Source organism: [Leptolyngbya] sp. PCC 7376, assembly GCF_000316605.1.
GTDB lineage: Bacteria > Cyanobacteriota > Cyanobacteriia > Cyanobacteriales > MRBY01 > MRBY01.
The window spans coordinates 865,073-922,743 of the sequence record NC_019683.1 but is presented as its reverse complement, the minus strand read 5'-3'; the positions used below and the strand labels follow the sequence as shown (position 1 = coordinate 922,743).

The 57,671-nt window shown below is 44.0% G+C and carries 43 protein-coding genes and 1 pseudogene; 22 read left to right on the top strand and 22 right to left on the bottom strand.

Features of this window, described 5'->3' with window-relative positions:
- Positions 1-7: 7 nt before the first annotated feature.
- Entirely contained in the window at positions 8-1,657 is a 1,650-nt protein-coding gene (locus LEPTO7376_RS04140; protein WP_160148376.1) for a right-handed parallel beta-helix repeat-containing protein, read from the top strand.
- Positions 1,658-1,956: 299 nt separating this feature from the next.
- Positions 1,957-6,999 (top strand): DUF11 domain-containing protein, encoded by a 5,043-nt coding sequence (locus LEPTO7376_RS04135; RefSeq protein ID WP_015132996.1) that lies wholly within the window; start codon positions 1,957-1,959, stop codon positions 6,997-6,999.
- A gap of 36 nt (positions 7,000-7,035) precedes the next feature.
- On the opposite strand, the gene LEPTO7376_RS04130 is transcribed toward LEPTO7376_RS04135, so the two are convergent.
- Together LEPTO7376_RS04130 and LEPTO7376_RS04125 are read right to left on the bottom strand one after the other, a co-directional pair.
- Positions 7,036-8,676 carry a mechanosensitive ion channel family protein gene (locus tag LEPTO7376_RS04130; protein ID WP_225901171.1) on the bottom strand — a complete coding sequence of 547 codons (1,641 nt, stop codon included), beginning with the start codon at positions 8,674-8,676 and terminating at the stop codon, positions 7,036-7,038.
- 111 nt (positions 8,677-8,787) lie between these two features.
- A complete protein-coding gene (locus tag LEPTO7376_RS04125; RefSeq protein ID WP_015132994.1) occupies positions 8,788-9,732 on the bottom strand; it encodes a DMT family transporter in 945 nt (314 codons plus the stop codon).
- A 240-nt stretch (positions 9,733-9,972) separates the two neighbouring features.
- Between LEPTO7376_RS04125 and LEPTO7376_RS04120 the strand changes: the two genes are divergently transcribed.
- The 5 genes from LEPTO7376_RS04120 to LEPTO7376_RS04100 all read left to right on the top strand — a co-directional run bounded on the left by LEPTO7376_RS04120 (position 9,973) and on the right by LEPTO7376_RS04100 (position 12,675).
- Entirely contained in the window at positions 9,973-10,224 is a 252-nt protein-coding gene (locus LEPTO7376_RS04120; RefSeq protein WP_015132993.1) for a hypothetical protein, read from the top strand.
- Between the two features lie 317 nt (positions 10,225-10,541).
- Positions 10,542-10,745 carry a 50S ribosomal protein L35 gene (gene rpmI / locus LEPTO7376_RS04115; RefSeq protein WP_015132991.1) on the top strand — a complete coding sequence of 68 codons (204 nt, stop codon included), beginning with the start codon at positions 10,542-10,544 and terminating at the stop codon, positions 10,743-10,745.
- 94 nt (positions 10,746-10,839) lie between these two features.
- Positions 10,840-11,190 carry a 50S ribosomal protein L20 gene (gene rplT / locus LEPTO7376_RS04110; protein ID WP_015132990.1) on the top strand — a complete coding sequence of 117 codons (351 nt, stop codon included), beginning with the start codon at positions 10,840-10,842 and terminating at the stop codon, positions 11,188-11,190.
- An 86-nt stretch (positions 11,191-11,276) separates the two neighbouring features.
- Entirely contained in the window at positions 11,277-12,059 is a 783-nt protein-coding gene (locus tag LEPTO7376_RS04105; protein ID WP_015132989.1) for a transporter substrate-binding domain-containing protein, read from the top strand.
- Positions 12,060-12,141: 82 nt separating this feature from the next.
- A complete protein-coding gene (locus tag LEPTO7376_RS04100; RefSeq protein ID WP_015132988.1) occupies positions 12,142-12,675 on the top strand; it encodes a tetratricopeptide repeat protein in 534 nt (177 codons plus the stop codon).
- 90 nt (positions 12,676-12,765) lie between these two features.
- On the opposite strand, the gene LEPTO7376_RS04095 is transcribed toward LEPTO7376_RS04100, so the two are convergent.
- Positions 12,766-14,001 carry an NAD(P)/FAD-dependent oxidoreductase gene (locus LEPTO7376_RS04095; protein ID WP_015132987.1) on the bottom strand — a complete coding sequence of 412 codons (1,236 nt, stop codon included), beginning with the start codon at positions 13,999-14,001 and terminating at the stop codon, positions 12,766-12,768.
- A 572-nt stretch (positions 14,002-14,573) separates the two neighbouring features.
- Here LEPTO7376_RS04095 and LEPTO7376_RS04090 point away from each other — a divergent pair.
- The 4 genes from LEPTO7376_RS04090 to LEPTO7376_RS04075 all read left to right on the top strand — a co-directional run bounded on the left by LEPTO7376_RS04090 (position 14,574) and on the right by LEPTO7376_RS04075 (position 19,433).
- Positions 14,574-15,599, top strand: coding sequence for an ABC transporter substrate-binding protein (locus LEPTO7376_RS04090; protein ID WP_015132985.1), 1,026 nt, complete (start codon positions 14,574-14,576; stop codon positions 15,597-15,599).
- A 241-nt stretch (positions 15,600-15,840) separates the two neighbouring features.
- A complete protein-coding gene (locus LEPTO7376_RS04085) occupies positions 15,841-17,748 on the top strand; it encodes a response regulator (RefSeq protein WP_216700280.1) in 1,908 nt (635 codons plus the stop codon).
- A 146-nt stretch (positions 17,749-17,894) separates the two neighbouring features.
- A complete protein-coding gene (gene leuB / locus LEPTO7376_RS04080) occupies positions 17,895-18,980 on the top strand; it encodes a 3-isopropylmalate dehydrogenase (protein WP_015132983.1) in 1,086 nt (361 codons plus the stop codon).
- 240 nt (positions 18,981-19,220) lie between these two features.
- A complete protein-coding gene (locus LEPTO7376_RS04075) occupies positions 19,221-19,433 on the top strand; it encodes a hypothetical protein (RefSeq protein ID WP_041763147.1) in 213 nt (70 codons plus the stop codon).
- A gap of 55 nt (positions 19,434-19,488) precedes the next feature.
- On the opposite strand, the gene LEPTO7376_RS04070 is transcribed toward LEPTO7376_RS04075, so the two are convergent.
- From LEPTO7376_RS04070 to LEPTO7376_RS04060, 3 genes are all read right to left on the bottom strand, one after another.
- Positions 19,489-20,907 carry a hypothetical protein gene (locus LEPTO7376_RS04070; protein WP_015132981.1) on the bottom strand — a complete coding sequence of 473 codons (1,419 nt, stop codon included), beginning with the start codon at positions 20,905-20,907 and terminating at the stop codon, positions 19,489-19,491.
- Positions 20,908-21,080: 173 nt separating this feature from the next.
- Positions 21,081-22,424, bottom strand: a complete 1,344-nt coding sequence (locus LEPTO7376_RS04065) for a histidine phosphatase family protein (RefSeq protein WP_015132980.1) — start codon at positions 22,422-22,424, stop codon at positions 21,081-21,083.
- Between the two features lie 103 nt (positions 22,425-22,527).
- Complete coding sequence (locus LEPTO7376_RS04060; protein WP_015132979.1) at positions 22,528-22,965, bottom strand: thiol-disulfide oxidoreductase DCC family protein; 438 nt, start codon at positions 22,963-22,965, stop codon at positions 22,528-22,530.
- 69 nt (positions 22,966-23,034) lie between these two features.
- On the opposite strand from LEPTO7376_RS04060, the gene LEPTO7376_RS04055 reads away from it, so the two are divergent.
- Complete coding sequence (locus LEPTO7376_RS04055) at positions 23,035-23,583, top strand: pyridoxamine 5'-phosphate oxidase family protein (protein WP_015132978.1); 549 nt, start codon at positions 23,035-23,037, stop codon at positions 23,581-23,583.
- On the opposite strand, the gene LEPTO7376_RS04050 is transcribed toward LEPTO7376_RS04055, so the two are convergent.
- From LEPTO7376_RS04050 to gghA (LEPTO7376_RS04010), 9 genes are all read right to left on the bottom strand, one after another.
- Complete coding sequence (locus tag LEPTO7376_RS04050; RefSeq protein WP_015132977.1) at positions 23,580-23,957, bottom strand: VOC family protein; 378 nt, start codon at positions 23,955-23,957, stop codon at positions 23,580-23,582. The genes LEPTO7376_RS04055 and LEPTO7376_RS04050 overlap by 4 nt on opposite strands.
- Positions 23,958-24,044: 87 nt before the next feature.
- Positions 24,045-24,911: a carbohydrate ABC transporter permease gene (locus LEPTO7376_RS04045; RefSeq protein ID WP_015132976.1), complete on the bottom strand. Its 867-nt coding sequence runs from the start codon at positions 24,909-24,911 to the stop codon at positions 24,045-24,047.
- Positions 24,911-25,888, bottom strand: a complete 978-nt coding sequence (locus LEPTO7376_RS04040; protein ID WP_015132975.1) for a carbohydrate ABC transporter permease — start codon at positions 25,886-25,888, stop codon at positions 24,911-24,913. The genes LEPTO7376_RS04045 and LEPTO7376_RS04040 overlap by 1 nt, the downstream gene beginning before the upstream one ends.
- A 143-nt stretch (positions 25,889-26,031) precedes the next feature.
- Positions 26,032-27,339, bottom strand: coding sequence for an ABC transporter substrate-binding protein (locus LEPTO7376_RS04035; protein ID WP_015132974.1), 1,308 nt, complete (start codon positions 27,337-27,339; stop codon positions 26,032-26,034).
- A 66-nt stretch (positions 27,340-27,405) separates the two neighbouring features.
- Positions 27,406-28,494: an ABC transporter ATP-binding protein gene (locus tag LEPTO7376_RS04030; protein ID WP_015132973.1), complete on the bottom strand. Its 1,089-nt coding sequence runs from the start codon at positions 28,492-28,494 to the stop codon at positions 27,406-27,408.
- Between the two features lie 11 nt (positions 28,495-28,505).
- The gene (stpA, locus tag LEPTO7376_RS04025; RefSeq protein ID WP_015132972.1) at positions 28,506-29,771 is read right to left on the bottom strand and encodes a glucosylglycerol 3-phosphatase; all 1,266 of its coding nucleotides are present in this window, start codon (positions 29,769-29,771) and stop codon (positions 28,506-28,508) included.
- 90 nt (positions 29,772-29,861) lie between these two features.
- On the bottom strand, positions 29,862-31,370 hold the full coding sequence (gene glpK, locus LEPTO7376_RS04020) for a glycerol kinase GlpK (RefSeq protein WP_015132971.1): 1,509 nt from the start codon (positions 31,368-31,370) through the stop codon (positions 29,862-29,864).
- Between the two features lie 105 nt (positions 31,371-31,475).
- The gene (gghA, locus tag LEPTO7376_RS04015; protein WP_015132970.1) at positions 31,476-33,836 is read right to left on the bottom strand and encodes a glucosylglycerol hydrolase; all 2,361 of its coding nucleotides are present in this window, start codon (positions 33,834-33,836) and stop codon (positions 31,476-31,478) included.
- Between the two features lie 110 nt (positions 33,837-33,946).
- Entirely contained in the window at positions 33,947-36,508 is a 2,562-nt protein-coding gene (gene gghA / locus LEPTO7376_RS04010; RefSeq protein WP_015132969.1) for a glucosylglycerol hydrolase, read from the bottom strand.
- A 1,022-nt stretch (positions 36,509-37,530) separates the two neighbouring features.
- On the opposite strand from gghA (LEPTO7376_RS04010), the gene ggpS reads away from it, so the two are divergent.
- From ggpS to LEPTO7376_RS03995, 3 genes are all read left to right on the top strand, one after another.
- The gene (gene ggpS / locus LEPTO7376_RS04005) at positions 37,531-39,075 is read left to right on the top strand and encodes a glucosylglycerol-phosphate synthase (RefSeq protein ID WP_015132968.1); all 1,545 of its coding nucleotides are present in this window, start codon (positions 37,531-37,533) and stop codon (positions 39,073-39,075) included.
- Between the two features lie 223 nt (positions 39,076-39,298).
- Complete coding sequence (gene glpD / locus LEPTO7376_RS04000) at positions 39,299-41,020, top strand: glycerol-3-phosphate dehydrogenase (protein WP_015132967.1); 1,722 nt, start codon at positions 39,299-39,301, stop codon at positions 41,018-41,020.
- A gap of 125 nt (positions 41,021-41,145) precedes the next feature.
- Positions 41,146-42,186, top strand: coding sequence for an NAD(P)H-dependent glycerol-3-phosphate dehydrogenase (locus LEPTO7376_RS03995; protein ID WP_015132966.1), 1,041 nt, complete (start codon positions 41,146-41,148; stop codon positions 42,184-42,186).
- 217 nt (positions 42,187-42,403) lie between these two features.
- On the opposite strand, the gene hemE is transcribed toward LEPTO7376_RS03995, so the two are convergent.
- Positions 42,404-43,456, bottom strand: a complete 1,053-nt coding sequence (gene hemE / locus LEPTO7376_RS03990; RefSeq protein ID WP_015132965.1) for a uroporphyrinogen decarboxylase — start codon at positions 43,454-43,456, stop codon at positions 42,404-42,406.
- Between the two features lie 103 nt (positions 43,457-43,559).
- On the opposite strand from hemE, the gene LEPTO7376_RS03985 reads away from it, so the two are divergent.
- Both LEPTO7376_RS03985 and LEPTO7376_RS03980 read left to right on the top strand, forming a co-directional pair.
- Entirely contained in the window at positions 43,560-43,988 is a 429-nt protein-coding gene (locus LEPTO7376_RS03985) for a hypothetical protein (RefSeq protein WP_015132964.1), read from the top strand.
- A 155-nt stretch (positions 43,989-44,143) separates the two neighbouring features.
- Positions 44,144-44,458, top strand: coding sequence for a helix-turn-helix transcriptional regulator (locus tag LEPTO7376_RS03980; RefSeq protein ID WP_015132963.1), 315 nt, complete (start codon positions 44,144-44,146; stop codon positions 44,456-44,458).
- 116 nt (positions 44,459-44,574) lie between these two features.
- On the opposite strand, the gene LEPTO7376_RS03975 is transcribed toward LEPTO7376_RS03980, so the two are convergent.
- Entirely contained in the window at positions 44,575-45,654 is a 1,080-nt protein-coding gene (locus LEPTO7376_RS03975) for a fatty acid desaturase (protein ID WP_015132962.1), read from the bottom strand.
- 367 nt (positions 45,655-46,021) lie between these two features.
- Here LEPTO7376_RS03975 and LEPTO7376_RS26185 point away from each other — a divergent pair.
- From LEPTO7376_RS26185 to LEPTO7376_RS03965, 3 genes and pseudogenes are all read left to right on the top strand, one after another.
- A pseudogene (locus LEPTO7376_RS26185) lies at positions 46,022-46,213 on the top strand (arsenical-resistance protein); the annotation flags it as partial.
- Positions 46,214-46,237: 24 nt separating this feature from the next.
- Positions 46,238-46,636, top strand: a complete 399-nt coding sequence (arsC, locus tag LEPTO7376_RS03970) for an arsenate reductase, glutathione/glutaredoxin type (RefSeq protein ID WP_015132961.1) — start codon at positions 46,238-46,240, stop codon at positions 46,634-46,636.
- A gap of 210 nt (positions 46,637-46,846) precedes the next feature.
- Complete coding sequence (locus LEPTO7376_RS03965) at positions 46,847-47,869, top strand: hypothetical protein (protein ID WP_015132960.1); 1,023 nt, start codon at positions 46,847-46,849, stop codon at positions 47,867-47,869.
- A gap of 85 nt (positions 47,870-47,954) precedes the next feature.
- Here LEPTO7376_RS03965 and LEPTO7376_RS03960 read toward each other — a convergent pair whose 3' ends face one another.
- Entirely contained in the window at positions 47,955-49,256 is a 1,302-nt protein-coding gene (locus LEPTO7376_RS03960) for a proton extrusion protein PcxA (RefSeq protein WP_015132959.1), read from the bottom strand.
- A 111-nt stretch (positions 49,257-49,367) separates the two neighbouring features.
- Between LEPTO7376_RS03960 and LEPTO7376_RS03955 the strand changes: the two genes are divergently transcribed.
- Positions 49,368-51,509 carry a hypothetical protein gene (locus LEPTO7376_RS03955; RefSeq protein ID WP_015132958.1) on the top strand — a complete coding sequence of 714 codons (2,142 nt, stop codon included), beginning with the start codon at positions 49,368-49,370 and terminating at the stop codon, positions 51,507-51,509.
- On the opposite strand, the gene LEPTO7376_RS03950 is transcribed toward LEPTO7376_RS03955, so the two are convergent.
- The 4 genes from LEPTO7376_RS03950 to LEPTO7376_RS03935 all read right to left on the bottom strand — a co-directional run bounded on the left by LEPTO7376_RS03950 (position 51,506) and on the right by LEPTO7376_RS03935 (position 56,895).
- Positions 51,506-53,749, bottom strand: a complete 2,244-nt coding sequence (locus LEPTO7376_RS03950; protein ID WP_015132957.1) for a molybdopterin oxidoreductase family protein — start codon at positions 53,747-53,749, stop codon at positions 51,506-51,508. The two genes, LEPTO7376_RS03955 and LEPTO7376_RS03950, sit on opposite strands and share 4 nt — an antisense overlap.
- Before the next feature lie 376 nt (positions 53,750-54,125).
- Positions 54,126-55,724 (bottom strand): MFS transporter, encoded by a 1,599-nt coding sequence (locus tag LEPTO7376_RS03945; RefSeq protein WP_015132956.1) that lies wholly within the window; start codon positions 55,722-55,724, stop codon positions 54,126-54,128.
- Between the two features lie 485 nt (positions 55,725-56,209).
- A complete protein-coding gene (gene psb28 / locus LEPTO7376_RS03940; protein WP_015132955.1) occupies positions 56,210-56,704 on the bottom strand; it encodes a photosystem II reaction center protein Psb28 in 495 nt (164 codons plus the stop codon).
- Between the two features lie 71 nt (positions 56,705-56,775).
- Positions 56,776-56,895: a PetM family cytochrome b6-f complex subunit 7 gene (locus tag LEPTO7376_RS03935; protein WP_015132954.1), complete on the bottom strand. Its 120-nt coding sequence runs from the start codon at positions 56,893-56,895 to the stop codon at positions 56,776-56,778.
- Positions 56,896-57,065: 170 nt separating this feature from the next.
- On the opposite strand from LEPTO7376_RS03935, the gene dcd reads away from it, so the two are divergent.
- Entirely contained in the window at positions 57,066-57,662 is a 597-nt protein-coding gene (gene dcd / locus LEPTO7376_RS03930) for a dCTP deaminase (protein WP_015132953.1), read from the top strand.
- Positions 57,663-57,671: the final 9 nt, after the last annotated feature.

Here is a 57,671-nt window from a genome sequence, read left to right as displayed (position 1 = left end):
TCTAGTTTTGGCTAGTTCGATAGGGCGATCGCCGCAGGTCTTAGCGAATGATGTCGATATTGAGACGCCTCAGCTTTACTACCAAGTCACAGTTAACTCTTCGCTACTGGACGAAATCGTTCCAGATGAAGGGCTAAATCTACGGGAGGCGATCGCCTTTTTGAATGAGGATATCCTATGGGAATTCCCCGCAAACTATGATGAGCTAACCGAAGAAGAAAAAGCCGAAATTCATGTCCTTAGTGATTCTGAGAAAACGCAGATCGAAACGCTAGTAGGAGAGGAAGGTCATGTTGTGCAGTTTGACCTTCCTCCTGAACAAACCAAGATTGAGCTAACCAGTTTATTACCACCGATTCGTACCCATCGTGTCGAGATTGATGGGTTCAGTCAAGCCCAATTTGACCCAGAAACTGGCGAGTTTGTCCGACCTATAATTAGTCTTTCTCCCGCGATTGAAAGTATTGTCCCACGGGGCTTAGCCATTGCAGCAGATGATGTGACAGTGCATGGATTGAGCATTTATGGTTTTAATCCGTTATTTCCTGACCTTGTCTTCAATACGATTAGTGCAGGACTTTGGGTGGGGAAAGTTCATCTCTTGCCTCATCCCGATGATCTAGTGACACTACCTGATGAGTATGAAACCACTATCCCTCAAAATGTCACACTTACATCAAATTGGCTAGGTATTATGCCAGATGGCAAAATATCCGATTTACGTTCTGCATTTGGCATTTGGCTCCATGATGCCGCGAACGCCGCAGTTACGAATAATCGAATTATTGGTCATGATGCCAGTGGCTTAGTCACGGGGACTGAGGCTACAAATACAACCATTATTGATAACGAAATTATTGGTAATGGTTTAGCTGGGATGCCCGATGGAATTCGCTTTGGTGGCAATGTCACAGATACTATTGTCGACAATAATCTGATCTGTCGGAATGGCGGCAGTGGTATTTATTTCTATCGCACTGAAGGTCAGACTAATGTGATGAACAATCGCATTGTTAATAATGGCCTCGATGTCTCGCGGGCCGCTATTTTCTTGTCTGGTAATGACCATCTCATTAGTAATAACCTTATCACTGATCAAAATGGCTCTGGTGTGGCGATCGCCGCCTATAGTGAAAGTTATCGCAACGAAATCGTCGATAATCAATTTGCTCGCCTTAAAGGTTTAAGTATTGATCTCATTACCCGTCAGTCTGTCGGTCGCCAAGAACTCCAGGTTGCAGATGGCAAGAACCCCTCCCGTGATTCCCTGAACCGCCGCGAAGACACGGCGAATGGTGCGATTAATTCCCCAGAATTTTTGAGCGAAGCCTTCTATCCTATTAATGGCAAAGTTTTTTTCGATGGCGTTGCTGACCCTAGTGCGGAGATTGTGCTTTACCAAGTCCAAGAGCCAAACCTTAAGAGTGGTACTCTCAACACTAAAATCACCCAAACCACAGCTGATGAAGAAGGTCGCTTTAGTTTCGAATTTAATGACTTTGAATTAGGGACTGTTTATAGTGCGATCGCCTATATGCCTGAATATGGAACATCAGAGCCCGCGCGGAATACGATGATCCAATCTTTCCAATCACCCGTTGAACAACAATTTGACGCTACTGTATTGCCAGAGATACCAGAACGATGTCGTAGCTAAAACCATTTTTCTCTAAGAATTTCTTCCTCCTCGACGCATTTCCCAACACCCCAATATTTTTTAAAAAGCAATGTTTTCTTCTCCAATGACCCAAAACGCGAATCCTTCCATAAAAACCTTTTTCTTATCGTCCAATATTTGGGAGATACCATAGACATAACTCTAAGGATTTATCCTGTAACTGATTAGTTCAGCTGCAAAACCAAAGCGCTACATAGAACGACGGTTTTTGACTAATTTCCTAGCCCTGACCTTGCGTTCCGACTCAGTAATTTATACGTCGTCTGATTTGATCTTCAATGGCTTCTAAGAAACCCCAACGCCACCAAAACTTTTTCCAGCGATTCCCCGCCTTAATCTGGCAAGCTTGGCTTGGCTTGTTCTACGGCGTAATGGACTGGCTCTTACCAAAGTCTTGGCGTGACCCAGAGCAGCCAGCTTCTAAGCTGCCAATCTTGGGAGTATTGCAGCGACGGAGTCAGATTAGCTTTCAGCGAGGGAAAGCACGTCAACAACGCTGGTGGGATAGAAATACGGATTTCCCGAATGTGACGCGATGGGTGAGGCGTTGGAGATTTAGGATTCTAGGGGTTGTCTCTGCGATCTTCTTCCTATTCTTAAACTTCGTTGTCTTTATCTCTCCTGCCCGGGCGATCGTTAACGTTGTACCTGCGTTTGATCCGCCTAGTATTGACCCTGGTGGTGTTTCGACAGCCATTGTCCAGATTTTTAATGCGGAGACCTTTCAGCTTACAAATGCAGATTTGACAGTTAACCTTCCTTCAGGGATGGACATCGCAAACCCAACAAATGCGATGACTGACTGTGGATCTGGGATTGTGAATGCAACAATTGGACAGTCAGTCTTTGACTTAGAGGGTGGCACGGTACCTCCCCGTGTAGGAAGTACTGATGGAACCTGTACGTTCAGAGTCAGTATTACAACAACGATGCAGGGCACAAGTAACTTAGTTATTCCTGCAAATGCTTTAACGACTGCTGAAGGAGAAACGAATTCTGCGGCAGGTTCTGTTGGTTTGACAGTGAACCCTGTTGATGACCCGAGTTTATCGAAATCTTTTAGCCCAAGCACTATTTTTGTCAATAACGGTACTCCTGGAGCTGTTAATGAGTCGACTTTGCAAGTTGTTATCGCGAATAACAGTACTGTCGACCTGACAGAAGTAAATCTCACAGATGATTTGCCAGCTGGTGTGACAACAAACGGACCAGCAACAAAAGATGATGCTACATGTGTTGGAGGGTCAATCTCACAGACCTCGACTTCTGTGACTTTATCTAATGTCACTATTCCAGGCAGAGCTACTTGTACTTTTAGTGTTCCTGTTGTTTCTAGCACTACTGGAAGCTTCACCAATACTTTGGCTGCTGGTAGCATTAATACGAGGCAAGGAGTCAGTAATGCAAGTCCCGCAACGGCAGATCTAAATGTTCAAAACAGTATTACGGCTCCAACAATAGAGAAAGAATTTCGGAATGATCCCATTGGTATTGGGGATCCCGCTGTTCTCAGAATTAATATTTCGAATGAGTCTGATCTTGTTGATTTGCAAGGGGTTGAGCTGATTGATATATTTACCGACCCAAATATTATTGTTGCTGATCCTCCTAACGCATTCATCGAAACGAATGGTGATTGTGCCATAGGCGGTTTTGTCGATGATGCTTCAGGTACTCCAGGGAACCCAGCTGCTGGAGATACTTTTTTCGGGATTCAAGGAGTGACGATCCCTGCAGGGAGAACTTGTCGTATTGAAGTTGATGTAACCGCAACTGCAGGAGGTGTTTTACCAAATATAATTCCTATTGGTTCACTCAGCTCAACTCAAGGTGTCACGAACAGCAATCAAGCTAGTGATAATTTGCGAGCTGCAGAAATTATCGTTGGGAAAAACTATGCTAATGGCAACGTAGCGAATCTCAATGTCCCGACGACTCTGACAATCACCCTCGAAAACACAATTGATTCATCTTTGACAAATGTTCAATTCACAGATGTTTTCACTGATAATTCTCCGCCACTTGAAATTGCGGCTACTCCAAATCTAAGTACCACTTGTGGAGGTACACCAACAGCAATAGCTGGGAGTAACCAAGTTAGTTTGAGTGGTGGTACGATTCCGGCGAATAGTAGCTGTACTGTGACTGTCGATGTTGTCGCTACTGGTGCTACAGCTGGAACCAATAGGAATGATATTGACCCAGGAGATGTCACTGCAGATGGCGGGATCAGTAATAGATTCCGTGCTCGAAGGGATCTAGAAGTTAATGATGTTGCATCTATTGAATTAGAGAAACAGTTCCGTGATGATCCAGTCAATATCAATGAACGTTCTCGATTCAGACTGCGAATTCGGCCTGATTCGAATGTTACGGATCTAAGCGTGACAGATACTTTGCCTGCAGGCTTAGTCATTGATAATCCTGCTAACATTACCACTAACAGTAATTGTCGTGATGACACCGGAGCTCCTCTAACAATTACAGCAGTTCCGGGTAGCAATACTCTTGCAGCGAGTGGTGTGGAAATTCTTAGTGGTCAACGATGTAATATCCAAGCCAATGTCGTATCTGACACTAATGGCAGCTATTTCAATGAAGTTCCAATTGGGGCAATTACGACGAATGAAGGTTCTACTAATACAAGTCCCGCTAGCGATACTTTAAATGTTATAGGCATTAATCTTGCGAAAGAATTCACGCCAAGCATAATTGCTCCGGGAGGTCGTAGCCGCCTACGGGTGACTTTTACTAATAATCAAGCTTTTAGCCTTACAGATGTCAATTTGACTGATAATTTCCCGCCAGATACGACGGCGATCGCCGTTGCTAATCCGCCAAATGCTAGTACAACCTGTGGCGGAGTAGCAAGTGCAACGGCCGGTGGAACCAGCCTTAGTCTTACGGGAGGAACAATACCAGCCCAAGTCGGTGCTGTACCAGGTATATGTACTTTAGAGGTAGATGTAACTAGTACTGAAAGTAGTGGAAACTATGTGAATACGATTCCTGCTGATTCTATGACGACTGCCGAAGGAATCTCCAACCTTGAAGAAGCAACAGCCACTTTAGAATTTTCTCCTTTGACCTTGACTGTTGCTAAAAGCTTTAACCCCTTAAGTGTGACAGCAGGAACCGCATCAGAACTTACAGTTCAGCTATTTAACCCTTCTCCATCAGAAGAATATCTTGATGTTTCGTTTGTCGATAATATGCCAACAGGTATGCAAGTTTTTGCGCCACCCAATGCATCTACAACCTGTACTGATGGTGTTATTTCTGCAAATTCTGGAGATGGATCTTTTAGTCTCTCTGGAGCAACACTTCCAGCCAACAGTAGCTGTATCGTTACCTTGGACGTAACCTCGACAGTAAACGCGACCTTAATTAATACAATTCCGGTTGCAGGAGCCTCAACATTCCAAGGTGCGACAAACACCACACCAGCAACGGCTAGTTTGGCGAATTCTCCTGGTGTTGGTGTCGCTAAAGAATTCACGCCAAATATCGTCGAACCTGGTGGAACTTCTCGCTTAACAATCACTGTGATTAACGGTAATGACACCCAAGCATTGACCGATCTTGACCTGACTGATGTGATGCCTGTGGGTGTTGATCTTGCTGCTACTCCAAATATTGCGAATGATTGTGGTGGAACAGTTAATCCCAATACAGCGGCTGATCCCGATCAGCTAGAGTTGACTGGGGCGAGCTTAGGTACAGAGTCTACTTGTCAATTCTCAGCCGATGTTGTGGTCACTAACCCTGGTAGTTATGAAAACCAAATACCAGCAGGCTCAATTACCACAGCAGAAGGGGCATCGAACCCAGTAGCGGTTAGTGACACGTTAGTTGCGGCGCAGCGCCCATCTATTACCAAAGCTTTCTCTCCGGATGTTATTAACCCTGGTGGTACTTCAACACTCACTTTAAACCTCGGAAATACGAACACAAATCCTATTACTTTAACTAGTACTCTTACAGATACTCTGCCGACAAATGTTGCCATTGCATCGACTCCGAATATTGGAGGAACCTGCACTAATGGGGATATCACGGCGACAGCAGGAGGTGGCACTGTCACTTATGCGAATGGTGCGGCCATTCCTAATGGAGGCTGTACAATCTCAGTGGATGTGACATCTACAGTGAGCGGTAGTTATACAAATACAATTCCGGCGGGTGATTTACAGACCACTGCTGGCAACAATCCAGATCCTGCTACTGATGATTTATTAGTTCGGACTCCACCCTCCATTGCCAAGTCATTTAGTCCCAATAGCATTGCTCCGAACGGAACCTCGGTGTTGACCATAACTCTTAGTAATGTCAATGCTGATCCTCAAACACTCACATCTGATTTGATTGATACTTTGCCAGATGATGTCGTGATTGCTGGGACTCCGAATATTGGCGGGACTTGTACGACGAGTTCTGTAACGGCAGTAGCAGGGTCTAATATGGTGACCTATGCTACTGGCGCCATTATTCCAAATGGTAGTTGTACGATTACTGTTGATGTAACGGCTGCAACAGAGGGTACTAAAACTAACGTGATTCCAGTCGGAGAGCTCGTTACAGATGTCGGAAGTAACAACACTCCAGCAACGGATGATCTCATTGTTACGACCACTGTCTCGACAGATGCAGAGTTGATTCTTGTGAAGCGAATCAGTGCAGTACGACGTGGTGGGGCAATTTTAGGAACTGGCGATCGCCCAGGTGGTCAAGACACATTTGTGTTTAACGATTTTGTTGCTGCTCCGGGAGAGACAGAGCCCACTATCTTGGCAAGAGCCGCCGAGGACAATGATCCTAACTGGCCAGATCCAGATAATACTTATCTGTCTGGCGCGTTAGATGCGGGCGAAATCCAACCTGGTGATGAAGTGGAATATACAATCTACTTTCTCAATAGCGGTGATGCGTCAGCTGAGTCAGTGAGACTTTGTGATGTTGTTCCAGACAACATGAGCTATGTACCGAGCAGTATGGAACTTTTTCTCGATAATACTGACCCCATCGGCAGTCCAACTTCACCGGAGGCAGGGACTTTGCTGAATGCAACGAGTGGTTTGTCTGATAGCTATCTAGATGGTGATCGCGGGTCATTTTACCCGCCAGGTATTGCGCCTGTTCCTTCAACATTGTGTCAACGTGGCTCAACTAATGTGGACTCTGGATCAACAAATACTACTGGTGCTGTCGTCATCCAAATTGTCGATTCGACGACGACACCTAGTCAGATTGATGGTGCTACCGCGCCTGGAACGCCACCAAACTCATACGGCTTTATTCGCTTCCGGGTAACTACTGAATAAGTTTCAGCGACTAACTACCTCAGGATTGTCTCAACGTTATTTTTTCTGAAAGATGTTGAGTTGTTCTGAGCTATCGCCACTCTTATTATTGGGCATTTGCTTCAGCCAGATTTCATTTTGAATGGTTGGCATCTGAATATCGACAGCTTCAAAGGCGTACTTTAAACGACGGCGATATTCGCGGGCAACATCCCATTGTTTGAGTGGTAGGGTTTTAATCCATAATTTGATGACCATGCCTCGCTCATTAAAGTTATCTACACCTAAAAGCAGTGGGTCTTCAAGGATTAATGTGCTCCAAAATTTATCTTCACGCATTTCCCAAGCTGTTTTATTGATGACTTTGAGGGCTTGATCGACATCGGTTTGGTAGGCAACTGGGATATTGAGGCTAGCTCGTGACCATTCGTTAGTGAGGTTGGCGACAATACGGACTTCGCTGTTGGGAATAGTGATTAGACGACCCTCTTCATCGCGGAGTTGGGTAATGCGTAGATTTACTTGTTCCACAAACCCCGCTACCTCACCAACATTAATCACATCACCGACAGCATATTGGTCTTCGAAAATAATGCAAAAGCCGTTGATGATGTCTTTGAGTAAATTCTGAGCCGCGAAGGAAATGACGATACCGATAATCCCAGCACCTGCGAGGATTGGGGCAATATCTATGTGTAAAATCCAGAAAAAGACCAGCAGGGCGATCGCCAAAATAATAAATGTGACGATACTGCGTGCCACTTGTGAAAAGGTATTGACCCGGAGTTGTAGCCGTTGATTTGACTCCTGGGTGATGAAAGCAAAGGCATCGAGGGCACCAGCTGTAAAAAATTGATTGGCCTTGGCGATGAGGGCATAGCTAATGCGGATGGCGAGATAGGCCGCAATGGTGATGAACGCAATAATGAGCGGATACTGAAAAATCCTCAGCAGCCAAACTTGAGCAATACGAGTTTGAGGAAAGAGGCCAATGTTAATAAAAAGGGCTGTGGCGATCGCCCCCCACTGGAGGAGTTGGCAGAGACGGTATTGCACCTCTTGGACATTATGGAATTGGCGCAGAGTGAGTTGGGTTGAAATGAGGTTTTTATTTTGAGGGAAGGCTTCCTCATGTTTTCGGCGTTTCTCTAATTTGTTGTACCAAGCTCGTCCAACCAAATTTAAGACGATCACCACCCCGAAAACGCCAGCAGCTAAAATTCCCTGGCGTTTGAGAAAAGTAGGAAGCCTTTCATCGCGACTACGACCTAAACTGGCTTCTACCTGATCAATAATTTGGGTGGTTCGGTCTGGAATGGTATCCCCTTGTAACTTCGCATCCCAACGAGTAACCGTCATTAGTCGCAACGATTCACCGTTAATATCGATAACAATATTATTGAAATTGCCCTCCACATTTTGACGCACGACCAAATTGCTCTCTGCTCCTTCTCGGTAAAGTCGCTTGACTCGATTCAGTTGCTTTTGAATGTAGTTGAGGCGAGTATCCAGCTCAGAGCGTGGTGCTGCCACTTTAAACACACAGCGACCATCAAGATACACACACCGTTCAATTACCAATTCTGTGCCATCATTCGGCAAAACATTGGCGAGGTCAGACTCTGGTAGCAAAACATTGAATACACCAAAATTTGCCAGTGCTGGACTGTGAGACAGAATAGTCAGCACACAAGCCATGATGAGTGCGAAACCGAAAGAGAGCGATCGCCGTAATGTCATAAAAAATCGAACTGGATATCAAATCAGTCCGACTCTAACAAATCCTGATGAAGGTGATGGCAAATAGTTTTATGCTTCTTGGACCGCTGCACTACTAGACTGTGCCAGATAAATCCCTGTGAGGACCACCGCAAATCCGAGCCATGTTGTGAAGCCCAAAGCCTCCGTGAAAATTGCCCAGGCTAACAGTGCACTAACGATGGGTTCAAGTAAGAGAAAGAGCGACACAAAGCTACAGGACAATTGATCCATACAGGCTGCAATCAATCTCTGGCCAAAGCCTTCGCAGAGAATTCCCAATCCCAATACAGCAATAATTGCGATTTTTGTTGTTGGGAAAAACTGTCCTTCTGTGAAAAAAACGAGAGGTACAAGCATTGCACTGCCAACGCCACAACGCCAAAGCAGAATCGTAGTCGCGTCAAAGTTACTGCGTAGTTGCTCCACCATCAGAAAATAAGTGCCGAGAAATACCGCTGACAAAATTGCCAAAATATCCCCAATCAATAGTCCTTCGCCACCTTTTAAATCTTCAAATCCTAGTGCTAATGCTCCTGTGAGGGCGATCGCCATACCGATGAGAAATCTGCGATCAAACTTTTTGCCAAACAAGAGCCAACTCCCCAAGCTCGTAAAAATGGGGGTGAGATTATTGAGCAGCATACATTTGGCGACGGTAGTGTATTGAAGCGAAATAGCCCAGAGCACCAACGAAATAATTGAAATGACCCCCACTCCACCAAGCAACCACCATTGGGATGTCGTGATGTCTTGTGTTGTAGTCTCGGCTTCGTCTTCTTCCTGTTGTCCGCGCGCTAAGAATCGTCCAAATCCAAACACCAGCAAAAAGATAAACATCCGGTTAAATATCGTTGCATTAGCACCCAGCTCTGTTTCACTCAGTCGAATGAAAATGGGGGCGAATGAAATGGCAATTAACGCAAAGGTAAGGGTGGCGATCGCCAAAATATAGGCTGACCGTTCTTTAGATTGAGAGAGCTCAGAAGACTGCATGGAATGCGCTCAGGATAAAAAACCGCAAAATAAACCATCCCACAGTCTACTGTCTTGGTCTGTTTGACTGTACTGAGGAATACAAAGGGAGTTATCGTCTATCCGTCTGAGGCTTCTAAACCTGTCACCATAAAACCCTAAGACAGAATCAAAAAAACATAAAAAATTAGATGTGATTTTTAAGAGATCGAGGATATAGAGACTACTATCGTAAGTTGTGTCGATTGATGGAAATCAATTATGTCTAAATTAAACATCACCAGAAAGATGAACATTCAGACAAGAACGGCTTCAATGGCTTCTAACTCTATTTCACTCAGCCAAGGAAAAATTGGAGAAAACATTCAGACAAGAACAGCTTCAATGGCTTCTAACTCTGTTTCACTCAGCCAAGGAAAAATTGGAGAAAACATTCAGGCAAGAACAGCTTCAATGGCTTCTAACTATATTTCACTCAGTCAAGTAAAAATTGAGGAAAACGAAAGTAAGTAGTATGCATATTATTGTGGCGATCGCCACAATAATAGGTTGATCGACCATTTGATTAAGGGATCTCAGTAAAATACATGGAACTGTGCGGAAATAGCAATCTAAAAATAAACCATCCCCACAGTCTACTGTCTTGGTCTGTGTAGCTGTACTGAGTACTACAAATAGAGTGAGTCTCGATCTTGCTGAGATCTCTAATCCAGTCACAATAAAACTCACAGGCAAAATCCAAAAAATATTAAAGAATTTGATTGTAACCCTTGAAGGATCGAGCATATAGAGGCTATTATTGTAAGCTGTGTCGATTTATAGAAATTTATATGCCTAAACTAAAAACACGTCGCGCTGCTGCGAAGCGATTTAAAGTGACGGGAAGCGGCAAAAAAATCACTCGTCGTAAAGCTTTCAAGAATCACCTCCTCAACCACAAGAGCTCTGAGCAGAAGCGTCGTCGTCTTTCTGGTGCGGCTCTTGTCCATGAGACCGATGAGAAGGCAGTACGCCTCATGATGCCCTACTCCTAAATCTTTTAGGAACGGCTCGTGGATAGTTAAAAACATAGCCAAAAACTAAGTTTTTATTTTTATTTCTACTCTTTATATTTTTTAGGTACACCTTATGCCAAGAGTTAAGCGCGGTAACGTCGCCCGTAAGCGCCGTAAAAAAATCCTTAAATTAGCGAAAGGTTTTAGAGGTTCTCACTCTAAGCTCTTCCGCACTGCTAATCAGCAGGTTATGAAAGCGCTCCGTAATGCTTACCGCGATCGCCGTAAGAAGAAGCGTGATTTCCGTCGCCTGTGGATCGTTCGTGTAAACGCAGCAGCTCGTATGAATGGTATTTCATACAGCAAGCTGACTTACCAGCTAAAGCAATCCAACATTGAGATTAACCGTAAGATGCTCGCTGAGCTTGCTGTTGTTGATCCCGCAGCTTTCACCAAGATCGTCGAAGTCGCCAAGAGCGCCTAGGTTGTGGCAAAATCACAATTAAAGATCTTTTGATAGAACTATACGAGAACCCTGGAAGTTATTTCGGGGTTTTTTGTTGGAGGTAGATGAGCTTGTTTTCCCTGCATAAATCTGTAAGTTGTTTGGGTGCGGCGATCGCCTCCATTTTTATGACCAACCCATTGTTTGCGACTCCTCTCGAAGACATTCAGGAGCGCGGCACAATTCAAATTGCAGTAAAAGAAAATGTTCGTCCCCTAGCCTTTCGGGATGGAACAGGAGAATTGCAAGGCTTAGAAATTGATATTGCCCGTCGCCTCGCCACCGAACTGTTGGGGGATGCATCGCAGATTGAATTGATTCCTGTCAAAAACCAAGAGCGTTTGGATTTGTTATTACAGGGTGACCTAGATTTAGTTGTTGCCCAATTGGGTGTGAATGCGTCGCGCCAAAGGCTAGTAGATTTTAGTGCTTACTATTATCTCGATGGGCTTGGGTTTGTCACAAAACAAGCTGGATTAAGTGAAGCCCACCAAATCACAACACAAAGGGTCGCAGTTCTCAATTCTTCCGAGGCGATCGCCGCTGTCCAGAGTTATTTCCCGTCTACCACATTAATCCCGGTGAATTCTTACCAAGAAGCTTTAGCGCTGCTCGAAAATAATCAGGCTGATGCCTTTGCTGGTGATCATTCCGTGTTGACTGGGTGGACACAAGAATATCCAAATTATCGATTGTTGCCCGCATGGCTTGAAGGAAATGCTTTGGCGATCGCCCTCCCGAAAGGTAACCAGCACCAAAGTCTCTACGACGAAATCCAGACCCTAATGGCAGAATGGCGAGAAAGCGGATGGTTACAGGATCGTATCAATCATTGGGGACTCCCCTAAAGAACTGATAGACTAGCAAAACTGCTACTTTTTTGTAGCTGTCTTATTAATATAAAAAATATTTAAACGTCAATTTTTTGTTATGGATACTGCTTCCTTACCGGTTTTTTATCTATCGATTCTTGTAGGACTATTAGGCATCCTTGCTATTTTATTATTGCGTGAAATCATTAAGACCCGCCGTATTGAAAGCACCTACGATAAGTTGCGCAAAAAACTGCAAAAAGAACCCGGTACAGCAAAAGAATATTATGAATTAGGCAGTCTTTACCTCGATAAAAAGCTTCATGTACAAGCAGCTCAACTTTTGAAAAAAGCGCTTAAAGATGAAGATGAATTAGAAGCAGAAAATAAAGCCTTAATTTACAATGCTCTCGGCTATGCTTACTTTGCTCAAGAACAATATGATCTCGCTATTCGTCAATATAAAGCAGCTCTAAAAGCTTTGCCAGACTACCCTACTGCACTCAATAACTTGGCGAATATTTACGAGAAAAAGCAACTGACAGCGAAGGCACTCGAAACTTATGAAAAAGTTTTAGAAACGGAACCTGAGAATAAAACAGCGAAGAAACGTGCTGAATCTCTCCGTAAGCGTTTTGCAACATCCTCGTAGAAATTTTTGTTTGACTTGACGATTAAATTAATAGTTGAAAAGACTAGGAGCCAGAATTAATTTGGCTCTTTTTTATTGGGAAGAAAAGATCTAAAGTGACGTTGATGTGGCGATCGCCTTACCTGCGATCCAGCTTGTAGTCCATGCACTTTGAAAATTAAAACCGCCAGTAATTCCATCAATATCTAGCACTTCTCCAGCAAAATAAAGATTGGGACAAACGCGACTTTCCATCGTTTTAAAATTAATTTCTTTAAGTGTTACGCCACCGCAAGTGACAAATTCATCTTTGAAAACACCTTTTCCTTGGATTTGATAATGTCCTTGAGTAACTTCTTGAATGATGATATTTAATTGTTTCTTTGATAAATCTGCCCAATTTTGTTCAGAGGCGATCGCCGCGTAGCTCACAAAACTTTGCCATAATCTTTTTGGGATATCAATCGGTGAAAATGTATTGATTTTCTTCTTTGGATTTTGAGCTTTGAATTGCTGGATTTTCTGACGTAAAGTCTCTGGATTTTCTTCTGGTAAAAAATTCACGGTAAGGGGCATTTTATATTGATGGTCCGCAAGAACTCTGGCCCCCCATGCTGATAATTTCAGGACGGCTGGGCCACTTAATCCCCAATGGGTAATGAGTAAAGGGCCACTATGTTCGAGCTTTTTTTTCTTATTGATTTTGATACTGGCAATGGCATGGGGAACACTGACCCCTGACAAATTTGCTAAACGAGAATCTTTAATTTGGAACGTAAATAATGAGGGTTTTGGCTCAAGAATCTTATGACCTAAAGTTTTTGCAAATCCATGACCAGACGGATGACTGCCCGTCGCAATTAGTAAGCGATCGCCTGTGAGTTTGTCTCCAGCTCCCAAAGAAATGATGAATTGATCTGCCTCATTTTTATCAATGGATTTTACGGCACTGAAAGTGCGTAACTGTATCCCTGCCTGGATTGCAGCCTGTTTGAGACAATTGGCGATTGTTGCCGAATCATCCGTGGTTGGGAACATCCGCCCATCCGCTTCTGTTTTGAGCGCAATCCCTTCGGCTTTGAGCCAAGCGATCATATCCTTCGGCTGAAACTGACTAAATGCCCCTCGCAATTCGCGACTGCCCCGAGGGTAGGCTTTTGTGAGTTCTACCGGGTCGAAACAATGGTGAGTGACATTACAGCGTCCCCCGCCAGAAATACGGACTTTCCCTAAAAAATCTTTTCCTGCTTCTAATAAAATGACTTGCAATTTTGGGTTGCTACGAGCTGCGGCGATCGCCCCAAAAAAACCAGCAGCCCCACCACCAATCACAATTAATTTGGTCATTAATCTCCCTAATAATTTCTTGTCCAGTTCAGACCATAAAAAATACCAGAAAGAATGGTCAAAAGTAACATGATATTAATAATGCCTCCTGGAATCATCGTAAAAGGAGGGAGACCCATACCTCGCAGAATCCACAGCGCTAGAAAAGAAACCAGGCAGGTGATAAACAGTGTCAAGATATTAGAAGAGGTGGAATGATTCACAGGAGCTGATCAAACTGAAACGATAGAACTAGTTTAGCATTGGCTATTTTTACTGTGCTGATTGTCTCTAGAGAATTAGAATGCATGGAAGCCTGCATTTCTGTCGCGAAGTGATCGCCATGGGATTTAAAATATTGAATCAAATTTCAGATTTTCTGAAAATAATAAGAGATTAGCTACTACCAGTACTATCAATAAATTTTCTAGAGCTTTGGCTAGGACGCATTTGAGAAAAAATAGAGTTGATCTTATATGAGATTTATCTCAGCCCAACTATAAATGTATTTATTACTAAATATTGATCTTTGTTTTGAGTTTCCCATAGATTTTCTAAAATATTTATAGGAGAAAATTCAAACAGAGTGCTTCATGGAAAAAAAGCGATTATTTTTTTTGAAAAATGACTATTTTGACATATCCCATAAAAAAGTCATTAAAGTAATTTCTTGTCTGTTGATAGGGCTCTTTTTTTCATTGACGCTTAGTAATTGTACGCAGCCAGCTGCACAACCTTTGCGTATTGGAGCTAATCTATGGCCTGGCTATGAAACACTCTACCTCGCACGAGAACTTGGGTATTATGGAGACAAACCTATTCATTTAGTGGATTATCCTTCAGGCACTGAAGAAGTAAGAGCTTATCGTCACAACGAGATTGAAGGTGCTGGGCTTTCGATCGATCAAGCTATTGTGTTAGCAACAACCCAGAAAAATATAAAAATAGTGGGAATCATGGATATCTCCCACGGTGGTGATGCTATTTTAGGCAAGCCTGGCATGAGTAATATGCAAGACTTGAAAGGAAAGAAAGTCGGCGTTGAGTCCACAGCATTAGGTGCATTCTTTCTAGCGAGAGCTTTAGAGGAAAATAATATGCAGATACAGGATATCGAAATTATTTCTCTAGAAACCACCGAGCATGAAAGTGCATACAATACAGGATATGTTGATGCAGTTGTTACCTTTGGGAAACCGATGCTCAATTTATTGGCTCAAGAGGCACCTATTTTATTTGATAGTAGTCAAATTCCTGGGGAAATTGTAGATACACTCGTTATCAATACTGGCAGAATAAAAACAGATCGAGAAACAGTTCAAGCTTTAGTTAATGGACGATTTAAAGCTTTAGAATATTTCAATCAAAATCCCGGAGAAGCCGCCGTATTAATGGCAAAAAGAACTGGTGTGACAGCAGAACAAATGCTGAATTCCTTTGATGGTTTGCAACAACCTAGTCTTCAGGAGAATCAAGAGCTACTGGATCAAACAGATCCTGCTTTAGTTCAAGGAATGGAAAAGCTGATCCAGATAATGCTGGATAATAATCTGATTTCTCAGTCGATCGAACCAGCTAATATTTTAGATGATAGTTTTGTTCGAAACGTTGTTTTCTAAAGAGTTGAGGATTTTTTGAATTAGATACTTTAGTAATAAAATTCTGAAATTTTTCCCATTACCATTAAAGATTTCGATTCCAGTAATCTTGATCTTCTGTGGTAGTGTAATCGGAGTATTTTCTTTTCAAAGAGAGATTTCCGAAACTTATCGCGAGACTGAAGAGCATTCTCAAGAATATATTCAGCTTATTGCTGCTCAGACAACTCAAGTATTAACTGATTTGAATCGCGAGAATCATGTGCTTAGTACTAAGGCTGGAATTATTAGTCAGCTGGGTAACGACCCACAATTACAGCTGATTGCTGTTCTTGATCATCAAAATATAATTCAAGAAGCTAATGATTTTTCTCTACAAGAAAAGCCACTGTCTCAAACCGAGATTGTCGAGTATCTTGAATATGTTGAGGCGACAAGAAAGACTATTTCAGGAGATGTTTTCTTTGTTGAAAATAGAAACAGAATACTCGCATTTTATCCATTTTTCTTGGAAAGGCTGCCTTCTGAGTTGAAACCCTCTCGTGTTGGGATTTTGTTTCTAAAATATGATTTAACTGATGCAAAGAGAGTTGCTTTTAATAATGCTTTAAGGCGAACTGTATTTGCTAATAGTTTACTGATTTTATTTTATATTGGACTATGGTCATTTTTTGAACTGGCACTGACGCGACGTATCTCAAAACTTGTTAATGCTAGTAATGATTTAGCAAAAGGTAATTTGAACGTCAGAACAGGCTTGATGGGCTCTGATGAATTAGTTCAAGTGTCTGCTGCATTTGATTTCATGGCGCAGAAGATACAAGAAAAGACAAACAATCTTGAGACAGAATTGATTGAGAAGGAAAAAATTTATAAAAAGTTGGAAAAACGTAATCAAGAGCTCTCTTCACTGAATGAAAAACTAGAACAGGCAACAAAGGCAAAGGCTGATTTTTTGGCTAATATGAGCCATGAGATTCGTACGCCTATGAATGGTGTTCTCGGAATTGCTCAACTTTTGGAGACGACTGATTTGTCGAGAAAACAAAGAGATTTAGTCATGACTATTCGTGATAGTGGGGATACTTTACTGACGATTATTAATGATATTCTCGACTTCTCGAAAATTGAGTCTGGTAAGTTGACTTTAGAGTTTCAGCCTGTTGTCTGGGATGAGGTGGTGCAATCTGCGATTAATCTTCTCTCCACACAGGTTCAAAAGAAAAAATTGTGGCTTACTTATGAATCTAGTATTCATGAGTTCAGCGCTTTTGAAGGGGATGCGGTGCGTTTGCGTCAAATTCTTTTAAATTTGCTTGGGAATGCTGTGAAATTTACGACGTCAGGAGGCGTTGCGATTTCGACATCTGCAATTTGTCTGGATGGAGAGAAAGAATCTGAAGAGAAAGAATATTGCATTACTGTCAAAATCCAAGATTCTGGCATTGGAATTGCAGGCGATCGCCTTGCAAAATTATTTCAACCTTTTACCCAGGCTGATGAATCAATTAACCGCAAATATGGTGGCACTGGTTTAGGGCTAGTGATTAGTAAAAGTCTTGTTGAGTTGATGGGCGGCACTATATGGGTCAATAGTAAAGGCAATATTGCTGGTTCTCCGCCTGTCGGTTGGCATCCAGAAATAGAAACGCAAATGTATCCCCAGGAGCATGGTGCAACCTTCTACTTCACTTTTCTTGCCACCTCTGTTAGTGACGTAAACCGTCAAAATGCGACATCGATGCCCCTGCTAAAAGAGCATGAAAGCTTTGACTTTGCGCAGTTAAAAGTATTGCTTGCAGAAGATAATCGAGTCAATCAAAAGGTGATGTTACTGATTCTAGGGAAACTAGGAGTGACAGTAGATATTGCGAATAATGGTGTGGAGGTTTTAGATCACTTAAAAAAAGAAGCCTATGATGTCATCCTAATGGACGTACAAATGCCTGAGCTGGATGGTATCAGTACCACTCGTCTAATTCGAGAAGGGTCATACTATCAGCCTTATATCATTGCTCTAACTGCGAATGCTCTAGAGTCCGACCGTCAAGCCTCCCTTGAAGCTGGGATGAATGATTTTTTGACAAAGCCAATCTTGATTGAACAGGTTATCCAGGCATTTGCCAATTTTCTGAAAAAAACCTGTGAACTTGCACCAGAGATTGAATAGGAAAAGATTTTCTCTACATATTTATTGCTGCATTTTTTGATAGTTGGAATTCGATGCAAATTTTGTTGCAATGAATCCTTGCATTGAACTTTTCCAAAAACCGATATGATAAACAGTTGCAAAAATATCTAGATCAAACTTTTTTTATGACCCAGCAATACAGTATTACCCTACTTCCCGGCGATGGCATTGGCCCCGAAATTATTACAGTGGCGGTGGATGTACTCAATAGTATCGGCAAAAAATTTGATCTAGAGTTTAACTTCACTAAGGCGCTAATGGGTGGCGCGGCGATTGATGCTACTGGCGATCCTCTACCCGCAGAAACCCTTGAGATTTGCAAGAAAAGTGATGCTGTTCTCTTTGCTGCGATCGGTGGCTATAAATGGGATAATTTGCCTCGCGAGAAACGCCCTGAAACAGGTTTATTAGGTTTGCGAGCTGGCCTCGGACTTTTCGCTAATCTTCGTCCCGCAACGATTTTGCCTCAGTTAATTGATGCGTCTTCCCTTAAGCGCGATGTGGTGGAAGGTGTAGATATTATGGTGGTTCGCGAACTGACTGGCGGCATTTATTTCGGGAAACCCAAAGGCATTGCTGAAACAGAAACAGGTGAAAAGCGCGGTTTTAATACGATGGTCTATGACCAGTCCGAAGTAGATCGCATTGCAAAAGTTGCTTTTGAAATTGCCCAGAAGCGTAACAGCCGACTCTGCTCTGTCGATAAAGCGAATGTGCTCGATGTGTCGCAGTTGTGGCGCGATCGCGTCAATCTCATGGCAGAAGAATATAGCGATGTGGAACTGTCTCACTTGTATGTCGATAACGCAGCAATGCAACTCATTCGTGCCCCAAAGCAGTTCGACACGATTGTGACTGGTAATTTGTTTGGTGATATTTTGTCTGACGCAGCAGCGATGTTAACGGGGAGTATCGGTATGCTTCCTTCCGCAAGTTTGGGTGCAGAAGCTCCTGGTGTTTATGAACCTGTGCATGGTTCTGCACCAGATATTGCTGGTGAAGATAAAGCCAATCCTTTGGCAATGGTACTCAGTGCAGCGATGATGTTGCGTTATTCCCTCGATCAACCTGAAGCTGCGAGTAAGATTGAAGCTGCAGTACAGACTGTTCTTGATCAAGGTTTCCGCACTGGTGACATTATGTCGGAAGGAATGGAGTTACTAGGTTGCAAAGCAATAGGCGAAAAGCTATTGGCTGCACTCGAATCGTAAAGCGATATCTTCATTTCAATCGAAAAATAAACCTTCTCGATTATCCAGTGGGAGATTGAGACGGTTTATTTTTTTGAGGAATTGTGTAGGGAAAAGAGACGATCTCACCTTTTTTTCTGACGATCTTTAGACGATCGCCCTTTTTTATTTAGGCTTTATCAAATGGTGTGGTCGCACAAATTTCCACCAATAGTTTTCGACAGTAAAATGGAAATAATTAATGGAATAGTAGTGAAAGCGATGAAATTAAATACACCATTAAGACGATTCTGTCTTGGGAGTGCGGCTGGCCTATTTTGTGGGGTGATCGCCTGGAGCTATTCTGCCTTTGCCCATGTGGCAATTTCTCCAACTCAAGGCGTTGTTGGCCTTCTATTTTTAGCGATATCTTGTGGGGCGATCGCCGGTCTCACAGATTTTGATCACCTAATGGAGCAGATCCCACCGTTTTAAATTTTGCTTTGGAGATATTGAAAAAGCGTTTCTTTGAGTCTTCGCGCTCACAACGTTAGTCGTCAAGATTTACATTCGGATACTCACTATTGTGAACGATTGACTGGTTCAAATTTTGTAAGATGTTGAATTCTTGAGAGATTTGTTGTGCTAGTTCATAATCCTTCTCTGTCCAATTTGCTACATCTAAGTAGATCAAATCATAGGATCGTCCTGAATTATGCGAACCTGGTTCAGTGGCTATTCCAACTACATAGTGAATACTGGGGAACTGCAATTTAACAGAATGACAGCATAATCCTAAGATCGCCTCCCTGTCCTGTCTATACTCTTCATAACTCATAGAATTTGGGTTATTAGGTAAAGTCGTGAAAACGTAGCACATTTCTGCTGAATTAGAATCACATACATAGCGTGTTGCTCGTTTATCGAGTGGGGCCAAATCAACAAGATTAAAAAGTGCTTGAGATAGAGTACGTCTTTTAAATCGTGTTTCCTTTGCTAGGATGCGTAAAGCAATTTCTGCTTCTTGAGTACTAGAAGGTGTTGAAGAGCTAATAGTTGCCTCAATCACATCCTTACTAATTCTTTCGATAATGCTATCCCAAAGATAGCTAATCTCATCTGCCTTTATTTGGTCTTGTCGTTCAGGTCTTTGATTAAAGCGTATCCAAAACCCCCCAGAGAACATGAGATGACTTAGGTTATTTTGATCATCTAATGGAAGTTGAAAATCGTGTTCACCATTAGAATTCATGTGCTCTAAATAGTAAGCTGAGAGATCTTCTTCGCCTTCTGCACGTACTGATATATCTGAACGAAGGAAAAGCTCTTTCTTTGAAAGGTACAAAATAAAGTCAGAAATAGTATCCACTGTTTTCATGACTATATCGAGAGATGTATCATTTAATACATGTATAAATGTTTTAGCTGGGTCGAGATCTCCGACGGTAAAACAAGAGAGGTTTGTACCATTAGCAAAATGCTGATTTCCTTTGATGGAAGAGTCGATCATCAAACTTCCATTACCTCCAAGCTCTTGAATACAGCGTGAAGATTCACCATGTGCAACAACAACTAAATGAAACTTAATTAGTGACATATCCGGTATTTCTAAAGGGAAATGTTCTTTACATGCTCGGTCTAAGAAAAGTCGATCACGATGTTTCCTAATCCATCTTTCTGCTCCCCATGCTTGTTCTGCTGATTTCTTGATAGCTTTTTTGAACCAGCGATTCCAATCAAGTTGGAGATCTCCAGTGTTGGGGAAAACACAATTTTTGTCTGAAAAGATAATAATATGATTTTGAAAAACAACAAGTAAATCACAAACTTCCTTTCCATCTATACTTTGTCCTGCTTTTTGATCTCTATATACTCCTGGATAACTCCAGAGGGATAAAAATGTATGTTCACAAAGTTTATTTAAGTAACGTTCGGATTCAGTGACTCCTTTAGCTCGTTGTATTGTCATATGTGACGTAAATTTCCTTTTACATTTTTGCTTCGCAGTTGTTAGTAAAGCCTAACTATCAAGATTACAAGCCTGACAAATAAAAAATTACCTTAACCAAAAAAATGATCACCTCATAACTCACATGAAAGAGAGAAAAAGGTGATCACCTCTTTTATTTTTCTACTCGTTTTTTAAAGTGCGCCAGCAGCAGTCTTGTCAATAACACCGAAGCCGAGATGAGAAGTAATATTCATTGCTTGGACAATTGCCTCACTTTCAGGACCCTTGAGGTAATCAATTACAGTGACCGCACAGTTACCTTGTTTGATTGCCCAGATATCTTTGGGTTGCAGACCCATTAGCCGACACATCACCACTTTATTGATTGCATCGTGAGCGACGACAATACCGACTTGATTTGGCTTAGTCGCATACTTAGCAACGATTTCATCCCAAGCCGTATTCGCACGATCCCAAACGCCTTGGATATTTTCCCCTTCTGGCATCTGAACGGTTTCGGGAGTTGATTGCCATTCTTCGAGCATACCGGGGAAACCTGCTTCGATTTCCGCTTCTAGCTTGCCTTCCCAAAGACCATGGCCAATTTCAATTAGTTCATCATGAGTATCGAGAGGAATACCTGCATGGGCTTCAGCTTTGAGAATGATTTCGGCAGTTTCCTTAGGGCGACTTAAAGAGCTACTCATCGCAAAATGTAACTCAACATCCTTGAGAAATTCCTGTGCTTTGGCAGCTTGGGCACGACCATTGTCGTTGAGAGGAATATCCTTAGAACCTTGGAACCGGCCTTCTTTATTCCAATTGGTTTCGCCGTGACGCACCAACAAAATTCGTAGACCTTCATGACCGGGACGGAAAGAGGGAATTTTTACGCCGAGGTGAGCGGTTTGGTTGAGGGATTCGTACTGAACTGTTTCGCCCAGACCACCTTTAAAATTGATGACGTTAATACAGCAGTTGGATTGTTGAATGCTTTGGTATTTGGTGGGTGCAATGCCAGATGCACTCATGATCAGGCAACGGTTAATGCCATTGTGGGCAACAATGAGAATGGTTTCGTCTTTGTGTTTGGCTAGAATTTCTTCCCAAAAACCTTTGGCTTGGTCATAGAGACTTTTGACTGGGAAATGTTCTGTGCCATCGGCGAGAGTCATGGAAAATTCGGCAGGACTTTCATGCCAAAGGCGATATTCTTCGGGGAATTTCTCGGCAACCTCGGTTTTGGGCATTTTTTCCCAATTGGGTAAATCGATTTCCCGTAACCCTTCAGCAGGAATGGGAGCAGGATTACCCTCACCGAGTTGAGCGTGAATTGTTTTAGCGGTTTGCGTAGCGCGTTGGAGGGGACTGCAATAGATGGCGGCAAAGTTGATGCCATTGAGGGTTTTGCCCACGGTTGTGGCATCGGCGATACCTTTGTCGGTGAGTACTGATTCGTCACAACGTCCTTGAATCATTTTGAGAGCGTTGTAAGTACTTTGTCCGTGACGCACGATAATGACGCGAGTTGCCACCTTTGTTGCCTCCAATTTTTGTTATTTGCTGGGCAGATTTTTTGCCTACATCATAGTATCGGAAGATTGACCGGAATTTGTTGGGATTCAGGGAGATTAAGGTCTAGGGAAGGAATGGCGATCGCCCATCAAAGGTCATGGTGCGACAGGCGGTTTGGCCAAACCAGTTATAGCGATTGGTGGCGATGATGCTGTAAACAAAATCCCGAAAGCTGATGGGCAAAGGTTGGGTAAGAGCAAAAATTGACCAGATGCCACCTAGTTCTTTGCAAATTTCGAGGCAAGCTTCGGAGGCATGATAGGTTTTCTGGCCATCAAAATAGGCGATCGCCCAGTCTTCTTGTTTGTTGGGGAGAGGCGGTAAATATTGCTTAGCGGTGGAACCCTGTAACGGTGCGAGATAAAACTTTTGGGTTGGATCAATGTTTAGGATGAAATCCACAAAACCATTGCAGAGATTGCATTCCCCGTCGAAAAAGATAATAGGCTTATCGATTTTGACATCAACAATAGCGTTGGCTGAGGCAGGATAAGTGGGCATTGATCTTTGGCAAACTCGCTACAGTAAAGATTAGTTTGCATCGTAACAAAATTGTTTAGGGTGAAGTTTATGTCAGAATCGCAAATCGCTATGGCTGCCAATGGCTGGGTAAATACCGTTGAGTCGGAAAATCCTGAGGCGATCGCCCTTGCTTCTTCCCTAATTACCGAACAAATTTATTGCACTCTTGCGACTTCGTCTACTGATGGAATGCCTTGGTCAACGCCATTATTTTATGTATTCGATCAGGAGTTAAATCTGTACTGGTCTTCGGCGATCGCCGCCCAACATTCCCAAAATTTGGTTGAAAATCAAGGGTGCGCAATGATTACGCTGTTTGATGCTGCAAAAGTGAAAGCCGTTTATTTCTCAGGCGTTGCGACAGAATTCACCGATGAATCAGAATTACAAGCTGTTCTGAAATTATTTGACCAACGCGCCAAACGCCCTAATCCTCGTCTCGCAAAAGATTATTTAGACGACTCCTGCCGTCGTATGTATAAATTCACGCCTGATAAAGTCTGGGTAACGGGCGATCGCCTCACTGTTGAAGAACAATTGGTCGATACCAAAACTCGACTTAATCTCGAAGAACTTCAGGCAATATTTTCGTGTTAATCGATTTTCTTATCCCCGGCATCGACATCAGACCAAACGGCCAATTCGTTGCCACCGGGTTCAGAAAAATGGAATCGACGACCACCCGGAAATGCAAAAATTTCACGGATGATTTTGCCACCAGCGTCAACAACTTTTGTTTGGGTCGCCTCTAAATTTTCACTATAGAAGACGAGTAATGGTGAACCATGATCGCTCGTAGAAACTGATTCAGCGGAGAAAAATCCACCATCAAGACCTTCTTTGGTAAAAGCAATATAGTCATCGCCAAAAGCATTAAAAGACCAAGCGAAAGCACGCTCGAAAAACTGTTGGGTTGATTTGATGTCTTGGGTCGCGAATTCGACGTAATCGAGTTTTCCGTGGTTAGGCATAGCTTTTGCTCCAATCACTCAAAAAAAGTAGTTTTAATGTACTAACAATAGCGTCGATTTATAAAGTGGTGAATTATCGAGTGCAAATTATGACTTCACAGAGCCAGCGAGAATGCCACGGACAAAATAGCGTTGTAACCCGAAAAAGACCATCAATGGAACTGTCATGGAGATAAAAGCGCCAGCGGTGAGCAGATGCCAATCTTGACCACGGGAACCGACGAGATTTGTGAGCTGAATTGTTACGGGTGCAACATCGGGCGTTCCTCCGAGATAAACCAAGGCAATGAGCAAATCATTCCAGACCCAGAGAAATTGAAAGACGGCAAAGGAGGCGATCGCCGGCATTGAGAGTGGCACAATCAATTTCGTGAAAATCTTGAGGTGAGATGCGCCATCCACTTGAGCCGCTTCGATTAAATCACGCGGTAAAGCACCGATATAGTTCCGCAACAGATAAATGCCGAGAGGTAAACCATAACCTGTATGAGCTAGCCAAATCCCCAGAAAACTATTGGATAATCCCAAATCTCGATATACGCGTAGCACAGGAATTAATGTCGTTTGTAGGGGGACTACCAAAAGACAGACCACCAGAATAAAAAGTGCTTGTCGTCCCGGAAATTTCATCCAAGCAAAGGCATAGGCCGCAAAACAGGCGATCGCAATGGGAATAATTGTGGCAGGAATAGAAATGGTCAAGCTATTCAGAAAAGACTGACCCATACCCTGGGCATTAACCACGTCGACGTAATTGCCGAGATGATATTGCGTCAGCTCAAAGGGATGTTGGAAGACAGTCCACCAGCCAGTATCAAGCATATCGTCCCGTTTTCTGAGGGAGCTAATTAATAAGCCTACACTCGGCAATGTCCATAAAAAGGCGATCGCCACAATCGCGATATGGATAGGCGTTTTCTGCCAAAAGGCTTGTTTTTGTTTAACTGCTGGCATTACCGTAAACGCTCCTGTGTTCGAAATCGACGAATATTGCCTACCATCACGGGGATAATCAAAATCAACAAAATTACGGCGATCGCCGACCCTCGTCCAAAATTGCGGAAGTTGAACATTTCTTTGATCATGCGACTGGCAATCACTTCTGTACCTTGGTTACCGCCTGTCATCACGAAGACAATATCGAAAACTTTTAGCACCAAAATCACCACCGTCGTACTCACCACCAAAATTGTTGAGCGAATCATCGGAATGGTAATGCGAAAGAAAATTTGCCAACTATTTGCCCCGTCAATCTTGGCGGCTTCGATTACATCTTCGGGAATGCCTTTCACCGCCGCCGAGAGAATCACCATACAAAAGCCGGTATAGAGCCAAATCATGATTGCGATTAGGGCAAAATTATTGACCGATTTTTCCACCAGCCATCCGACAGGCTCAAACCCTAAACTCACCACTACGGCATTAAGCAAACCGATTTGGTCATCGCCCGCTGGTTTATAGGCATAGATAAATTTCCAGATAACACTGGCTCCCACAAAGGAAATTGCCATCGGTAGAAAAATGAGGGATTTGGCGATCGCTTCGTATTTCACCTTATCGACGAGCACCGCAATGACTAAGCCCAAACTGACGCTGACTCCGGTTACCAGCACCAGCCACAGCAAATTATTTTTAAAGGCCACCAACATAGCCTTATCGGTAAAGGCAAAAATATAGTTTTTTAGACCAACGAAATTCTGTGATCGCCCGTCATAAAAACTTAGGTAAATGGTTTGAAGCGTGGGCAAAATCAAATAGCCAGATAACAGAGCCAAGGCCGGAGAAATATACACCCAGGGCAACAGATGGCGGTTCCACGGTTTCGGCAAGGCGTTAATCGCTAAATTTGCGCCATAGAATAAGCCAATTACGCCTCCGCATCCCAGGGCGATCGCCAACAAGACTGACCCAATTCGATACAAAATTTCCATTACTTCCCCACAATTTTGCCTCTACAGATGACTCAATCAAGAGTTCGATAACTTTCGATCCCCCCGGCTAGCGCCTTCCCCCCTTATTAAGGGGGGCTAGGGGGGATCTTAATTTTCAAGTTAAGCCCCTACGGAAAATCTATTTACTCAGGCCAGCTCGCCTCGATATTATCGAGCACAGTTTCCGCATCCGTGCCGCCGACATAATCCACCATGCCAGACCAGAATGTGCCAGTACCCACTGCACCGGGCATCATGTCCGATCCATCAAACCGAATCACATCAGCATTTTCCAAAATCTCCGCCTGTACCCGCGTCAAATCGTCGGGATAAAGCGTGAAGTCCACATCCTTGCGAGGGGAAATATAACCACCCAATCCTGCTGCAACTTCATGGGGCACTTTTGTCGTGATGTATTCCATCAACTGGCGTGCCTCAGGCGTATCGTTAAACATCCCAAAAACGTCGCCTGCCACCAAGATGGGCAAGCCATATTCAGAGTCGATACCAGGCAATGGGAAAATACCAACTTCACTAGAAGTGTCGATTTCTTCTGGTAAAAATGAAGCAATAAAATTCGCTTGCTTATGAAGATAGCAATTCGGTTCTTCACCAAATAATCCTTGAATTGAATCTCCAAAAGGCGTACTTAAAGCCCCGACTATTCCGCCGTAAATATAGTCTTCATTGCGGACAATCTCACCAAAAGTCTCAACCGCATTTTTGACCGCTGGATCATTAAATGGAATTTCGTGATTAATCCATTGGTCATAGGTTTCTGGAGCAGCAGTGCGGAGCATAATCTCTTCCACCCAATCTGTGCCAACCCAACCTGTGGCATCACCACTTTCCATGCCGAGACACCAAGGGGTTTTGCCTTCCTCAACGAGGCGATCGCTCAACGCCAGCATTTCTTCCCAACTTTCTGGCACTTCATAACCATTGGCCTCAAACTGCTCTGGGTTGTACCACACCAAACTTTTTACAGAAGCGCGATACCAAGCGCCATAAACATCGCCATCGACAGTGCCAAGATCTATCCATGCTTGATCATAGGCTGTGCCCAAATCTTCGTTGGTCATAAATTCTGTTAGGGGAACCATCGCACCCTCACGAGCAAAATCTGCCATTAAACCCGGTTGGGGAAACATGGCTAGATCTGGTGCATTGCCCGAATCTACGCGAATAGGGAGAGTTGTTGCAAAGGAATCAGTGCCTTCGTAAACCACTTCAATGCCTGTTTCTTCGGTAAAGGGAGCAAGGGCTGCTTCAAGCTTTTCCTGTTGTTCACCGATTAAGACGCCAAGAATTGTGACTTGGGGTTTGTCACTATCACCACTGCCACCATTTGCTTGTTCGCTGGGTTGGCAACTGGCGAGCAATATTGATCCTGCCAGCATAGGTGTTAAATATTTAGCTTGGGAATTGAGGTTTGAAAATAGGGTGTTCATTATCGGATTTAAAAATTTAAACGAGATTTTAAAAGGGTATTTGTCTAACACGATAAGCGTAAATGCTTAGTTCAGTACTGTTTCCATCTCGCGATCAAAGAAGTAGAGCCGCTCCATATCGAACAATAAAAATAATTCTTCGCCTTCTTTCACTTCCGCGCGGGGATCAATGCGCGCGACAAATTCGATATTGTCAGGGGTTTCTAAATAGATAATCAACTCGTTACCCATCATCTCGATGAGATTAACTATGGCTGAGATTTTGATGCTATGGATGTCTGGCGGTAAATATTGGGGGTGATAAATATTTTCTGGACGAATGCCGAGGGTAACAGGGCGATCGCCAAAATTGATAGAGTCGGGAATGGGAAGCGTTTGCTCACCAATTTTGAGGACAGGATTGCCGGCTTCGGTGGTCTGCTCAATCTCAAAAAAGTTCATGGCTGGGCTACCGATGAAACTCGCCACAAATTTATTAGCGGGATTGTTATAGAGATTGGCGGGGGTATCCACCTGCTGCAAAATGCCATCTTTCATCACCGCAATGCGATCGCCCATCGTCATTGCTTCCACTTGGTCGTGGGTGACGTAAATAAAAGTTGTGTTGAGGTCGTGCTGCAACTTACTAATCTCTTTGCGCGCCTGTACCCGTAATTTCGCATCAAGGTTCGATAGAGGCTCATCCATCAAAAACACTGCCGGTTGACGAACGATCGCCCGTCCCACTGCTACCCGTTGCCGTTGTCCGCCGGATAATTCTTTTGGTTTACGGTGCAACAATTGCTCGATACCCAGTTGCGCTGCTGCACTGATGACTCGTTTCTTGATATCGGCCTTCGAGGTTCCCTGTAATTGCAAGCTAAACGCCATATTTTCGAAGACGCTCATGTGGGGGTACAGAGCATAGGATTGAAACACCATCGCAATATCCCGATCCTTTGGCGATAGATTGTTGACCGGGCGATCGCCGATCCAGATGTTGCCAGAACTAACCGTTTCTAGACCAGCCAGTAGTCGCAGTGACGTGGTTTTACCGCAGCCAGAAGGCCCCACAAAAACAAGAAATTCCCCATCAGCAATTTCCAGATTGAGATTATTGACCGCCACATAATCATCAAATTTTTTTGTGACTTGTTCAAACGTTACGCTTGCCATATCGGAAGTCTCTACGGATTAGAAGTTGCTAAAGATATCTGGTTGAATCGACCCTGGGCTGCTTGCTGGAAGGCCGCTGTATATTGTTTAAAGCCTCCGGGGAACGCCATATTAATCCTTAAAGGATCTTCTGGATCGGTCACACCAGCGATAACTTTTGTTTGACCATCTACGGTCTCCAGTTGCAGCGGTGTTCGATTTTTGAGTTCGCCTTGAGAGCTATCGATATAAGTGACAAGATTGCCGCTATTCGCCCAGGCACCAATCGCTTGAATAAGTTCTAAAAAGAGGCGATCGCTTCCCCCACGTCTGACGATATCCCCTTCCACTTGACTGGTGACCGTATCACCCACGCCAATCATTAAAGGCATCAGAGCCGGATCAAAATTGTCCTTAATGAGTTGCAGTAACGCGCTATTTTCCTGGGGAGCTTGGCGGGCATTAAAGTTGGCACCGAGAGGATAAGTGCCAGTCCGTTGGTGGTAGTAATGATTCAGCAAAACAGGGACACCTGCCTCTTTTACTGCGCCGCGCAACATGAACTGAAAATCCGTTGTCCCTGAATCATGCTCTGCCGCAAATCGCACAATCTCTTTACCCTGTTCATCTCGTCCGAGGTTCGGCGCGTAATGGACAAAAAAGCTATCCTCTAACCCTTGTTCTGTGGCTTTCTCTAATAGCTCATCCGTTAACGCGGCGATCGCCTGTTGTAGGGCGAGATAAATATCTAGATTATCTTGAAGATGTTCTGCTAAAACATTGAGGTTCGCAGTGGGAGAAACGATGTTATCTAGCACTGCGGCTTGAACGAGCGCTTTGCATTTGGCTTCAGGAAAATAATCGCTGTATTCAACGAAAAATTCTTCGAGACGCTGCGTGATTAGCATGGGGACTTTCGCCAAAAAGACGAGTTCTGCATCGCTGACGCCGGGATGAGAAATATTACCTGTGCGAGTTTGCCACTGCACACCACCCGCTGCTAATCCTGGTAAATAGGAGACTGTACTGTCATCAACAAACGCTTTTTCGACAATGCGATTCACACCTCTTCGCCCTTCATGTTCACCATTAGTCAGCACAAAGAAATGATCGTCAAATTGCTGAGTTGCACGAATATAATCGGGACTAATTTTTCGGGTCAGCGGATCTTTGACCAAGTCCATACAGACCCCGTCTAAATCTTGGATAATGAGGAGATTTTCTGTTGTTGCAAGGGTTTTGATAAACGCTTCATGGTCTAGCGAATAAGATTGCTCATGGAGCGGAGAAAAAGTCATAAACCTCTGTTAATTCAATAGTTTTGATGGTCTGATCTCTCTAAATCCCCCTTTATAAAGAGGGATTTTTAGACCAAAGAGTTGAAAAAATCAAACCCAATCTTTGGCGCGTTCGACAGCTTTCTGCCAAGTGGCAAAATTGGCCTGAGCAGCTTCAGCTCCTTCACCGGGAGTAAAGACTTTATCGATCTGGCGATCGCCCACCAGTTTTTCGTAGCTCTCCCAAAATCCAACCGCTAGACCAGCGGCAAATGCAGCACCTTGGGCTGTGGCATCGAGTACGGCGGGACGTTCGACGGGAATACCCAACACATCAGCTTGAAATTGCATCAGAAAATCGTTATTACAAGCGCCGCCGTCAACTTTTAAGGTGGTGATTGGTGTCCCAGAATCTTCGTTAATGGCATCAACTACTTCTTTTGCTTGGTAGGCGATCGCCTCAAGGACAGCCCTTACCATGTGAGCTTTTTCGACACCGCGCGTAATGCCAAGGAAAGCGCCGCGAGCTGCCATGTCCCAGTGGGGGGCGCCTAAACCGCTCAGGGCCGGGACAAAATACGCGCCGCCATTATCGGAAACAGATAAAGCGAGGCCTTCTGTTTCACTGGCAGATTTAATAATTTCGAGGCCATCCCGTAGCCATTGGATACAAGCACCCGCCGTAAACATACTGCCTTCTAAGGCATAGCCCACATTGGTCGCACTTTTATCGGCATTAGGCTGAGTACAAGCAATGGTGCTTAAAAGTTTGTGCTGCGATCGCGGGATTTGATCGCCAGTGTGAGCAACGAGGAACGCACCCGTGCCATAGGTACATTTCAACAAACCGGGGCGATCGCAACCGTGGGCATAAAGCGCTGCTTGTTGATCACCGAAGATAGCGGTAATGGGAATTTCTGCACCGACTAATGCTGGAGCTGTATAGCCAAAAACACCCAAACTCGATTGCGCCTTGGGCATGATGTGTGCCGGGATGCCAAACATATCCAGCAATTCTGGATCCCAATTTTGAGTTTGGATATTGAGGAGCATTGTCCGACTGGCGTTACTGTGATCCGTCGCGTGGACTTTACCGCCTGTGAGATTCCAAAGTGCCCAAGTGTCTACAGTTCCGGCAAGAATATTTTCAGGATTAACGTCGCTATTTTCCTTCGCCCAATCCAATAACCAATTTAGTTTTGTTGCAGAAAAATAGGCATCCAGCACTAAGCCTGTCTTGTCATAAATCTCGCTGGCTTTACCTGCTGCACTGAGTTTCTGACAAAAATCTGCGGTACGACGATCCTGCCAAACGATAGCATTATGGAGCGGTTTGCCTGTGGTTTTATCCCAAAGTAAACAAGTTTCACGCTGGACTGTTAAACCAATCGCTGCAATTTCAGCTGGGTCAATATTATTGTCTTTAATTGCCTGCTGCATAACGCTTTGGGTGTCATTCCAAATGTCCATTGCGTCGTGTTCTACCCAACCTGGCTGAGGGTAATGCTGAGGCAATTCTTTGTAGGTTTGGGCAACAATTTCGCCTGCTCCATTAAAAATTAAGGCACGGTTACCAGTGGTACCGAGATCCAAGGCCATCACATATTTTGAGTTTGTCATTTGTCTCCCAAATGAATGGTTACTAAAGGTTGTGATAAAGGGGATTTATAAAAAAAGTTAGGTATTTTAAAAAAATTATTGATAGTTTGACGCGATCGCCCGTTGCTAAGGTGGCTCTGTTGTGATGATAAAGCCTTCACCATTGCGGAGCTGGAGTCCCTCTAAGTCAGTCGTTTTCGTGATCGTTAGAGCCGGAGTGGCGATCGCCAGATGCCATTGCGATAAATCGAGACAGAGCCATGACCCAAGGGTCACTGTCATCGGTGCACCAGCCATGTGTACAGCGATGGCGACTTGCTGTTGTGTCTCGGGATTGGTCCGAATGCCGTAGAAGACTGTTCGTTTATCGTCGGACATATGGTGAAAATGATCGCCCTGCCCAAAGTAAAGATTTTCCCGTAACCAAGGATGAGCTTTGCGATATTGCCGCACTTGAAAGTTAAAGTTGCAGCGATCGCCTGGCACGCTATCGACAAAATGGTGCACCCGTGAGATTTCGTGACCATCTTCCACAAATGCTGAGGCAATCAGTTTCAGTTGGGGAACATCGAGATCGCTCAGGCGCGGATAATTCAGAGACAGTTCTGCCCGACAAAATTCTGCAATTTTTTCGAGGTCATAATCTAATGTGGCGATCGCCTTTTCTATTGTTTTTAGGAGACGGCGAGCTTGTTTGAGCGTACTAAAACCAAACTCTTTTAAATGACGGAATGCCCATGGCTTTTCATAGAGTTCCGGCGTCACTTGCCAATATAGAAAACCAATTTCTTCCGCTGCGACTTTCACGCCATAAAGATCATCTGTATTGCGGAAAAATCCCCAGGGCACATGCATCAAAGCATTGAGGAAATCCATTGGTATTCCCGGGCTAAAACCATGCATCCATAGTTGCGTCGCGGGATTATCGTAACCATTGCGTAAAATCTCTGGCAGTGTTTCCCCCAAAAACTCATTAATGCGGGTTGCCCTCGTATCGATTTGATTGCCTTTGCGCACGGTGTCATGGTTCGCATAGCCAGCGATCCAGCGATCGCCCTCCCACATTGTCCGGGAAACATCCTCCCATTTTTGTACCCAAAAGCCCTGTAACGTTGGCGTATTGTGCTCAAAAATGAGTGGCCCCCACTGGAAACAATCAGATTGTTGCTCGATTAAATGACGATAAGTCGCATTCTCTTCCCAGCCTTCCTCTGGCCATGGTCGTCCATCTTCATAAATCGCCAAAATTTTACGGTTGGTATTGCCAATGGTCTGTTCCACTCTTCCCATTGCTAGGAGAAAATCTGTGTCGTAGTCGAGATTGCCAGATTCATCGTCGATCTGAAAATCTTGTCCGCCATCCACACGAATACCATCTGCGCCGAGATTGAGTTTGCGTCGTTCCAACTCCAGTAAAATTGCCCGTACCATTGGATGCTGTTGGTTTGTATCCTGACCATACATATTGTCGCCACGAAAAAATAGCGGCGGAATCAGTAGCTGCCCTTGATTGTGGATATGACCATAAACAAGGTCAAAAATAATTTGGATTGGCCCCTGGGAAAAATTGTGGAGAGTGGCAATAAAATCCACAATTTCTGCTGGGCGTAAACTACTCAAATGGGAAGGACTAACCGCTGCCGCTCCGAGAATTGGGTCATCGTAACCCCAATTTTTGACATCAGGTTTTTGCAATTTAATTTGCACGGATTGATCTGATGCTTCAGTTATCTGCCAAAAGCGCTGATTGGTAACATCGCTGTCCGGTAAGTATTCGATGGTGGGTTCAATGGGCAATAACTCGATCGCATCAAAACCCACATAATTTTTTTCCGCAGGGGTGAGGGTTTGTTTCTGCGCTAATTTCTGAGACAGATTTTGGTAAATGCGGGTTAAGCCTTCAAATGTTCCTTCTTTGGATGCTGTGCCGACATGAATCTGCAAAATGTGAGTAGGTGGCTTGACTGTGGGATGTTGCTGAAAATACTCAAGATCACGGCGATCACCCTGCAATTGTTCCATGTCGTAGAGTTCTGCTGGCGCGAAAATCCCATAGGGTAATGAGTATGCCAAAATATCCCGCACAATAGTTTCAGGCTGTTCCGAATTGTCTGGCCGGAGCCAATAAAATGAGCCAGCAGTTTGGCGATCGCCTGCTTTTAGCCCAGCCACAACACCCCACACAAATTCCCCTTGACGTGGCAGAAGAAGGCGATCGCGGCGACAAGAAATGTCTTGATTAGATGATCGAAAATCGATGGGATTGAGCGGCGTAAATACTTCTAGATAAAAGTTTTTCTCTTGCGCTTCCGGTACCCAAAAGCCAAACTCTGTCAGCCCATCAGTGCGATAATGTGCTCCTAATTTACGGACAAGTTGTTGCGCAGCAGAAAATGACTCATTGTTATTGCTCTCAATGGTCTTAGCCCAAGCTAAAAGGCCTTGGGTCTGATCTTCGATTAGTTGAATTTGAGATGCAGTAGTCACACGATCATTGGGGGAAACGACAATAGAGGAGGCTCTATCAGAAACTAGGGGCGATCGCCAACGCTAAACAGCATTTCTACGAATCGCCCCATTCTTCAAGATATCTCTCGCTACGTTGTTTTTTCGTCACCCGCGGGGGGGATTGCTTCGAGTATCAAACCCTGACTATCTTTTAATTCAAATACTCGTAAAGCTTCTGCCGTACTCTCAATTTCTAAACCTGGAGTGGTGATCGCCACGCGCCATTGACTGAGATCCAGTTGTAGCCAATCTGCGAGGGTAACTGTTGTGGGTTCGCCTCCCATATGTACCACCATGGCAATTTGTTCTGGAATTTTGTCTGATTCGGGCTCCACAAATTCTGTTCGTAAGCCATAAAAGACCGTGATGCCAAATGCACTAATACGGTTAAAGCGATCGCGCTCCTGTAGATTGTCTCGTAACCAAGGATGGTCTCGACGATATTGCCGCAGTAGTAGATTAAAACTGCTCTGCTGAGAATCAACTTGGTCTTCGTAATGAGAGACACGACAAGTTTCGTGACCATCCTCCATAAACGCCAACGCAATCGTTTTGAGCTTTGGCACAGTAAGATGATCCAGGAATTTTTGATGCTCTGTATCGCCAATCTCTTCTAGTGGCTCCACTGGGCAAGCTCCGTCTTCTTCCCCGATACATTGTTGGCAAATCTCCGCCGTTTTACTCAGGTCATAGTCGGTAATCACTAAGGCTTCATTGAGTGCTTTCATAAAGCGTTTTAGGTCATCCAGCTCATTAAATCCCAACTCTTTAAGCTGTTTAAATGACCAAGGCTCTGCATAGAGTGCTGGCGTGATTTGCCAATCGAGAAATCCTACTTCCTCTGCTGCAACCTTTACGCCGTATAGCTCATCGGTATTGCGGAAAAATCCCCAAGGTGCCCGCACCAGAGCATTAATAAAGTCCATCGGCAAGCCAGGCATAAAGCAATGAACCCACATGGTCGTTGCTGGATTGTCATAGGCATTGCGAATGACTTCTGCGTGAGTCTCACCAAGGAACCAGTTAATGTCACTCGTCTCGATATCAATTTGGTTGCCTCGGCGCACAGTGTCATGGTTTGCACAGCCCGTAATCCAACGATCACCTTTAAACATCACCTCGGTAATACGATTCCATTTATAATCCCAAAACCCTTTTAGAGTCGGGGTATTGTGAGCAAAAATCAGTGGCCCCCACTGATAAGATTCGGGACGCAGCTCAATCAAATCACGGTAGGTCGAAGACATCTCCCAGCCTTCATCCGGCCATGGTCGCCCATCTTCAAAAATCGTGAACAGTAACCGCTGGCGATCGCCGATTTCTTGGATCACATCACTCATCCCTAGCAGATAAGCATCATCCTGTTCGACTCGTCCGGATAGAGGATTAAAGAAACGAAAATCCTGACCCCCATCAATGCGAATGCCGTCGGCACCGCTATTAATCCGGCGCCGCTGTAACTCTAATAAGATCGCTCGCACCTGAGGAAACTGATGATTGAGGTCTTGCCCATACATATTCGGGCCTTTCAAATATTGCTTACTAATCAGTTCGAGTGCTTGATTATCCGCATGACCATACACAAGGTCATAGATAACTTGCATCGGCCCACCCGAAAAATTGTGGAGTGTTGCAATAAAATCAATCAGTTCATCCGGTCGCAACGACTCCATAATCGTGGGATTGATCGCTGCGGAGCCAGTAATGGGAACATCGTAGCCCCAGTTCTGGGTTTTGGCCTTTCGTAACGTAATGTCGACTTCTAAACCCGACTCTAACTGACCAGCTTCAATGACCTCATTAGATTCGATCGCAAAAAATTGGTGGTGATGATTATCCCCCTCAAGGCGATATTCAATGGTTGGTTCAATGGGCAACAGTTGCACTGCATCGTAATTGACATAATTCTGCTCTGCAGGTGTCAACTCTTCTCCCGCCGCTAACTTATCGGAAATGCGCTGATACACTCTTGTTAATCCAGCAAATGTTCCTTCTGGCGATGCCGTCTTAATATGCAATTGCAAGATATTCAGAGGAGATGGTACACGAGGCAACTCTTCATCTGGTTTCTCAAGGATGGGCCGCTCAAATGCTGGCACTTTGGTGTCAATAACTTGTGAGTGGTCTCGAAAATACCCTAAATCTGATCTTTCCCGTTGCACCTTCTCCATGTCGTAGAGTTCTGCTGGCGCAAACACACCATAGGGCATGGAATAAGCGAGGGGGTCGACAATGGTTGAGACTTGATCTTGAAGGTGATTGTAATACCTTAACCAATAGAGCGAACCCATCTGAGTTCTTGTGCCAGCCTGCATCCCAGATATAACGCCCCAGAAAAATTCTCCCTGCTGTGGTAACTCGACACAATCTCGACGGAACTTAACCTTCTGTTCCGATGCCTGAAAATCAATCGGCTCCAGTGGTGTAAACACTTCAAGAAAGACATCACGGTTAGTTTGGATCACTTCCCCCGCAATTTCGGGTGTCCAGAATCCCACTTCCGTCAAACCATCTTGGCGATAATGAGCTCCTAAGCGCATTGCTAGCCGCTGATCCTGTTGAAAATAGCTTTCCTCTGAGTCGGCGATCGCCGCGGTCCATTCCAATAACGCTTGAGTTTCAGTTTCCTCTAGTTTCATACGAGCTGGCATAAATTCTCTTCGGCAAAATCAACAAGAACGATTCAACACCCAGTAATATTTCCGCTCCAACCCACTACGCAGGTGAAAGTTGTCGAACATCTATCGATAGACGTAGGCCAATAGTAGGAATGGTAAAAAATACTACTTTTAAGTTGAACTATTTCGAGCGATTCTAACATAGTGAATTCATAAACATTGAGCTTCGAAATAATCCGAAAAGTAGTTTTCTTTGCAATACATTTTCTCCCAAAAAAAGAAAAAAAGGTGATGCGATTTAAACTTTTCGCAAGCCTGTAATCTTTTCTTGGTAATGCTTATATGCTTTTTATTAGCTTGTGAGAATCACTCTTGAAAATATTTTTAATAATAAATTAAGCTTTTGAGCGCAGTTATAAAACAAGTTTAAAAAAATATCCAAAAGTGAAATTGCGACCCTAGTTTTGAGCTTTTTGAAGCCATTGATTGTGTTTTACACAATCAAAAAAATGTGTTAGGGTTATTGCATGACAAAACAAAAAAACGTTATTTCACTGATGTTTAAATTGTCTTTTTAATAAAAAATGAGTATAAATCTCAGATTCTTAGTATTGTTTGCTCCCGATACTATTTTTGCAAAGAATAGTGTTTCATTTCATCCTACTTCTTGTGTTTTGATGTGAGTTTTCAATGAGTTCTTCTATCATCTTAGTCGCAGTGTTCATCATCAGTTCGCTTTCGACATAGAAGTTTAGTGAAATATCGTCAGTTCTTTAGCCATTGCACCCATTGATGTTGTCAACTTCATAGAGTTGGCAGGAATTCTGTAGTTGTCTATGGTTGTGATCGCATCTGTTAGACCTATCCCAGTAATTTCTGTTCGTTGAGTATCAGTGGATTTGCAGAGCTTCCCTGTAACTGAATGACAGTTTTTTTGTTGTGCTCAGAGCATTTGCTCCCTTGTCGCTGTGACTCGATTTGTGTCTGTATGACGCGCATCGAATCCCCGAGGTTGAGTGATGTGTGCAATATAGACCTTGGAGGTTTAACTCTAAATGACATCTTCTCTTGTAATTCTCTACCACCGTGAACCTTATGACGAGGTGCGTGAAAACGGTAAAACAGTTTATCGCGATAAAAAAAGCCCTAATGGCATCATGCCTACCCTGAAGAGTTTCTTTTCTGGTGCTGAACAGAGTACATGGGTTGCATGGAAGCAAATCTCCGCAAAACAGAAGGATTCATTTCAATCCAAGATGGTCTTCCCCGGACGGGAAAACTCGGTTGTTCATCGCATCCCTCTCTCCGCAGATCAGGTTAAGAATTTTTATCACGTAACATCTAAGGAAGCATTTTGGCCAATTTTGCACTCTTTCCCTTGGCAATTTGCCTATGAGTCCTCAGATTGGGAAAATTTCAAGCAAATTAATGAAATGTTTGCAGAGGCGGCCTGTGAGAATGCGGATGATGATGCATTATTTTGGGTGCATGATTACAATCTGTGGTTGACGCCTTATTTCATTCGTCAGCGCAAGCCTAATGCGAAGATTGCATTTTTCCATCACACGCCTTTCCCTAGCGTTGATATTTTCAATATATTGCCTTGGCGTGAGGCGATCGTTGAGAGTCTTCTTTGTTGTGACCTCTGTGGTTTCCACTTGCCTCGCTATGTACAAAACTTTGTGGCCGTGGCGAAGAGTCTCTGTCCTGTGGAGATTGTTGAGGAGCAGCCTGTTGACGCCAACTCCTTTACCTTATCTGGTACAGCTTTGGCGGAGCCAACAATGACGACGCAGATTCGTTATAACAATCAGTTAACAAAGTTGGATGCGTTTCCGGTTGGTACTAATCCTGCTCAAATTCGTAAGCAAGTTGAGCAAGATCATGTACAAAACCGAATTGCTGAAATTCGTGAGGAACTGGGTGGTAATAAATTAATTCTTTCGGCTGGTCGAGTCGACTATGTGAAAGGTACGAAAGAAATGTTGCTCTGTTATGAACGTTTGTTAGAGCGCCGTCCTGAGTTGCAAACCAAGGTGAATTTGGTGGTGGCTGCAGCTAAGGCAGCTTCTGGAATGCGGGTTTACAAGAATGCTCAGAGTGAAATTGAACGGTTGGTTGGCCGGATTAACGGTCGGTTTGCCAAGCTCAATTGGTCACCTATTCGTCTGTTTACTGGTGCTTTAACTTATGAAGAGCTACTGGCGCTTTTTGCTGTTGCTGATATTGCTTGGATCACGCCACTGCGAGATGGCCTAAATCTTGTGGCAAAAGAATATGTCATTGCCCATGGGACTGATAATGGCTCGCTTATTCTCTCGGAATTTGCAGGGTCTGCGGTGCAGTTGCCTGATGCGATTTTGACCAATCCCTATGCGACCAAGCGTATGGATGAGTCTATTGATACAGCGCTGGATATGACTCTTGAAGAGCAACAGCATCGTATGGCGGCGATGTCTAAGACAATCCAACAGTATGACGTGCAGCAGTGGGCGAATCATATGTTCCGTGAGGCTAAGGTCGCAGCGATGTTGGCGCAGAAGGATAAGGAGGCGACAAAGGCTGCCGCCAGACTAGAGGAAGATTTGGCGTTGTCCTAGGACTGTAGGGATAATTTCGGTTCAATTCATCTTTATTGTGAGTTTAATAATCTGAGGCGATCGCCAATTTCTTGCGCGTCTCGATTTTATTCCCTCTTGCCCTACATTTTTCTTTCCAACTTTTAAATACGAAGTCAACAATCAAGCGCTTTTTTAGATACGACTATAGAGGGTAGGCATGTAGACAAGATGCTCCCACTGCTGAAATCAAATTCTGGAATTCATGCGAGATTTTAAAACGATACAAAGTACAAACTATGACCTAATTATTATTGGCGGTGGCATTAACGGTGTTGGTATTGCACGCGATGCGGCGCTGCGTGGTCTGAAGACTATTTTGCTCGAAAAAGGAGACTTTGCTAGAGGTTCGACCTGTTGCTCCACCCGCTTAATCCACGGCGGTTTACGCTATCTTGAATATCTGGAATTTCCGCTAGTGCGAGAATCGCTTCAAGAACGGGAAGTTTTACTACGCACTGCTCCCCATCTGGTTCACCCTTTGCAAATGACAATTCCTTTGTATAAAGGAGCAGCACGGGGATATTGGTTAGTGCAAGCCGGAATGATTCTCTACGATCTGCTGAGTTTGGATAAGACTGTTCCTGCTCACCGAATGCTTGGTGCAAAAAAGTTTAGTCAATTATTTCGGACAGTGCGATCGCAGGATATCGTTGGTGCTGCGCAATATTATGACGGACAGGCTGAGTATGCTGAGCGGTTGTGTTTAGAGAATGTTCTCGATGCTCAAACTGCTGGGGCAACAATGCTCAATTATGCAGCAGTAACAGAACTGCAAATGGGCGATCGCTCGTCAGAGATTACGTCCATTACCTGCAAAGATCAATTGTCCGATGAGACATTTACGATTGATGCGAGTGCGAGTGTGATTGTAAATACATCGGGCCCTTGGGTAGATGAGATTTGCCGCCTCGGTAAGGGCGATGGTGGGGAGAAACCCCTGAGCCGTGAGCGTAAAATGGGTGGTACAAAAGGCAGTCATATCGTTGTTGAGCCTTTTCCTGGTGCGCCGGGTTCCGCTCTTTATGTAGAAGCGGCGAGTGATAATCGTCCTTATTTTATTATTCCGTGGCTTGGTAAATACCTCATTGGCACGACAGACATCAAATACGATGGCAGTTTGGATGAGATTAAAGCGAGTAATGCCGAAGTTGATTATTTATTGGCAGAGACTAACCGTGTTCTACCATCAGCTCAGCTGACCCGCGAGGATGTGACTTTCACCTATTCTGGTGTGCGACCTCTTCCCTATGTAGGCGATCGCAACCCGAGTAGCATTACTCGAAGTCATGTCGTATTTGACCACACTCCTGAAGGAGTAAAGAATCTAGTCTCTTTGATTGGTGGTAAGTTAACGACCTACCGTCAAGTTGGCGAAGAAATGGTGAATGTCGTTTATAAGAAGCTGAAGCGGACAGCTCCTCAGTGTTCTACCCGAAAGCGCCCTCTTCCTGGGGCGATCGCCGCAGACTCGGCCCAGATTGAAACCTTAATTCAGCGATATCAAGGGAAGGTAGAACGTCACTCAGTGCAGCATCTCTGCCGTATTTATGGTGCCCAGGCCATAAATGTCCTCGCATTGGTGGATAAAGCTCCCGATCTTAGCGAACCTATTGTTGCGAGTCTCCCAGATATTAAAGCCCAGGTGGTATATGCCATTGAGGCGGAACTGGCTTTCACCATTGAAGATATTTGCCGCCGTCGAACAACCCTAACGATGTTGGCAAATTATGGTTACGATGCTCTACCGGTAATTGTGGATACGCTGCAACGGCATTGCGGTTTTGACCAGGCAAAATGCGATCGCCAAGTAGCTGATTACCGTGCTTTTATCCGACGCAATTGTCTGCCGGACTTCTGTATAGAAGCCGAGCCTAGCACAACCTTTGATGTGCAGAATGTGACCCCGCCCAAAGTTTATTCCTAAAAAACTCAAGAATTCATGGTTTAGCCATTGAAGTTAGTTATGACCTAGCGATTTTCCCAAACCGCTTTTCTTCCCATTCCCATTTTTTTAATAAATCACATTACTCAAGTTGTTACTACATAAAAATGTCAATTCTTACTCCCACGGTTACGACTCAGAAAACATTCATTACAAATCCTGCTATCCCAAAAAAACGCCCCAAAGAGGTGAATACCAATCGCAAGACTATTACAGTTCTGGGTGCCGGTGCTTGGGGCTCAGCTCTGTCAACTCTCGCTTCCATTAATGACCATGACCTTAGGAATTGGTCGCGTCGAGGTGAACTTGAACTCGATGAGGCGATCGCCGATGCAGATGTGATTGTGTCCGCTATTTCGATGAAGGGCGTATCGGATGTGGCAGTAAAGCTCAAAGCCTTGTCGATCTCCGAAGATACGATCATTGTGACTGCGACCAAAGGCTTAGAACCCAAAACAACCCGTACTCCCTCGCAAATCTGGCAAGAAACTTTCCCTAATAACCCGATTGTTGTACTCTCTGGCCCCAACCTTTCTAAGGAAATCGAGGCTGGTTTACCCGCTGCAACAGTCGTCGCTAGTAAGGATGAAGCGGCGGCGATCGCCATTCAAGAATTATTTTCTTCTAACTGTTTTCGGGTTTACACCAATAATGATCCCGTCGGTACAGAGCTTGGCGGTACTTTGAAAAACGTGATTGCCATTGGCGTCGGTATTTGCGAAGGGCTAAATCTTGGAACAAATGCAAAATCAGCCCTCATCACCCGTGCTCTGCCTGAAATCATTCGAATTGGTACGCATTTTGGTGGCCAACCAGAGACTTTTCTCGGTCTAGCAGGTTTAGGCGATATGCTTGCAACATGTATGAGTCCCCTTAGCCGCAATCACCGTGTTGGCCATGGTTTGGCGCAAGGAAAAGAACTGAAGCAAATTCTTGAAGAGCTTGGCAGTACTGCGGAAGGTGTGAATACAACCTATGTTTTAATTGACCTTGCTAATCGCGAAGGTATTCCGATTTCAATTTCGCGCCAAATTTTCCGTGTATTGAAAGGTCGGATTACACCAATGGAAGCTGTGACGACTTTGATGGAACGAGAGCTAAAGGCTGAATCTTGTGATCTTCTCGATCATACAGATGAAGAAGGATAAATTCTTCCGTTGACGCTAGTGATGGCAATTTAATCTGAGTGTTAAATTACGGTCGAGCAAACAGGATAAATAACCATGAAAAAAGCGCTCTAGAGATTAAATTCCTAGGGCGCTTTTTAAGGTTAGAAAAGCAATATTATTGACAGACTCTATGTTAGATAGAGTTTCGTTGGGCTAGCCATATGGGAAACGTGATGTTCCATGGGAGGCGATCGCCTTAAAGGAAACTCTGAACGTTTTTGCAAGTCTCGAAGAAGAAACGCACATTATCTTCTGGAGTACCAACGAGTACACCGTGGCCGAGGTTAAGAATGTGACCTTGGTCGCCAACCTTTTTCACTGTATCGATAATGCGACTCTTAATGAACTCTTGGGAGCCGAAGAGCACGCCAGGGTCGATATTACCCTGAAGAATAATGTCGCTGCCGAGACGCTTTTTCGCATCAAGCATGTCTACAGACCAGTCAACGCTGATGATATCAACGCCTGTTTTGCCCATGCGTTCCAGCACACCAGCACTACCGCTAATGTAGAGAATCAAAGGAAAATCAGGATACTTTTCTTTTACCTGATCAATCACACGCTTCTGATAAGGCAACGCAAAAATGTCGTAGTCCTGGGGGCTAAGCTGTCCTGCCCAAGAATCAAACATTTGGATAACCTGTGCGCCACACTCGATCTGGTAGCAAACATACTTGGCGATCGCATCAGCAATATTTCCAAGGAAACTGTGGAGAATCGCAGGCTCAGAGAACGCCATATTCTTGATCACAGCATAATTCTTAGAGCTCTTACCCTCAATTGCATAAGCCGCCAAGGTCCAAGGCGCACCAACAAAACCGAGCACAGTACCCTCATCCTTCACTTCGTCACGGAGGGTATTGAGAATTGTCTTAATGAAGGGAAGACATTCTTCAGGGTGGAAAGGTGTCATTGCATCTACCTGTTCCTTTGTCCGGATGGGATCCGTAATTTGGGGACCTTTGCTTTCGACAATGTCAAAATCAATGCCCATGCCGGGTAACGGAGTCAAAATGTCAGAGAACATAATCACGCCGTCTGGCTTGAAAGCATGCCAAGGTTGCAGGGAAATCTCAATCGCGAGATCCGGATTTTCAGAGCGATCACGGAAGCTCGGATACTTTTCACGGAGATCACGATAAATTTTCATGTAACGCCCTGCTTGGCGCATCATCCATACCGGAGTACGTTCTACTTTCTCCCCTCGTGCAGCCCTCAATAGCAGAGGTGTATTATTGCTTTCCGACATGATTTATTAAAATAATTTTTGTGCATTTGTAAGCTTATCATCTCGGTTTGTAAAATAAACTTGAGTGATGAAAGTATGCGGTTAACAATTATTAAGAAGTGTTGTGAACGATCCCTTCTCTCGTAATATTCAGTTCAAATCTTCCGGTTTAGGTTGTTTTTTTACCTTTCTCCTGATAGCGGCTTTGTTGACTTCAGTTGGTCTAGGCTGGATTGTCAATGGCTTTATTGTGCTGATTTTGTTGATTCCAGTGACGATTGTCCTCGGTATTTTAGGCTTTCAGTGGTGGCTAAAGCGCAATATTATTGAGGATGATTGTCCTGTTTGTAGCCACACGTTTAGTGGTTTGAATAATTCGATTGCCCGCTGTCCTAGCTGTGGTGAAGTTGTACAGGTTGTCGATAAAGCTTTCCAAAGACAAACGCCAACTGGAACTGTCGATGTGTCTGTAGTTGATGCGGTTGAGGTCGACGCTGACACTGTCGATGCGAAAGTTGTCGAAGTGCAGGTATTGGAACCGGGCGAGGATTGATCCTTGGGGTTGGCGATCGCCGTCTTTTTCTTTAGCGAGATTCTAAATCTAGTCAAGATATAACGTAATTCTTGAGAATTGATATCGATCGGGCGATCGCTTTTTAGAATGAGTAATTAGAACTGCTATCTATTCGGCCACTTATCTTTTCTGTTATGCAAGCACTAGTTCAAAGTCCCGTTGAAATTTGGCAAGGTTTTCGAGCTTTATCTGATCCGCTGCGCATTCGAATCGTGGAGTTATTGCAATCTAAAGAACTCTGTGTCTGTGAATTGTGTGAAGCACTGGATACCAGTCAATCGAAGCTATCATTTCATTTGAAAAATCTCAAAGATGCCAATCTTGTGATTGCCCGTCAACAGGGGCGTTGGATGTATTACCGTCTCAATGTTCAACAGTTTGCAACCCTAGAATCTTATCTCTCAGACTATAAAAATAGTCAATTTACACCTGCTGAGCCCTGTTGTTAGAGCACTGCAATAAAAGGGCGATCGCCCTTTTATTGCGAGTAACTCAGATTAAGGAATTAGTTAAGAAAAAAACAAGGCTCAAGATTGTAAAAATGTTCAGGCCAAATGGATTTGATCTAGCAATATTCATCAATAGAGACTAGCTGCTCAGAATCAGAATCCCACAGAATAAATTTAGCGCAGTGCAAAATATCTTTGATTTGAACGGTCTTCATATTGCCAAGAAGATGAGCATTTTTCTGATGGCAAGCTTTCAAATTATAGTTGGGGATTCTTTCGGAAAGGTGGTGAATACTATGGTATCCAATATCTGCAGTAAACCAATTGAGTATCACCGGCATTTTCAAATAACTACTTCCTTCTACTGCACCGCATAAATAATCCCAACCCTCTGTGTTATGAGCATAAGTGTCTTCAAAATTATGCTGAATAAAAAAGATACAAATTAAAGCTGCTGCAGAGAACATCAAAACCATTGAATAGACACTTAAGAAGAAAGATGTACCAAGAAAATGGCAAAGAATGATCCAACTAGAAACGACACAAATATTGTTCAAAAGTACATCCCAAAATTCGGCAGCAGAACCCCACTGTTTTGGCTGATGTGAATCGACTACACTTGAGAATGTTGCCGAAGAATTTGCTTGTATGCAAGCCAACCAATGACGAATAAAATCATAGGAACCTGCGACAAGAATAATCTTTGGTTTAAAAGCCAAATAGAAAAAACCACCAGGTAAAACCATCCAAGGATGTCTGGTTCGTCTATAAACTTTTTGGCCAAATGAACTTAGAGCCTTATATTCGTCCGTCGACAAAAAATCTCCAATACCTCGATATTGCTCCCAATCTCCATTTGTTTTGTGATGATAAGCATGATCCCTCGACCACCAATATTGAGGCATGGCATTGAGAACACCCAGCACAAAGCCAACTATTCTATTGGCGCGTTTAGAGGTAAAGAGAGAGTTGTGTCCACAATCATGCATTAAAGAGAAGCCGCGTAACGATAGCAACACAAGTAATAAGATAATTGGCGGTAAAAATAAGATAGAAATTTTGGATAACTGAAAAGCTAAAAACCAGAGAAAGATATAAGGAACTAAGGTATTTAGAACCTGATATGTTGCCTTTAGGTTATGGCTTCTCATATAAGGTTGTAGTATGAAATCTGATTTTTTTATTGTGTTATCCATTCAAAAAATGTTCTGCTTATTCTTTTAATAAATAAGAGTTTTAAGGGTTGAGCAAGTTGTAAGATCAATATTTGGAACGAGAATATCTAAGGAACAAGGGATACCGAGGGATGACCTATTTGAATTTTGCTCGAAGCGTCCCATTGTAACGGAATTACAGGGACACTATTTTGAGCTTGTGCAGAAAAGTCCAAAATATTGCCCATAGTTATTAGATGAAAAGATTTTTAGTGGAGATTAATTGATACCAGGATTGATGCAGCTCAACGTAATTTCGTTATTTCAGCGCTTATTTTTATTGGGAAATAAGAGACCCTAGTTCTCTGCTGCGTAAGCGCTGTATATCTTTTGATGAGGAAAGTGAGAGGCGATCGCCACAGCGGTTATTTTATGTGGGTTAAATTCTGGAGCGGCTTTAACAATGGTTGTGGGTGTTTTAATTGCAGCACCAGTCATATTGATGTTGGTGGAATTTTGTAAGCGTACTGCAGCTTGATTCTCACGCCAACCTGAAAAAGCAACTTTGCTAGACTCTCGTTGTATGAGTTCCTGTAAATAATTTTTTTAACTATCTGTCGAACCTATGAAAAAAGTGATGTTTGTCTGCCGTCGAAACTCTTGCCGTTCCCAGATGGCGGAAGGTTTTGCAAAGACATTAGGTGCAGGCAAAATTGAAGTGGTCTCGTCTGGGTTAGAGGCGAGTCGAGTGCATCCTACGGCAATTCAAGTGATGTCAGATATTGGAATCGACCTCACTTCCCAGACGTCTGATGCCCTTGGCGACTTTAATGCTGAGGATTTCAATGTGGTGATTTCGATGTGTGGCTGTGGTGTAAGTCTGCCGGAAGCATGGCTAACTCGCGATGTATTTGAAGATTGGGATTTAGAAGATCCAGATGGCAAACCTTTAGAGACATTTCACAAAGTACGCGATCAAATTCGAGAGAAAGTCGCTGCATTAATTTCTGAAGCTCAATCTTGAATACTTATCTAGTGAACTTAATTATTGCTTGGTGATCTGATAGACCTGCCTCATAGGACAGGCGATCGCCATGAATAACCTTTTTTTTCAATTGTTAGCTCTAGCAACAAAAGATGCTAAGTCGTGTAGAACAGTAACACCTATAATTTTTGGGTAATATATGTGTTTTCTCGATAGATGTGGCTGTTTACCTTAACCCATGTATAAAAAATGAAATTTGTTCAGTGGATTCTTGTTGTACTCGGTGTGCTCATCGGGCTGATTCTTGTCATCGGCGGTAATGTTATCGGTTTTGCACTCACTATTATTTCAATAGTCTTAGTGCTTCCCCCTCTACAACCGAAAATTGAAGAGCGTCTATCCTTCCTGAAATCTAAATTCCTCAAAATATTTTTGTGCATTATTTTGTGGTTTGCAGCCATTCTCGTTGCAGAAGATACCTCCGTTAGTTTGTCTGGTGTGGCAGCTTGCTCTACTCCCACTAATGGTGTTTGTGAGCAGCATGAGATTGCGTTTTTAGAGCAGTCTCAAGAGATTTCTGTTAGCGCCACTTTCCTACAAAGTGACACCGCTGAAAAAATGAGGATTACCCTCGACTATTGGCCTGAACCTAATGAAGAATCAGAAGTCTTTAATGAGGTTTTTGATGTATCGCAGGGTGAAGAGTCATTGCTATTTACGCTAAAAGATCTGGAGTTACAACCGGGTAATTATCGGATTACGCTAATTCCAGAAGAGATTGGTAATAAGACAGCTTTGAAGTCTGACCGTAAGTTTTCTGTGTGGACAGATCCTGAGGATGTTACAAATCGGAATGGCGACGAGATTGATAATGCGGGTCTACATAATAGTGTCTCTGAAGTCAAGGTCTGTGAGGGTACTGATGATGTGGAAGATTATTGTGAGGAACATGCGGCTGAACTTTCTACTGGGATTGGATTCCTGAGTTTTTCGGCAGAGATTCCAAGTTTTCAGGCGAATGTCGCTCGTACCCGTGGTGATTCTGAGATTACGTTTATTCTCCGTTACCTGGGAGATGATGAAGGAGAGCTCCCCGAGCCTGAATTTGTCTTCCGAGAGACAGCAGAGCTGGATCGGGAAGTTGGCACATATACGCTCATTATTGAAGCGCCCGATGGTGGGTTTGCGCCCGGTGACTTTGAATTAGTGACGTCTTTAGAGACACGCTCTTCAAAGCCGATTCGTAAATTATTCACATTGAAAGATATGTAGGGCTAATTTACTGAAATCAACTGGAGCAAAATGAAGGCGATCGCCACAATAATTTAGCGATCGCCTCTCTTTTTTAGCTGATATTTTATTCATTCATGTTGCGGTAGGTGGCAACCGCTGATGGTGAAATACGATTGAGATAACGGAAAATCCAATATTTGAGAACCGTGTCGAGGATGACCGGAAAGGTTGCAATAAAGAGGAAATTAAAATCACGACTTTCGGCAATACCGAAATGTTTGGCGACGCTTTCTAGGACAATTTCCCAACCGTGAGGCGAGTGGTATCCCACAAAAATATCGGTAAACAGAATAATTAGAAAAGCCTTTGCTGAATCACTCAAACCGTATATGACTTCATCGAGAAAGCTTTTGAGGACGGCAATTTCTCTCTGGCTAAATATCAGTACGACAACGAACGCAAAAAATGAACAGATATCCGCAAAAATATTTTCGTAGGCATTAAAACTGCGATCTCGATATTGAACGGCAATCTCCCCTGCCTTTTCTTTGATTTTTTCCTTCATCTGCGTTTCGTCTAAGGTTGGCGCTAAACCCACAAAAGAACGCATTTCAAGGCTGGCACGATAATGTTCTAATTCTTCAAAGGCATCATCTTCAAGGTCAGTATTGGCGAAGAGAGCAGGACTGGCCTCTGTAAAAAAATGCTCTTCGACGAAAGGGGTAATCGCAATTTTTGAGAGTTGATGCACTAGCAACGGAATGATGACCAACATCAATAAGAACTTGATGGAAACTGCCGTTTTATTGCGCGATCGCCGAAACTTTTTAACAACATCTTCTTCTGCTTCTTGGGATTTCGGATCGATTTCTTGTTGAATTCGACCAAAAGTGCGCACAATTGAACGCGGCACTAACCCCGTTTTATCCATGGCAGTATCAGCTTTTTGGCGTTCGTTTGCTAGCGCCTCTGCACCTCCCTCAGACATTGTCGCCATCGACTGTTGATCAACATTAATCAAGGCAACAGATTGTTTTGATAGAGGACGACCATATCGCTCTGTCACTTCATCGATAAATCGCAGCTTTTCGATCACGATGGCTGGTTTATCCGTGACCTCGGGATAATAAATATTGCTGGATTTTTTATTAATTGTCTCTTCTGAAACTGCGATCACCGTTTTAAATGACCGAAATTCCCGAAGGCGCACCTGAGCGAGCTTCAATTGTTTGCGGACTTCACTCTGGAAATAGTTAATGACACTATCGCTATACTCGGCATTTCGACTCGAAACGACTTTGCCCTGAAAATGCTCATCTTCGATTGCCTTGATGGTGAGGACAGCGCGATATGCTTGGTCTAAAGCACGGTCTGGGGTGTCGTAAAACCAACTTCGGGCTTTTTTGACGAAGGTATTAAATTTCATAGGATACCATCAGAAAAACCTAGGCAATATGGGTTCATTATTGTAGCGAATCGTTGGGTTTGCAATGGTTTGGGTTGAGCAACTGCAATTTAGGATTTGTTGATCGTCGTTATGGTAAAGGTACGGAATTTAGGCAGTAAACAGTTTTGGCTCAAGGGGAAATCTTGTAGTGGAAAAACAACTCGTTTGGTGGCGGAAATTCAACGGCATCATGACTTGAAATCCAAAATGCCCACTCAGAAATCTCCCACCTTTGCAAAGAGCAAAACTCAACAGTCAATGCTGGTATTTGCGGCGACGAATCGAACTCAGCGGGAGTTGGCTGACGCAATTCAGCGTTCATTACAAGGCGAAGGCAATGTGGTGAGTAAAACGCCTTTAGGTTTTATGGCAGATGAGGTGGAACTATTTTTTCCAATTATCTGTGGGGCGATCGCCCTGAAGCCTGCTTTTTCGCTGCGATTACGGCCAGAGCTAGAACAAAAATATGCGACGGAGCTGTGGGAGCCAACATTTGAAGAGTGGGAGCTTAATCTCAGTGGGCGATCGCTGGGACGTTTAGTGCGACGGTTATTGGATTTATTGCAATTGGCGGGGGCAGCAGGTGTTGCTCCGGAAGAGATTGGGGAGCGGCTGGAAGCTGGACAATTATCGGTGCTTAGTGGCTCGGTGGTTTATGGTCAGGATGATTTACTGGCAATGGTGACAGCTGAAGCGACAGATTTATTGTTGAAATGGCGGGATTGGTGTCTAGAGCGAAGCTTCTTAACCTACGGCATTATTTACGAGTTGTACTGGCGATATTTACTGCCAAACGCTACGTATCAAGGTCAATTGATTGAAAGATTTGATTCGATTTGGGCAGATGATGTCCATGATTATCCGGCGATCGCCAAAGATTTATGCGATGTTTTTCTGGATGCTGATTGTGCTGCGATGTTCACCACAAATCCTGATGGTCAAACTCGTCTGGGCTTAAATGCTGACCCAAATTATTTAGGGACATTGGCAACGCGTTGTGAAGAGATTTCGATAGCAAAAAAGGCTGGATTGGCGGAGAGTTTGGGAGAAATATTGCAAACTCAGTTAACGCAACCCGGTTTTAGTGAACCCTTACCTAAAGCTGTCCAATCGATCCAATCGCTATCCCGCACGAGCTTGTTGCAAAATGTCATCACAGAAATCCAACGGCTGATTAAAGACGAAAAAGTTCTACCGGAAGAGATTGCGATTATTGCTCCTGGTTTAGACGAAGTTGCTCGTTATACCTTGATGCAAAGTTTGGGTGTGGCATCGATTTTGGTAGAACCTCTCAGTGAACAACGCCCGCTCTATAGTTCTCCCTGGGGGCGATCGCCGGTGACATTACTTGCTTTGCTCTATCCTCACTGTGGTCGATTGATCCAAACCAGTGAAGTGGCAGAGTTGCTAATTATGCTTTCCCAAACGGCTGAAAATGAATACCTCATTGATCCAGTGCGAGCGGGATTACTTGTAGATTATTGCTATCAACCAGACCCCGAGCATCCCAAGCTTTTACCTGCAAATACCATGCCACGGGGCGATCGCCTTGGCTATCAAGTCACTACTGCCTACGAAGAAATCCGGCAATGGATTGAGGAGCAAAAAGCAGAACTCGACATGTCACCGCTCGGTATTTTAACAACCTTAGACCAAGCCATTCGTTATTTCTTTGTAGACCGTTTGAGCTTAAATTACGAACAATCTGCAACTTTGCGTGAGCTTACCGAAACTTGTCAGCATTTCTATAAGGGTGATCGCCGCTGCCATCCGACTGAGCCTGAAACATCTCGTCTTCCCGAGCTGATCAAGCTCTTGCAAGGTGATCTCATCTCAACCAATCCGCGTCCCCAATTTGCCTTTAATCGCAACACCAAACCCGCTATTACCCTCGCCACAATTTTCCAATATCGTTCCGCTAGATTGCGCCATTGTTATCAATTTTGGCTTGATGCAGGGTCAAGACTTTGGGAAAAAGGTGGTGCTGCAACTCTGTTTGGTTATGGTGTATTCCAGCGGGATTGGGATGGTGAACCTTGGTCAATCGCTGCAGAAACCACCCAAAATCAACAGCGACTCCAACGTATTGTGCAGGATCTAATCGGACGCTGTTCAGAACGAATTTATTTGTGTCACAGTGATCTCAGCGTCAATGGCAATGAGCAAATGGGGCCACTTTTACCACTCATTCAAAGTGCCCAAGATTGCACTTTAGAGCTAAAATCTCCCTAAACTTGTTGGAGAACTTCGGCTGGCTTTTGGCTATCTTCTTGGGACTCTACGAGTGGCGATCGCACCTTGAGTACTTGAACTGCACAAGCTTTTAGTTCCGGTTGGAGAGAAACAGGACAAGATTCCGGGTGAGTGAGATTATTCGCTTCAGTATCTTCACCCCATAGTTCACCCCAGTGCATCGGTGCAAAGACAGTGCCAGGGGTAATATTTTTGGTGATTAGGGCAGGGAATTTAGCCGAACCTCGCCGTGATCTCACCTCAATCATTTCTCCCTCAGCCACACCTAGACGTTGGGCATCCCGTGGGTGAATTTCGAGGAAAGGCTTTGGATGCATCTTCATGATTCTGGGAATGCGGCCAGTGCGAGTCATCGTATGCCAATGGCCATACAAACGACCAATCGTCAGCACAAATGGGAAATCTGTATCGGGCGGCTCGGCCAAACCACGGGAATGATAAGCCGCAAATCTAGCCCGACCATCAGGCGTATAAAAACGGCCATCGGTATAGAGTCGCTTACCTTGGAGAGGAGCATCTTGACCAAGGATTTTTTTCAGTAAACCGCGATTATCTTTTTCGACTTCCTTCTCATCCTTCTCTTCAAATTCCGACGCTGGACAAGGCCATTGGATGGGGCCATCCGTCGCTAATCGTTCATGGCTTAACCCCGTCATGTCGCAGGGGCGATCGCCGGTCAGCTGAATAAATTCATCGTAAACCTCTGCCGAAGACACCGCGCGGAATTGTTTCGTGTACCCTAAACGACGGCCTACCTCCGCAAAAATTTCCCAGTCAGCCCAAGCCTCACCGGGGCGATCGCGGAATTGCGGACAATAAGTGACAACCCGTTCGGAGTTTGTCATCGTGCCTGTTTTCTCGCCCCACTGCAATGCCGGTAAAAGCAAGTGAGAATAATTGGCCGTTTCCGTGGGGTAATAGGCATCCTGACAAATCGTAAATTCTGACTTTAACAAAGCCGCTTTGGTGCGCTCTAGATCCGGCATACTGACTGCGGGATTTGTGGCGACTACCCAAAGCATCCCTACATCACCCGTCTCTAAACCCGTAATCATTGACCAAGCATCTTTACCTGGTACAGGCGAAATCGAATTGCTCGGCAGATCCCAAGCCTGTTCGAGAGCTTGACGATGTTCTGGATTCTTTACGAGGCGATAACCCGGTAGCAAATGCGCTAAGCCACCAGCCTCACGACCACCCATTGCATTTGGTTGACCTGTTAACGAAAAAGGCCCAGCACCTGGCTTGCCAATCTCACCCGTCATCAGGTGCAGGTTAATTAGGGTGCGTACTTTTGCTGTACCTTCCGAAGACTGATTAATGCCCATCGACCAAATTGACAGCACACTATTTGCTTTAGCCCAATATTTAGCGGCTTGCTCTAAATGATCAATCCGAATGCCGCAGCGTCTAGCGACCGTTTCTGGTGTATAGCTTTGAACCAACGTGGCAAACTTTGAAAAATCTCTGGTGCATTCATCGATAAAGAATGTATCAATGCGCTCCCACTTGAGAAGGAGGTGAGCAATCCCATTGAGCAGATCGATGTCGGTGCCAGGCTTGATTGCGAGATGCAAATCTGCCGCTTCTGCTGTTTTCGTGCGACGGGGATCAACCACAACCATCTTCGCGTTTGAATGCTTAATGTGTTGGTTGAGGCGATTAAAAATAATAGGGTGACAATCTGCAGTATTGCTGCCAATGATGAAGGCGCAATCTGTCAGCTCTAGATCTTCGTAACAAGGCGGAGGTCCATCAGCGCCAAAACTCTGGATATAGCCCGCAACAGCGGAGGACATGCAGAGGCGGGAGTTTGCATCAAAATTATTGGTCCCGAGACAGCCTTTTAATAATTTCTGGGCAGTGTAATAGTCTTCTGTTTGCAGTTGGCCGGAACCATACATTGCAACACCTTCAACACCGATTTCTTCTTTCACGGTTTGAATGCGATCCGCAATGAGATCAAACGCTCGATCCCAGCTCACCCTTTCAAAGGGATCATCTAGCGATCGCCGATACATTGGATAAAGCAAACGATCTTTATCGAGGGAATCAGCAATAGTCGCACCCTTTACGCACACCTTTCCCAGACTAGAAGGATGTTGGCGATCACCCATGACTTTCAGAGGAGGACGACCCGGCTTATCTACCTTCGATACTTCTAAACCACAACCGACACCACAGTAGGGACAAAGGGTTTTTGCTTTTTGCTGATCCATTGCTTACAACTCAATTAAAAGATCAAGAGAAAAATAATTGCACTAGTAGCTAGCCCATTACTTAATCGCTAAAACTAAATGATTCTACTATTTGATCTTACTTAAACTTTTCTGGAAAAATGAGACTGAAATATTAACTTGATCTAATTATCTTATCTAAAAAGACACTTATTTTAAAATTATACAGAGGTTATCAAGTATCAGGGATGACCTTTCTTTATTCAACTGATTAGGTCTCATCAAGATACAGAGAATGGAGATTTCTGCTCGTCTATTTCCTAGATAAATACTTTCTTTTGATGCCAAAAAATACCTACAAAACTCAATCAGAATGGATTGGAATTTTGTAGGTATTGCCTAAAAGTCTCAAACAAATCTAGTAAGTTGCCTCTTCAGCAGAAGATTCGAAGACTTCTTCACCTTCATGGAACTCCGCAAAGGAACCCTTAGGCTCTTTCATGAAGAAGATACAGAGGAAGGCAACAATCAAGCCACCAATACCGAGGACTTGGAAGAACCCAGCATTGACTGCAGACATCACAGGCTCACCACCATTTGCAGCACCAGAGTTTTCAGTCAAGAGAAGACGAGTTGTGAGGTAAGCAACCGCACCGACGTTACCGTAAGCACCAACGTTACCAGCGATTTGACCAGTAATCCGACGCTTAACAAGGGGAACCATCGCGAAAGTTGCACCCTCAGAAGATTGTACGAAGAAGGAACAAGCCATTGTGAGTAGTACTGCCAAAGGAATTGGCCAAGCACCATTCACGGTACTCATCAAGAGGTAACCAATACCCATACCGCCTGTGAGGACAACCATTGTCCATTTACGACTGCCCAACTTGTCGGAGATGATACCGCCACCGGGACGAGAGGCAAGGTTCATGAACGCGTAACTCGACGCGATAATACCGGCTGCTGCTTTGTCAACGCTGTCGAAGGTGCCTTCAAAAAATGCGGGAAGCATCGTTACAACTGCCAACTCAGAACCGAAGTTCACGATGTAAGTCAGCTCAAGCATTGCCACTTGCATAAACTCATAACGGTCTTCTGGCGCATAGCGCTTCTTACCTGTCATCAGGTCTTTATTCACTTCCCAGCAGTTCCAAGACTGGAATAGATAGAGACCAACAATGGCTAGGATTGCAATGGTTATGCCAGTGTTATCGAGGAAACCAACTTTCTGTAGACGCCAAGCTAACACCATCAAAATTAGGTTGAGGGGAAGGTTCATCGCCATGAGGAACCAGAAATCACGCTTGGTTGTTACTTCGATACCGCGAGCCTTTTCAGGACGCTTGTATTCTTTTCCGGGAGGAGTATCCGTGACGCTGACAAGGTACAAAGCACCGTAGAGGGCTGCAATGATACCTGTGCCGGCGATCGCCACACGCCAATTTAAGATTGCCGTTTCAAATGCGGGGAAGAAAAGAACTTTAAAAGTTTGAGCTTCACCGAAGTTGAATGCACCGGGTAGGAAAGATAGAGCTACAGCAAAGATGACCATGGTAAATGCGGAGAATGCAGAACCAAAGTTACCCCAACCACCATAAATACCTTCAGCAGTACCAACATCCTTAGGAGGGAACCATTCCGCAACCATCCGAATACCGATTACGAAACCTGCACCGACGATACCCATGAGCAAACGGCCAATAACAAGCTGGTTGAAGCTTTGTGCCGTCGCGAAGATAATACAAGGGATCGCTGCGTACATGAGCAGGATTGAGTAGGTTAACCTCGGACCGTACTTGTCCAGCAACATACCGATGATGACCCGCGCGGGGACAGTCAATGCAACGTTACAAAGACCGATGGTGCCGAGCTGAGGCTTTGTTAAGCCAAATTCTTGACCAATTGTGGTGGCAAAGGGAGGGAAATTAAACCAGACCACAAATGACAAGAAGAACGCGAACCATGTCATATGGAGGATTTTGTATCTCCCCTTAAATGACCACATTTCTCCGAGCATTTTTTACCTTCCAAAAAAAGTGATTTCTGATGTCTTAAGACCTAACCGCACAAACTAAAACTTTTTGTATCTAATATGTCTTAATCCTTCATGTTTTTAAGAGATTAAAGATAATTAGAGTCTGTGTGGTTATGTAAGCAAAGGATCAATGAAGTTACTAGTTAGATTAGTGGCTTAAAACTGAATTAGTCTTTCGCAACGCTGTCTCAGTAAATTTATTGAATTACTTCCATAAGTTGGCAACAGAATCACACTCTTTTCTTGTAAAAATCGTAGTTTTTGTTACTTTCTGCTCGTCGGCTATGCGGTTTCAGAATAAAGTGATGCTTGGTTGCGCATAGATTGCAAGATCAGCATCCGTATTAACCATGAATCTGCGGCGATCGCCTTATTTCTCTGCCCAGATTAGAGACGGTTAATTAATAAGGGGATTGATGCTATTGGCAATGTGATTTGTTTGGCGTTGGAAAGATAAATAAGGGAAGTTAAGAGTTTGCTGTCGGTGCTTCTGTTTCTCCGTAGGCAAACCCATTGGCGTCAGCATAGCGATTCATAAAGCGGATAAAACGCTCCCAATGGTTCTCTTGGTCAATTTCAAAACGACAAATGACGCCCCGGAGGTCATCACCTTCATCACCACCAAAAATAATGCGACAACTGGATGGAGTGACGGCGATATCACCTTCTTCGTCAATGAGGCTCACAACACCTTTAAAGCCGCTGGTAAAGCTTTGGAAGCGTTCTAGTGCGTTGAGTTGCTCAAAGATCATTTCGACGGACTTGAGGCCGGTGCGAGGATCACGCCGGAGACTAACGTTGCTTAAATCTTCAGTAATGCCGTTAAAAAATTCGATGCGAGGCGTTATATCTTTTTCTGCTTCTGGGGCGATCGCCGAGTTCTCTGCTGAGTCAGGTTGTGGCGCTTCGCTGGCAGAGCTTTGATTTTTATCGCGATTGAAAAAAGGAAAATTCTTAAACATTGGCGATCGCAGGGAGTAGGGGCAGAGATTAACTTACGCAACCCCTATCCTAACAATCTAGGTAAGTAAACCTATTTAGCCTTGCTAGCACCATTCTGGATTTTGAGGATAACGAATCCCCACGCTAGACCGAACATCACAGTAGTCATGGCAATAATGAAGCCATTAAACATCATGCTTTCTGCACTCATTGGTGGAACTCCTTAGGGCGATAGAAATTTATTAAAAACAGTTTCTCACAAGACGTATTCTAAAACAGTGCAGGGCATTTGTGCCTAACTGGACGCTCTTGGATAAACCATTGGCGCGATCGCCGATAGACATGCGATTATATGATGTCGAATTTCTTGCTGAGGGAACTATGCTCAAAAATGACATTTGGATTTTAGACCAAGCTAAACATGGCATGATTACACCCTTTGAGCCGACTCTCATTCGCCAAATTCAGCTCGATGAGAACAGCACGGTTCCAGCCCTTAGTTATGGTTTGTCCAGTTATGGCTATGATATTCGCCTCAGTCCCGAAGAATTTCTCATCTTCCGCCACATTCCCGGCACTGTCGTTAATCCCAAAGCCTTTAGCCCCAAAAATTTGGAGGCCGTTGCCCTTCAGCGAGATGAATATGGTGACTATTTCATTATCCCTGCCAATTCCTATGGCCTTGGTGTGTCTCTCGAAAAAATTCAGATGCCTCCCAACGTCACTGCAATTTGTTTAGGAAAATCGACTTATGCTCGTGTTGGTCTGATTGCCAATACCACTCCTCTGGAAGCATCCTGGCGAGGGGCAATCACCTTGGAATTTAGTAATGCATCAAGTACTGATTGCCGGATTTACGCTAATGAAGGGGTTGTACAGCTTCTGTTTTTCGAGGGAGAGCCGTGTAATACAACCTATAGCGATCGCGGCGGCAAATACCAAAACCAAGAAGGTAAGGTCACGCTTCCTAGGGTTTAAGTCTAAAAT

Excerpts from the sequence above, each read along its gene's own strand:
- rplT (WP_015132990.1), top strand. The coding sequence starts at position 10,840 with ATGCCAAGAGTTAAGCGCGGTAACGTCGCCCGTAAGCGCCGTAAAAAA.
- leuB (WP_015132983.1), top strand. The coding sequence starts at position 17,895 with ATGACCCAGCAATACAGTATTACCCTACTTCCCGGCGATGGCATTGGC.
- psb28 (WP_015132955.1), bottom strand. The coding sequence starts at position 56,704 with ATGTTTAAGAATTTTCCTTTTTTCAATCGCGATAAAAATCAAAGCTCT.
- LEPTO7376_RS04055 (WP_015132978.1), top strand. The coding sequence starts at position 23,035 with ATGTCAGAATCGCAAATCGCTATGGCTGCCAATGGCTGGGTAAATACC.
- LEPTO7376_RS04050 (WP_015132977.1), bottom strand. The coding sequence starts at position 23,957 with ATGCCTAACCACGGAAAACTCGATTACGTCGAATTCGCGACCCAAGAC.
- LEPTO7376_RS04070 (WP_015132981.1), bottom strand. The coding sequence starts at position 20,907 with ATGACAATACAACGAGCTAAAGGAGTCACTGAATCCGAACGTTACTTA.
- ggpS (WP_015132968.1), top strand. The coding sequence starts at position 37,531 with ATGACATCTTCTCTTGTAATTCTCTACCACCGTGAACCTTATGACGAG.
- LEPTO7376_RS03965 (WP_015132960.1), top strand. The coding sequence starts at position 46,847 with ATGAAATTTGTTCAGTGGATTCTTGTTGTACTCGGTGTGCTCATCGGG.
- LEPTO7376_RS04100 (WP_015132988.1), top strand. The coding sequence starts at position 12,142 with ATGGATACTGCTTCCTTACCGGTTTTTTATCTATCGATTCTTGTAGGA.
- LEPTO7376_RS03960 (WP_015132959.1), bottom strand. The coding sequence starts at position 49,256 with ATGAAATTTAATACCTTCGTCAAAAAAGCCCGAAGTTGGTTTTACGAC.
- LEPTO7376_RS04045 (WP_015132976.1), bottom strand. The coding sequence starts at position 24,911 with ATGCCAGCAGTTAAACAAAAACAAGCCTTTTGGCAGAAAACGCCTATC.
- LEPTO7376_RS04090 (WP_015132985.1), top strand. The coding sequence starts at position 14,574 with ATGGAAAAAAAGCGATTATTTTTTTTGAAAAATGACTATTTTGACATA.
- LEPTO7376_RS04035 (WP_015132974.1), bottom strand. The coding sequence starts at position 27,339 with ATGAACACCCTATTTTCAAACCTCAATTCCCAAGCTAAATATTTAACA.
- LEPTO7376_RS04105 (WP_015132989.1), top strand. The coding sequence starts at position 11,277 with ATGAGCTTGTTTTCCCTGCATAAATCTGTAAGTTGTTTGGGTGCGGCG.
- LEPTO7376_RS04135 (WP_015132996.1), top strand. The coding sequence starts at position 1,957 with ATGGCTTCTAAGAAACCCCAACGCCACCAAAACTTTTTCCAGCGATTC.
- gghA (WP_015132969.1), bottom strand. The coding sequence starts at position 36,508 with ATGCCAGCTCGTATGAAACTAGAGGAAACTGAAACTCAAGCGTTATTG.
- LEPTO7376_RS03945 (WP_015132956.1), bottom strand. The coding sequence starts at position 55,724 with ATGCTCGGAGAAATGTGGTCATTTAAGGGGAGATACAAAATCCTCCAT.
- LEPTO7376_RS03955 (WP_015132958.1), top strand. The coding sequence starts at position 49,368 with ATGGTAAAGGTACGGAATTTAGGCAGTAAACAGTTTTGGCTCAAGGGG.
- LEPTO7376_RS04125 (WP_015132994.1), bottom strand. The coding sequence starts at position 9,732 with ATGCAGTCTTCTGAGCTCTCTCAATCTAAAGAACGGTCAGCCTATATT.
- rpmI (WP_015132991.1), top strand. The coding sequence starts at position 10,542 with ATGCCTAAACTAAAAACACGTCGCGCTGCTGCGAAGCGATTTAAAGTG.
- LEPTO7376_RS04095 (WP_015132987.1), bottom strand. The coding sequence starts at position 14,001 with ATGACCAAATTAATTGTGATTGGTGGTGGGGCTGCTGGTTTTTTTGGG.
- LEPTO7376_RS04040 (WP_015132975.1), bottom strand. The coding sequence starts at position 25,888 with ATGGAAATTTTGTATCGAATTGGGTCAGTCTTGTTGGCGATCGCCCTG.
- LEPTO7376_RS03935 (WP_015132954.1), bottom strand. The coding sequence starts at position 56,895 with ATGAGTGCAGAAAGCATGATGTTTAATGGCTTCATTATTGCCATGACT.
- LEPTO7376_RS04130 (WP_225901171.1), bottom strand. The coding sequence starts at position 8,676 with ATGGCTTGTGTGCTGACTATTCTGTCTCACAGTCCAGCACTGGCAAAT.
- LEPTO7376_RS04075 (WP_041763147.1), top strand. The coding sequence starts at position 19,221 with ATGAAATTAAATACACCATTAAGACGATTCTGTCTTGGGAGTGCGGCT.
- glpK (WP_015132971.1), bottom strand. The coding sequence starts at position 31,370 with ATGACAAACTCAAAATATGTGATGGCCTTGGATCTCGGTACCACTGGT.
- LEPTO7376_RS03950 (WP_015132957.1), bottom strand. The coding sequence starts at position 53,749 with ATGGATCAGCAAAAAGCAAAAACCCTTTGTCCCTACTGTGGTGTCGGT.
- dcd (WP_015132953.1), top strand. The coding sequence starts at position 57,066 with ATGCTCAAAAATGACATTTGGATTTTAGACCAAGCTAAACATGGCATG.
- LEPTO7376_RS03980 (WP_015132963.1), top strand. The coding sequence starts at position 44,144 with ATGCAAGCACTAGTTCAAAGTCCCGTTGAAATTTGGCAAGGTTTTCGA.
- LEPTO7376_RS04060 (WP_015132979.1), bottom strand. The coding sequence starts at position 22,965 with ATGCCCACTTATCCTGCCTCAGCCAACGCTATTGTTGATGTCAAAATC.
- LEPTO7376_RS03995 (WP_015132966.1), top strand. The coding sequence starts at position 41,146 with ATGTCAATTCTTACTCCCACGGTTACGACTCAGAAAACATTCATTACA.
- LEPTO7376_RS04030 (WP_015132973.1), bottom strand. The coding sequence starts at position 28,494 with ATGGCAAGCGTAACGTTTGAACAAGTCACAAAAAAATTTGATGATTAT.
- arsC (WP_015132961.1), top strand. The coding sequence starts at position 46,238 with ATGAAAAAAGTGATGTTTGTCTGCCGTCGAAACTCTTGCCGTTCCCAG.
- LEPTO7376_RS03975 (WP_015132962.1), bottom strand. The coding sequence starts at position 45,654 with ATGGATAACACAATAAAAAAATCAGATTTCATACTACAACCTTATATG.
- hemE (WP_015132965.1), bottom strand. The coding sequence starts at position 43,456 with ATGTCGGAAAGCAATAATACACCTCTGCTATTGAGGGCTGCACGAGGG.
- glpD (WP_015132967.1), top strand. The coding sequence starts at position 39,299 with ATGCGAGATTTTAAAACGATACAAAGTACAAACTATGACCTAATTATT.
- stpA (WP_015132972.1), bottom strand. The coding sequence starts at position 29,771 with ATGACTTTTTCTCCGCTCCATGAGCAATCTTATTCGCTAGACCATGAA.
- LEPTO7376_RS04120 (WP_015132993.1), top strand. The coding sequence starts at position 9,973 with ATGTCTAAATTAAACATCACCAGAAAGATGAACATTCAGACAAGAACG.